The 57,671-nt window shown below is 75.4% G+C and carries 47 protein-coding genes (1 of these 47 cut by a window edge); 10 read left to right on the forward strand and 37 right to left on the reverse strand.

Features of this window, described 5'->3' with window-relative positions; genetic code table 11:
• Window positions 1-157: 157 nt before the first annotated feature.
• Together Ae505Ps2_RS13615 and Ae505Ps2_RS13620 are read right to left on the reverse strand one after the other, a co-directional pair.
• On the reverse strand, window positions 158-1,630 hold the full coding sequence (locus Ae505Ps2_RS13615) for an MFS transporter (RefSeq protein WP_075553673.1): 1,473 nt from the start codon (window positions 1,628-1,630) through the stop codon (window positions 158-160).
• Between the two features lie 104 nt (window positions 1,631-1,734).
• Window positions 1,735-2,907 (reverse strand): citrate/2-methylcitrate synthase, encoded by a 1,173-nt coding sequence (locus Ae505Ps2_RS13620; RefSeq protein WP_075307880.1) that lies wholly within the window; start codon window positions 2,905-2,907, stop codon window positions 1,735-1,737.
• A 69-nt stretch (window positions 2,908-2,976) separates the two neighbouring features.
• On the opposite strand from Ae505Ps2_RS13620, the gene Ae505Ps2_RS13625 reads away from it, so the two are divergent.
• Window positions 2,977-4,206: a citrate synthase gene (locus Ae505Ps2_RS13625; protein WP_212567634.1), complete on the forward strand. Its 1,230-nt coding sequence runs from the start codon at window positions 2,977-2,979 to the stop codon at window positions 4,204-4,206.
• On the opposite strand, the gene Ae505Ps2_RS13630 is transcribed toward Ae505Ps2_RS13625, so the two are convergent.
• Window positions 4,146-4,871 (reverse strand): class F sortase, encoded by a 726-nt coding sequence (locus Ae505Ps2_RS13630; RefSeq protein ID WP_249265264.1) that lies wholly within the window; start codon window positions 4,869-4,871, stop codon window positions 4,146-4,148. The genes Ae505Ps2_RS13625 and Ae505Ps2_RS13630 overlap by 61 nt on opposite strands.
• Window positions 4,868-5,509, reverse strand: a complete 642-nt coding sequence (locus Ae505Ps2_RS13635) for a hypothetical protein (protein WP_075307878.1) — start codon at window positions 5,507-5,509, stop codon at window positions 4,868-4,870. Before Ae505Ps2_RS13635 ends, Ae505Ps2_RS13630 begins: the two co-directional genes overlap by 4 nt.
• Before the next feature lie 209 nt (window positions 5,510-5,718).
• Here Ae505Ps2_RS13635 and Ae505Ps2_RS13640 point away from each other — a divergent pair, with 209 nt between their 5' ends.
• The 3 genes from Ae505Ps2_RS13640 to Ae505Ps2_RS13650 are packed head-to-tail and all read left to right on the forward strand — an operon-like array spanning window position 5,719 to window position 7,431.
• Window positions 5,719-6,153, forward strand: a complete 435-nt coding sequence (locus tag Ae505Ps2_RS13640; RefSeq protein WP_020622685.1) for a TIGR03618 family F420-dependent PPOX class oxidoreductase — start codon at window positions 5,719-5,721, stop codon at window positions 6,151-6,153.
• 16 nt (window positions 6,154-6,169) lie between these two features.
• On the forward strand, window positions 6,170-6,970 hold the full coding sequence (locus tag Ae505Ps2_RS13645; RefSeq protein ID WP_075307876.1) for an MBL fold metallo-hydrolase: 801 nt from the start codon (window positions 6,170-6,172) through the stop codon (window positions 6,968-6,970).
• Window positions 6,967-7,431 carry a VTT domain-containing protein gene (locus Ae505Ps2_RS13650; RefSeq protein ID WP_075553674.1) on the forward strand — a complete coding sequence of 155 codons (465 nt, stop codon included), beginning with the start codon at window positions 6,967-6,969 and terminating at the stop codon, window positions 7,429-7,431. The genes Ae505Ps2_RS13645 and Ae505Ps2_RS13650 overlap by 4 nt, the downstream gene beginning before the upstream one ends.
• Before the next feature lie 111 nt (window positions 7,432-7,542).
• On the opposite strand, the gene Ae505Ps2_RS13655 is transcribed toward Ae505Ps2_RS13650, so the two are convergent.
• Both Ae505Ps2_RS13655 and Ae505Ps2_RS13660 read right to left on the reverse strand, forming a co-directional pair.
• The gene (locus Ae505Ps2_RS13655) at window positions 7,543-9,039 is read right to left on the reverse strand and encodes a trypsin-like peptidase domain-containing protein (RefSeq protein ID WP_075307874.1); all 1,497 of its coding nucleotides are present in this window, start codon (window positions 9,037-9,039) and stop codon (window positions 7,543-7,545) included.
• A gap of 214 nt (window positions 9,040-9,253) precedes the next feature.
• Window positions 9,254-10,423: a thiolase family protein gene (locus Ae505Ps2_RS13660; protein ID WP_075333070.1), complete on the reverse strand. Its 1,170-nt coding sequence runs from the start codon at window positions 10,421-10,423 to the stop codon at window positions 9,254-9,256.
• A 316-nt stretch (window positions 10,424-10,739) separates the two neighbouring features.
• On the opposite strand from Ae505Ps2_RS13660, the gene Ae505Ps2_RS13670 reads away from it, so the two are divergent.
• Window positions 10,740-12,053, forward strand: coding sequence for a TMEM165/GDT1 family protein (locus tag Ae505Ps2_RS13670; RefSeq protein WP_075312242.1), 1,314 nt, complete (start codon window positions 10,740-10,742; stop codon window positions 12,051-12,053).
• A gap of 139 nt (window positions 12,054-12,192) precedes the next feature.
• On the opposite strand, the gene Ae505Ps2_RS13675 is transcribed toward Ae505Ps2_RS13670, so the two are convergent.
• From Ae505Ps2_RS13675 to Ae505Ps2_RS13705, 7 genes are all read right to left on the reverse strand, one after another.
• Window positions 12,193-13,422 carry an acyl-CoA dehydrogenase family protein gene (locus Ae505Ps2_RS13675; protein ID WP_075307870.1) on the reverse strand — a complete coding sequence of 410 codons (1,230 nt, stop codon included), beginning with the start codon at window positions 13,420-13,422 and terminating at the stop codon, window positions 12,193-12,195.
• A gap of 417 nt (window positions 13,423-13,839) precedes the next feature.
• A complete protein-coding gene (gene sfnG / locus Ae505Ps2_RS13680; protein ID WP_043276063.1) occupies window positions 13,840-14,958 on the reverse strand; it encodes a dimethylsulfone monooxygenase SfnG in 1,119 nt (372 codons plus the stop codon).
• Between the two features lie 328 nt (window positions 14,959-15,286).
• Window positions 15,287-17,257 (reverse strand): amino acid transporter, encoded by a 1,971-nt coding sequence (locus Ae505Ps2_RS13685; protein ID WP_233147443.1) that lies wholly within the window; start codon window positions 17,255-17,257, stop codon window positions 15,287-15,289.
• 195 nt (window positions 17,258-17,452) lie between these two features.
• Window positions 17,453-18,961, reverse strand: a complete 1,509-nt coding sequence (locus Ae505Ps2_RS13690; protein ID WP_075312238.1) for a tripartite tricarboxylate transporter permease — start codon at window positions 18,959-18,961, stop codon at window positions 17,453-17,455.
• Window positions 18,962-18,977: 16 nt separating this feature from the next.
• A complete protein-coding gene (locus Ae505Ps2_RS13695; protein ID WP_075307868.1) occupies window positions 18,978-19,511 on the reverse strand; it encodes a tripartite tricarboxylate transporter TctB family protein in 534 nt (177 codons plus the stop codon).
• The gene (locus tag Ae505Ps2_RS13700) at window positions 19,508-20,587 is read right to left on the reverse strand and encodes a tripartite tricarboxylate transporter substrate binding protein (RefSeq protein WP_083695641.1); all 1,080 of its coding nucleotides are present in this window, start codon (window positions 20,585-20,587) and stop codon (window positions 19,508-19,510) included. The genes Ae505Ps2_RS13695 and Ae505Ps2_RS13700 overlap by 4 nt, the downstream gene beginning before the upstream one ends.
• Before the next feature lie 139 nt (window positions 20,588-20,726).
• A complete protein-coding gene (locus Ae505Ps2_RS13705) occupies window positions 20,727-21,878 on the reverse strand; it encodes a tripartite tricarboxylate transporter substrate binding protein (RefSeq protein WP_249265265.1) in 1,152 nt (383 codons plus the stop codon).
• A gap of 194 nt (window positions 21,879-22,072) precedes the next feature.
• On the opposite strand from Ae505Ps2_RS13705, the gene Ae505Ps2_RS13710 reads away from it, so the two are divergent.
• Together Ae505Ps2_RS13710 and Ae505Ps2_RS13715 are read left to right on the forward strand one after the other, a co-directional pair.
• On the forward strand, window positions 22,073-23,701 hold the full coding sequence (locus Ae505Ps2_RS13710; RefSeq protein ID WP_075307866.1) for an ATP-binding protein: 1,629 nt from the start codon (window positions 22,073-22,075) through the stop codon (window positions 23,699-23,701).
• The gene (locus tag Ae505Ps2_RS13715) at window positions 23,698-24,396 is read left to right on the forward strand and encodes a response regulator (RefSeq protein WP_020621798.1); all 699 of its coding nucleotides are present in this window, start codon (window positions 23,698-23,700) and stop codon (window positions 24,394-24,396) included. The genes Ae505Ps2_RS13710 and Ae505Ps2_RS13715 overlap by 4 nt, the downstream gene beginning before the upstream one ends.
• Here the strand turns inward: Ae505Ps2_RS13715 and Ae505Ps2_RS13720 are convergent.
• The 4 genes from Ae505Ps2_RS13720 to Ae505Ps2_RS13735 all read right to left on the reverse strand — a co-directional run bounded on the left by Ae505Ps2_RS13720 (window position 24,378) and on the right by Ae505Ps2_RS13735 (window position 28,074).
• Window positions 24,378-25,436 carry an alpha/beta hydrolase gene (locus Ae505Ps2_RS13720; RefSeq protein ID WP_249265266.1) on the reverse strand — a complete coding sequence of 353 codons (1,059 nt, stop codon included), beginning with the start codon at window positions 25,434-25,436 and terminating at the stop codon, window positions 24,378-24,380. The two genes, Ae505Ps2_RS13715 and Ae505Ps2_RS13720, sit on opposite strands and share 19 nt — an antisense overlap.
• A gap of 112 nt (window positions 25,437-25,548) precedes the next feature.
• Window positions 25,549-25,860, reverse strand: coding sequence for an integration host factor, actinobacterial type (gene mihF, locus Ae505Ps2_RS13725; protein ID WP_020621796.1), 312 nt, complete (start codon window positions 25,858-25,860; stop codon window positions 25,549-25,551).
• A gap of 247 nt (window positions 25,861-26,107) precedes the next feature.
• Window positions 26,108-26,551: a nuclear transport factor 2 family protein gene (locus tag Ae505Ps2_RS13730; RefSeq protein WP_020621795.1), complete on the reverse strand. Its 444-nt coding sequence runs from the start codon at window positions 26,549-26,551 to the stop codon at window positions 26,108-26,110.
• Window positions 26,552-26,643: 92 nt separating this feature from the next.
• Window positions 26,644-28,074, reverse strand: coding sequence for an NAD(P)/FAD-dependent oxidoreductase (locus Ae505Ps2_RS13735; protein ID WP_075333071.1), 1,431 nt, complete (start codon window positions 28,072-28,074; stop codon window positions 26,644-26,646).
• 251 nt (window positions 28,075-28,325) lie between these two features.
• On the opposite strand from Ae505Ps2_RS13735, the gene asnB reads away from it, so the two are divergent.
• Window positions 28,326-29,963, forward strand: a complete 1,638-nt coding sequence (asnB, locus tag Ae505Ps2_RS13740; protein WP_075553675.1) for an asparagine synthase (glutamine-hydrolyzing) — start codon at window positions 28,326-28,328, stop codon at window positions 29,961-29,963.
• 7 nt (window positions 29,964-29,970) lie between these two features.
• On the opposite strand, the gene Ae505Ps2_RS34235 is transcribed toward asnB, so the two are convergent.
• The 7 genes from Ae505Ps2_RS34235 to Ae505Ps2_RS13780 form a co-directional block, all read right to left on the reverse strand.
• Window positions 29,971-31,446 carry an ATP-binding cassette domain-containing protein gene (locus Ae505Ps2_RS34235; protein ID WP_337819528.1) on the reverse strand — a complete coding sequence of 492 codons (1,476 nt, stop codon included), beginning with the start codon at window positions 31,444-31,446 and terminating at the stop codon, window positions 29,971-29,973.
• Window positions 31,443-32,495, reverse strand: a complete 1,053-nt coding sequence (locus tag Ae505Ps2_RS13750; RefSeq protein ID WP_075307856.1) for an iron chelate uptake ABC transporter family permease subunit — start codon at window positions 32,493-32,495, stop codon at window positions 31,443-31,445. The genes Ae505Ps2_RS34235 and Ae505Ps2_RS13750 overlap by 4 nt, the downstream gene beginning before the upstream one ends.
• Window positions 32,492-33,469 carry an iron ABC transporter permease gene (locus Ae505Ps2_RS13755; protein ID WP_075307855.1) on the reverse strand — a complete coding sequence of 326 codons (978 nt, stop codon included), beginning with the start codon at window positions 33,467-33,469 and terminating at the stop codon, window positions 32,492-32,494. The genes Ae505Ps2_RS13750 and Ae505Ps2_RS13755 overlap by 4 nt, the downstream gene beginning before the upstream one ends.
• Window positions 33,470-33,546: 77 nt before the next feature.
• Window positions 33,547-34,548, reverse strand: a complete 1,002-nt coding sequence (locus Ae505Ps2_RS13760) for an ABC transporter substrate-binding protein (RefSeq protein ID WP_139319225.1) — start codon at window positions 34,546-34,548, stop codon at window positions 33,547-33,549.
• 157 nt (window positions 34,549-34,705) lie between these two features.
• On the reverse strand, window positions 34,706-37,684 hold the full coding sequence (locus Ae505Ps2_RS13765; protein WP_139320175.1) for an LCP family protein: 2,979 nt from the start codon (window positions 37,682-37,684) through the stop codon (window positions 34,706-34,708).
• Window positions 37,685-37,869: 185 nt separating this feature from the next.
• The gene (locus Ae505Ps2_RS13775; RefSeq protein WP_226359982.1) at window positions 37,870-38,880 is read right to left on the reverse strand and encodes a hypothetical protein; all 1,011 of its coding nucleotides are present in this window, start codon (window positions 38,878-38,880) and stop codon (window positions 37,870-37,872) included.
• Window positions 38,881-38,984: 104 nt separating this feature from the next.
• Window positions 38,985-40,046: a LytTR family DNA-binding domain-containing protein gene (locus tag Ae505Ps2_RS13780; protein ID WP_255407892.1), complete on the reverse strand. Its 1,062-nt coding sequence runs from the start codon at window positions 40,044-40,046 to the stop codon at window positions 38,985-38,987.
• Window positions 40,047-40,457: 411 nt separating this feature from the next.
• Here Ae505Ps2_RS13780 and mftD point away from each other — a divergent pair, with 411 nt between their 5' ends.
• The gene (gene mftD / locus Ae505Ps2_RS13785) at window positions 40,458-41,675 is read left to right on the forward strand and encodes a pre-mycofactocin synthase MftD (RefSeq protein WP_075312226.1); all 1,218 of its coding nucleotides are present in this window, start codon (window positions 40,458-40,460) and stop codon (window positions 41,673-41,675) included.
• Window positions 41,676-41,727: 52 nt separating this feature from the next.
• Here mftD and Ae505Ps2_RS13790 read toward each other — a convergent pair whose 3' ends face one another.
• From Ae505Ps2_RS13790 to Ae505Ps2_RS13810, 5 genes are all read right to left on the reverse strand, one after another.
• On the reverse strand, window positions 41,728-42,621 hold the full coding sequence (locus Ae505Ps2_RS13790) for an oxidoreductase (protein WP_075333073.1): 894 nt from the start codon (window positions 42,619-42,621) through the stop codon (window positions 41,728-41,730).
• 79 nt (window positions 42,622-42,700) lie between these two features.
• Complete coding sequence (locus Ae505Ps2_RS13795; protein WP_083695644.1) at window positions 42,701-44,107, reverse strand: PepSY domain-containing protein; 1,407 nt, start codon at window positions 44,105-44,107, stop codon at window positions 42,701-42,703.
• Window positions 44,104-44,964 (reverse strand): DUF5134 domain-containing protein, encoded by an 861-nt coding sequence (locus tag Ae505Ps2_RS13800; protein ID WP_075307851.1) that lies wholly within the window; start codon window positions 44,962-44,964, stop codon window positions 44,104-44,106. The genes Ae505Ps2_RS13795 and Ae505Ps2_RS13800 overlap by 4 nt, the downstream gene beginning before the upstream one ends.
• A 203-nt stretch (window positions 44,965-45,167) precedes the next feature.
• Window positions 45,168-45,767, reverse strand: a complete 600-nt coding sequence (locus tag Ae505Ps2_RS13805; RefSeq protein ID WP_051050517.1) for a sigma-70 family RNA polymerase sigma factor — start codon at window positions 45,765-45,767, stop codon at window positions 45,168-45,170.
• 202 nt (window positions 45,768-45,969) lie between these two features.
• Complete coding sequence (locus Ae505Ps2_RS13810) at window positions 45,970-47,124, reverse strand: aminotransferase class I/II-fold pyridoxal phosphate-dependent enzyme (protein WP_020628369.1); 1,155 nt, start codon at window positions 47,122-47,124, stop codon at window positions 45,970-45,972.
• A 165-nt stretch (window positions 47,125-47,289) separates the two neighbouring features.
• Here Ae505Ps2_RS13810 and Ae505Ps2_RS13815 point away from each other — a divergent pair, with 165 nt between their 5' ends.
• Window positions 47,290-48,945: an FAD-dependent oxidoreductase gene (locus tag Ae505Ps2_RS13815; RefSeq protein ID WP_020628368.1), complete on the forward strand. Its 1,656-nt coding sequence runs from the start codon at window positions 47,290-47,292 to the stop codon at window positions 48,943-48,945.
• Window positions 48,946-48,996: 51 nt separating this feature from the next.
• Here Ae505Ps2_RS13815 and Ae505Ps2_RS33400 read toward each other — a convergent pair whose 3' ends face one another.
• The 8 genes from Ae505Ps2_RS33400 to Ae505Ps2_RS13855 form a co-directional block, all read right to left on the reverse strand.
• Entirely contained in the window at window positions 48,997-51,696 is a 2,700-nt protein-coding gene (locus Ae505Ps2_RS33400) for an aminotransferase (RefSeq protein WP_075553676.1), read from the reverse strand.
• A 106-nt stretch (window positions 51,697-51,802) separates the two neighbouring features.
• A complete protein-coding gene (locus Ae505Ps2_RS13825) occupies window positions 51,803-53,299 on the reverse strand; it encodes a gamma-glutamyltransferase (protein WP_075553677.1) in 1,497 nt (498 codons plus the stop codon).
• On the reverse strand, window positions 53,296-53,934 hold the full coding sequence (locus Ae505Ps2_RS13830; protein ID WP_075307848.1) for a cyclase family protein: 639 nt from the start codon (window positions 53,932-53,934) through the stop codon (window positions 53,296-53,298). The genes Ae505Ps2_RS13825 and Ae505Ps2_RS13830 overlap by 4 nt, the downstream gene beginning before the upstream one ends.
• A gap of 22 nt (window positions 53,935-53,956) precedes the next feature.
• Window positions 53,957-54,769, reverse strand: coding sequence for a creatininase family protein (locus Ae505Ps2_RS13835; protein ID WP_139318788.1), 813 nt, complete (start codon window positions 54,767-54,769; stop codon window positions 53,957-53,959).
• A gap of 26 nt (window positions 54,770-54,795) precedes the next feature.
• On the reverse strand, window positions 54,796-55,257 hold the full coding sequence (locus Ae505Ps2_RS13840; RefSeq protein ID WP_198932136.1) for a hypothetical protein: 462 nt from the start codon (window positions 55,255-55,257) through the stop codon (window positions 54,796-54,798).
• A complete protein-coding gene (locus Ae505Ps2_RS13845; RefSeq protein ID WP_075307845.1) occupies window positions 55,254-56,018 on the reverse strand; it encodes an amidohydrolase family protein in 765 nt (254 codons plus the stop codon). The genes Ae505Ps2_RS13840 and Ae505Ps2_RS13845 overlap by 4 nt, the downstream gene beginning before the upstream one ends.
• A complete protein-coding gene (locus tag Ae505Ps2_RS13850; RefSeq protein ID WP_233147448.1) occupies window positions 56,015-57,016 on the reverse strand; it encodes an ABC transporter ATP-binding protein in 1,002 nt (333 codons plus the stop codon). Before Ae505Ps2_RS13850 ends, Ae505Ps2_RS13845 begins: the two co-directional genes overlap by 4 nt.
• Before the next feature lie 11 nt (window positions 57,017-57,027).
• On the reverse strand, window positions 57,028-57,671 hold the 3' portion of the coding sequence (locus Ae505Ps2_RS13855) for an ABC transporter ATP-binding protein (protein ID WP_198932137.1). It continues 364 nt past the right edge of the window; only the last 644 of its 1,008 coding nucleotides appear in the window; its start codon lies beyond the right edge, outside the window; the stop codon is at window positions 57,028-57,030.

Raw genomic sequence — 57,671 nt, forward strand, 5'->3', positions numbered from 1 at the left:
GGGGCACCATCGTCCGAACGGGGGAGGACGGGGCTCGTCCTCCGATGTGGACGGTCGTACGCTGGCGCCGCGGCGGCCGCCCGGCGGCGCACGGTGGGAATGCGACTGCGGAATGCGATCCCGAATTCCCGGACACCGTTCCGGGGCGCTCCGGTGTTCAGCCGTGGGCGGTCGCCGGGGCCGGGGCCGCGACGGTCTCCGCCTTCGGCGCGGGCGTGAGCAGCACCAGGACCGTGGCGAGCAGCCCGGCGGCGCCCGCCGCGACGAAGGAGATCGTGTACGCCGTGGCCGAGGGCGGTCCGCCGTCGCCGAGCACGTAGGTCGCCGTCACCGCGGCGACGACCGCGGTGCACGAGCTCGTGCCGAGCTGCCGGGCCAGGGTGTTGAGGCTGTTCGCCGCGGCGGTCTCCGACTCCGGCACCGCCCGCATGATCGTCAGTGGGATCGCCGAGTAGGCGAGCGCGGCGCCGACCGCGGCCACGGTCGAGGCGGCCATCAGGAGCGGCACCGTCGAGGGCATCGCGGCGAAGGCGAAGTTGCCCGCCCCGAGGAGCAGCGTGCCGACCACCAGGGTGGTGCGCGGGCCCCGCAGCCGCGACAGCCGGGCCGAGGCCGAGGAGAACACCACCATCGACCCGCCCATCGGCAGCAGCACCAGCCCGGCGACGACGAGCGAGAGCCCGAACCCGTAGCCGGTCGAGACGGGGGCCTGCAGGATCTGGGTGGCGAGCACGAAGCCCGCGAACATCGCGAAGCCCACCAGCACCGAGGCGAGGTTGGTCAGCAGCACGGCGGGCCGTGCCGAGACCCGCAGGTCCACCAGCGGCGCGGGGACGCGCAGCTCGTACCAGGCGGTCGCGGTGACCAGCACCACGGTGCCGGCGAACAGGCCGAGCACGGTCGCCGACGTCCAGCCCCAGTCGTCGCCCTTGGAGATCGCCAGCAGCAGGCACACCAGTGCCCCGCCGACGCCGAACGCCCCCGGCACGTCGAACCGGCCGCCGGTGCGCAGCCGTGACTCGGCCACCAGCCGCCGGACCAGCAGGATCTGCAGCACGCCGAGCACCGCGGCCCCGGCGAACAGCCAGCGCCAGCCGGCGAACTGGGCGACGACGCCGGTGATCGGCAGCCCGATGGCCCCGCCGAAGCCGAGCGAGGACGACATCAGCCCGACCCCGGACCCGACCCGGTCGGCGGGCAGGACGTCGCGCGTCAGGCTCATCCCGAGCGCGATCACCCCGAACGCGGCGCCCTGCAGCACCCGGGCGACGAGCAGCAGCTCGATCCCGGGCGCCAGCGCGCCGAGCAGCGACCCCACCCCGACCAGGCCGAGCGCCACGAGCAGCATCCGGCGCTTGCCGAACATGTCGCCGAGCCGCCCCAGCACCGGCGCCGACACCGCGCCGGCGACGAGGTTGGCGGTGATCAGCCACGACGCCGTCGACCCGCTGACGTCGAGCAGCTCCGGGAACCGCGGCAGCAGCGGCACGACCATCGTCTGGACCAGTGAGACGAGCAGTCCGCAGGAGGCCAGGACGGTGATCGCGACGCCGGGGCGCGGCGGCGCCGGTGCGGTTCCCCCGGGGTGGGTGCTCTCGGGCTGCTGGTGCGGACGGCGTGCCCGGAACACTCGACCTCCGTGGTGGGGTGACGGATCGTGCTGACGGCGGACCCCCGCCGAAGCGGGAGTCACCCATCAGATGAGCACGCCGGTCACCCGTCCGGCAAGCCGGGTCACTCCGCGCGCGGCGGGACCGGCTCGGGCGGCGGCGGGCCGTCGTAGGCCGCGGAGGGACGGATCAGCCGGCGCTGCGCGGCCTGCTCCAGCACGTGTGCACACCAGCCGACGACCCGGCTGACCGCGAACGTCGGCGTGAACATGCTGCGGGGGATCCCGCAGCCCTCCATCACCACGCCCGCGTGGAACTCCACGTTCGCGAACAGCGGGTGGTCCGGACGCAGCTCGGCGAGGGTGGCGGCGACCCGCCGTTCGACGTCGGCGGCTCGCGCGGGCAGCGGCCCGCCCAGCTCCGCGGCCACCTCGCGCAGCAGCGCCGAGCGCGGGTCCGGCCCGCGGTAGACGGCGTGGCCGAACCCCATGATCCGCATCCCCGCGGCGAGCCGGTCGGCCACCCAGCGCTCCGGCGAGCCGCCGGCGTCACGGTCGATCGCGTCGAGGCTCTCCAGCGCGCGGTCGGGGGCGCCCCCGTGCAGCGGCCCGGCGAACGCGCCGAGCGCGGCGACCACGCAGGACGCGACGTCGGCGCCGGTGGAGGCGACCACCCTGGCGGTGAAGGTGGAGGCGTTGAAGCCGTGGTCCACCGTCGCCACGAGGTAGGCGTCGAGCGCGCGGACGTGCGTCGGCGCGGGCTCGGCGCCGGCCAGCATCCACAGCCAGTTCGCGGCGGACGACAGGTCGGTACGCGGGGCGACCGGGTCGAGGCCGTGACGCAGCCGGTGCAGCGCGGCGAGGACGGTCGGTGTCGCGGCACAGACGGTCGCGGCGTCGCGGGGGCCCGCCGTCGGGTCGTCCCAGAGCGGCCGCATCCCGTGCTGCGGGCCGAGCAGCGACAGGGCGGTGCGCAGCCCGGCGAGCAGGTCGGGCCCGCAGGCCTCGGCGATCGCGGGCAGCTGCGCGGCGACGGCGTCGGGCAGGACCCGGCGCTGCGCGGTGGTGGCGGCGAACTTCGCGAGCTCGGCGGTGCCCGGGAGGCGGCCGTGGACGAACAGGAACCACACGTCGTCGAAGGTGCGGGTGCGCGCGAGGTCGACCGCGGAGTACGGGCCGTAGTGGTAGAAGCCCTCGTCTCCGCGGACGTCCCCGATCCGGGTAGTGGTGACGGCGACGCCGCGCAGGCCCGGTGGGACCTGCGGGGCGGCGGTGCCGGTGCTGTCGGTGCTGGTCATGACCGGACCGTCCGCCCGTCGGGAATCGTTGTCAATATTGATCGGATCAATGTTGATACGGTCCATCTCGTGGAGTACCTGACCGTCGCAGAGACCGCGGAACGCCTCGGCGTGAAGCGGGAGACCGTCTACGCCTACGCCAGCCGCGGGCTGCTGACCAGCGTGCGCGGCGCGCAGCGGCGGGGCAGCCGGTTCGCCCAGGACGAGGTGGAGGCCCTCGCCGCGCGCGGCCGGGAGGCGGGGGAGCCGTCCGGGACGGTCGAGCGCATCAGGACGCGGATCACACTCGTCGCCGACGGGGGGCCGTGGTTCCGCGGGGTGGCGGCGCCGGCGCTCGCGGGGTCGGCGGACCTCGAGCAGGTCGCGGCGCTGCTGTGGGAGGTCCCGGGCCGGGTGTCGTTCGACGCCGCCCCGGACCTGCTCGCCCCGGCGCGCGCCGTGCTCGACGCCGCCCCCGCCGGGGCACGGGCGACCGACCGGTTCCGGCTCGCCGTCGCCGCGGTGGCCGCGGCCGACCCGCTGCGTGCCGCCGCCCGGCCGGGCGCGGTGGTGGCGACGGCGTCGGCGCTGCTGGGGACGGTCGTGACCGCACTCGCCGGGGACCCGGGGTCCGGACCGTCCGACCTGGCGGAGCGGCTGCTGCCGGCGCTGCTGCGTGACCCGGGCCGGGCACCCGCGTCGGCGACGGCCGGGCACGTCCGCGCCGCGCTGGTCCTGCTCGCCGACCACGGCCTGGCGTCGTCGACGGTCGCGGCCCGGGTCGCCGCGAGCACCCTGGCCGACGTGCACGCCGTCGTCTCGGCCGGGCTCGGCGCCCTGGACGGGCCCCGCCACGGACTGGTCAGCGGGCTCGCCCACCGCTTCCTCACCGAGGCCCAGGACGACCCGTCCGGCGTGCTCGCCCAGCGGCTGCGGGCCGGCGAGCGGGTCCCGGGCTTCGGGCACTCGGTGTACCGGGGCACCGACCCGCGCGCGACGGTGCTGCTCGACCGGCTCCGCGCGGACCCGGCCGCGGACCGCGTCGTGGCCTGCGTCGACGCCGTCGTCGCGGGGATGGACCGCGGTGGGGACGGCCCCGCCCCGAACGTCGACCTCGCGCTCGCCGCGCTGATGCACGCCCACGACCTGAGCCCCGACGCCGGCGAGCTGCTGTTCGCCTGCGCCCGGACCGTCGGCTGGGTGGCGCACGCCCTGGAGGAGTACGCCGAGCCCGGCCTGCGGTTCCGGCCGACCGGCGTCTACACCGGGCCGCGACCCGGGTCGACCAGCGAGGCGAGCACCACCACGTTGTCGGTGTAGCTGCGCACGCCCCGGTCGAACGTCCCGCCGCAGGTGATCATCCGCAGGCCCGCGCCGGGCAGGTCGCCGTAGACGGCCGCGGTGGGGAAGCGGTCCTTGGCGTAGCGACGGACGGCCTGGACCTCGAAGGTCGCGGCGGTGCCGTCGGCGCGGTCGACCGACACCAGGTCACCGGGGGCGAGCGCGTGCAGCCGGAAGAACGGGCCCGGCTCGTGGTCCCAGTCGACGTGTGCCGCGAGCACCGCAGGCCCCCTGGAGCCCGGCGCGGGGGCGCCGGTGTACCAGCCGGTGGCGGCACCGTCGGGTGGCACCTCCAGCGTCCCCCGCCCGGTCAGGCCGAGCGGGACGAGCCCGCTGTCGAGCCCGATCGAGGGCGCCCGCACCCGCACCGGGTCCGACGGCGGCAGCGGGGCCGCCGCCGGGCGGAGCGTGGTCGTGGGCAGCGGCGGAACCGTTCCGCCGATCGCCACCGGCGGCGCCCCGAGCGGCACGGCCAGCGCCAGCACGACGAGCACCCCCCACCACACCCGTCGCACCCCGCGCGGCCCGCGGCGGCCGTGTGGCCCGGGCAGCTCCCGCGGACCGGCCCCGCACGCGGGGCCGCAGCGCCCGCGTCCGACCGGCCTCGTGCCCGGCGGACCGGTGTGCGCGGGGGTGCGGGTCACGAGTGGCGGGTGGTCAGGGGGAGCGACGCGCGGCCGGTGCGACGCCCGCTCCACACGACGACACCCGCCCCGGCGGCGAGGACCGCACCGGTCCCGACCAGCAGGAACACCGTCGGGTCGACCCCGGCGCCGCCGGAGCCGTCACCGGCCTCGACACCGCCGCCGGGGACCGCGCGCACCTGCCCGGTGCCGGCCGCCGCGACGAGGTCCGGGCCCTCGCAGGCCCGGCCGTCGCCGTCGCGGTCCAGGTTGTTCGGGTCCGAGGGGTCGGCGGCGAGCACCGCCTGGGCCTGGGCGCGGGAGAGGTCGACGCAGTCCAGGTCGCTGCCGCGCCCGGTGGCGGGAGCACCGGCCGCGGGAGTGGTCGTCTGCGGAGCCGTGGTCGTCTCCTCGGGCGCCGTCTCCTCGGGGTCGGTGGCGTCCGGGTCGTCGTCGGCCGGCGTCGCGTCGTCGGTGGGTTCCTCGGTCGGCGGCTCCTCGGTGTCCTCCTGGGCCGGGGCCGTGACGACGCTCGTCACCGGGGTGGCGGCCGGTTCCGCGGCCGACGCCGCCCCGGCCAGCGGGAGCCCGGCGAGCGCGGCGAGGGTGACGGTGGCGGCGACGGCGCCGGTGCGGCGGACGAGCGAACGTGCGGTCATGATCCACTCCCTGTGACGAACGTGATCCTCGTGACCGGTGGGGCGAACGGGACGCCCTGTCCGATGGCGGAGAGTGAAGCGACACCCGGTCGGCGGGGCCAGACAAGTCGCCCGTACGGGGATCACCGGGGCGAGTGGTGTCGCCCGGAGTGACCGGCTCCTCGGCGTGCCGGGCGCGCCCGGGGCGTTGCGACGTCCAGGATGGCGACGTGACCACCACCCCCGTCCCGCCCCGTCGCCGTCGCCGGTCGCTCGACGACGGCGTCTCCGACGCGTTCGTCGAGCTCTGGTCCCAGCGCCGGCCGTGCGTCCTGGTGACCCTGCGCCGCGACGGCACCCCGCACGCGGCGCCGGTGGGGGTGACCGTCGACGTGGCCGAGCGCACCGCCCGGGTGATCTGCAGCGGCGGGTCGCAGAAGGCGCGCAACGTCGCCGCGGCCGGACCGGACGGGGCCCGGGTCAGCGTCACCGTCGTCGACGGGCGTACCTGGTCCACCCTGGAGGGCCGCGCCGTCGTGCGGGACGAGCCCGACGTGGTCGCCGACGCCGAGCGCCGCTACGCCGCCGAGTACAAGCAGCCCCGGCCGAACCCCCGGCGGGTGGTGCTGCAGATCGCGGTCGACCGGGTCCTCGGCAACGCCTGAGGGGATACTCGCCGGTGTGGACCTGCCGGAGACGACCTTCCTCGGCCACAGCACCCTGCGACTGCGGATCGGTGGCCGCACCGTCCTCACCGACCCGGTGCTGGCGAACTCGGTCGGACCGTTGCGCCGTACCGCGCCGGCCGTCGACCCGGCGGGGCCCGCGGGGGTCGACCTGGTCCTGATCTCCCACCTGCACGCCGACCACCTGCACCTGGCCTCGTTGCGCCGGCTGCCGCGGTCGGTCGAGGTCGTGGTGCCCACGGGGGCGGGCGACTGGCTCCGCCGCCGCGGCGTCGCCCGGGTCTCCGAGCTCGCCGTCGGGCAGACCCGCGTCGTCGACGGGCTGCGCGTCACCGGCACCCCGGCCGACCACTCCGGGCACCGGTGGGGGCCACGGTTCACCCACGGCCCGCAGGCCGACGCGATGGGCCACCTGCTGGAGGGCGACGGGCTGCGCGTCTACGTCGCGGGGGACACCGGGCTGTTCCCCGGGCTCGACGACGTCGCCGCCCAGGGTCCGATCGACCTCGCCGCGCTGCCGGTGTGGGGCTGGGGCCCGAACCTGGGGCCGGGGCACCTCGACCCGGCCGGCGCCGCCGAGGCCGTCCGGCGGCTCGCACCGGCCGTCGCGCTGCCGGTGCACTGGGGGACCCTCGCCGTGGCCGGGCTGTGCTCGGTCCCGGGGCGGACCGGGTCCCGGATGCGGGAGCTGCTCGTGCGCCCGCCGCACGACTTCGCCGACGCCGTCGCCGCGGCCGGGCTGCCCACCCGCACCCTGGTGCTCCCGCCCGGTGCCGCCGTCGGGACGCCGGCGTGAGCGCGCTGCAGCTGCTGGCCTTCGCCGCGGCCCTGCTGGGTGACCTCGTCACCTTCGCCGTCGCGCGGCTGGCCGGTGACCCGGTCCGTGCCGCGGTCGCGGGCGGGCGGCTCGGTGGTGCGCGCACCGCGGCCCGGATCGAACGCATGCGCGGCGCGTTCGCCGAGCGCGGCTGGCTGGTCGTGCTGGTCGGACGGGTCGCCCCGGCGGGGCGGGTGCCGACCCTGATCGCGGCCGCGGTGTCGGGGATGACCTGGGCGAAGCTGGTGCCCGCCGTCGCGGCCGGTGCGGTGCTGTGGACGCTGCTCTACGGCGTGCTCGGGGTGCTGACCGGCAACCTCACCGACTCCCCGGTGGTGGCGGCGCTGCTCGCGGTCGGGCTGGTGGCCGTCGTCGCCGGGGTCACGGCGCTGGCCGGACGGGTGCGGTCCCGGCTGCGGGCCCGCCACCGGGTCGGCTGAGACCGGACGGCCCACCGGCGCACAGGGAACCGGCCGGGCGCGACGGGAGGGGGGTGTCGCGCCCGGCCGGAGTGGGTGCCCGGGGCGTGGCGTCGCCCCGGGGAGATCGCATCAGTTGCCGTCGCCGAAGGGGTTGATGCCGAACGGCAGCTCGCCGGAGGAGCCGTCCTGCGGCACGGTCCGCGCCCCGTTCTGGGCGGTCGCGGCGGCGGTGTCCTTCACGCTGCCCAGGGTCACCGGCACCTCGCGGGCACCGGAGCCGCTGCCGACGGTCAGCGTGACCTGCTGGCCGGGGGCGAAGTTGCCGACCCGGGCGATCAGGTCCGCGAAGCTCGACACCGGGTACTCGTTGACCTTGGTGACCACGTCGCCCGCCTTGATCCCCGCGGTCGCCGCGGGCGAGTTCGGCTCCACCGCCGCGATCTGTGCGCCCGCGGTCTCGCTCGGGGCGCTGCGGGAGGCCGACACCGCGCCCTGCACACCGAGCTGCGGCTTGGTCGCGACGCCGGAGTCCATCAGTTCCTGGGCGACCCGCTTGGCCGTGTCGACCGGGATCGCGAAGCCCAGTCCGATCGAGCCGGAGCTCTGGCCGGCGGTGGCGATCGCGGAGTTGATGCCGACGACCTGCCCGGCCAGGTTGACCAGCGGGCCGCCGGAGTTGCCCTCGTTGATCGGGGCGTCGGTCTGCAGGCCGTTGTAGACGACCAGGGGCTGGCCGTCGCCGCCCGCGGTGACGGTCCGGTTCAGCGCGGAGACGATGCCCGCGGTGACGGTGCCGGACAGGCCCTGCGGGGAGCCGTTCGCGACGACCTGCTCGCCGACCTGCACGCTCGAGGACTCCCCGAGGGTGGCGGGCTTGAGGTCCCGGGCGCCCTGCAGCTTGATGACGGCGAGGTCGTAGCTGGGGGAGGTGCCGACGACGGTCGCGGTGTACTGCCTGCCGTCGGAGGTGGACACGGTGATCCGGCCGCCGTCGGCGGCGTTCGCCACCACGTGGTTGTTGGTGAGGATCTGGCCGTCGGAGGTCAGGATGACCCCGGAGCCCTCCGCGAGACCCTGCGCGGTGCGGACCTGGATGTCCACCGTGCTCGGGGTGATCGCGGCCGCGGCGCCGGCGATCGAGCCGTCGGCGGGGGTGGCCGGGGTGCCGGGTGCGGAGGCGCTGGTCAGCGTGGCCTGCGAGGAGGGGCCGTCGAGCACGAGGTAGGCACCGCCGACCCCGGCCGCGCCGCCGACCAGGGCGGCCGTCAGCGCGACGGCGGCCAGGCCGGCGCCGAACCGGCGCGGCGGCTTCGGTGCCGGCCCCTGCTGGGGGAACGGCGGGTAGACCGAGGTGGGCGGGCTCCCCGCGCCGTACGCCGGGATCGTGGGGTTGCTCGTCGTCGCCCACGGCGGCGGGGTCTGGGGCCCCTGGCTGCCGCCCTGCTGCCGGTGGTCGGTGTCGGTCACGGTGGTCGCCTCCTGTGCGCGGGTGCCGTCGTCGCCGGTCGGGTGGGCGGGGGCCGCCCCCTCGTGACGCGGTGCGGGCCGGACGGGGTCGGTGGCGCCGCCTGCGGTGGAGGTCCGTCCGTCGGACGGCTCGCCCGTTCCCGGCCCGTTCTCGGTCATGGTGCAACTGTGCGCCGCGACCCTGAGACGACCCTGTGACCGTGCTGGGAATCGCTCGGGCATCGGGTGAGAGTGCCCGTCGCGGCCCCGTCGGTCGGTCGGGACGCCCTGGTCAGGAGAGGGCGCCGTCCCACGGTGAGGACCCGGCCCCGGCGCGGCGAGCGCGGCCCCGCCGAGGACCCCCACCCACAGCACGGGGCGGAACCTGGACGGTCTAGGCGACCAGCTCCACGATCGTCGCGTTGGCGGTTCCGCCGCCCTCGCACATGGTCTGCAGCCCGTAGCGGATCCCGCGGTCGCGCATGTGGTGCACCAGGCGGGTGAGCAGCACGGTGCCCGAGGCGCCCAGCGGGTGCCCGACGGCGATCGCCCCGCCGAGCGGGTTGAGCACGGCGTCGTCGGCGCCCAGTTCGGCCTGCCAGGCCAGCGGGACCGGCGCGAACGCCTCGTTGACCTCGCACGCGCCGATGTCACCGATCGACAGCCCGGAGCGCTTCAGCACCTTCTGCGTCGCCGGGATGGGGCCGGTCAGCATCCGCAGCGGGTCGGCGCCGGACACGGCCCCGGAGTGGTAGCGGACGATCGGGGTCAGGCCGAGCTCGCGGGCCTTCTCCGGGGTGGTGACCAGCACCGCCGACGCGCCGTCGGAGATCTGCGAGCTGTTCCCGGCGTGGATCACCCCGTCCGCGGAGAACGACGGCTTCAGCGCGGCCAGGGTGTCGGTGGTGGTCCCGCGGCGCAGGCCCTCGTCGGCGGCGAACCCGGGCGCCCCGGGTACCTCGACGAGCTGGTCGTCGAACGCGCCGGCGTCGATCGCGGCGGCGGCGAGCTCGTGGGACCGGGCGGCGTAGGTGTCGAGCCGGGTCCGCGACAGCGTCCAGTCCCGGGCGATCCGCTCGGCGCCGACACCCTGGTTGAAGTCGCCGTTCGGGAACTCCCCGGACTCCAGGTCGGCGCGGTAGCGCTCGCGCACCAGCGGTCCGTAAGGACGCCCCAGGTCGCGGCCCGCGCCCAGCGGGACCCGGGTCATGGATTCCACCCCACCGGCGACGACGACGTCGTACTGCCCGGCCAGCACCATCCCGGCCGCGAAGTCGAACGAGGACTGGCTCGACCCGCACGCCCGGTTCACCGTCACCCCGGGCACCGACTCCGGCCAGCCCGCGGCGAGCAGGGCGTAGCGGCCGATCTGCGCGGCCTGGTCGCCGACCTGGTTCACGCAGCCCCACACGACGTCGTCGACGACGGCGGGGTCGATCCCGGTCCGCTCGACCAGGGCGGTCAGCACGGCGGCGGACAGGTCGACCGGGTGGACCTCGGCCAGCGAACCCTTCCGCTTCCCGATCGGTGTGCGGACGGCGGCACAGACGACGGCCTCGGGCATGACGGGTCCTCCTCGGTCACCGGTGACACGACTCGTTCGCGACGCTAAGCCATCGCAGGGGGTCGGCGCTGAGAGGGCGGTCACACCATCGGATGCGCATCAGGTGTCGAGCCGCTCTGGATCGATGAGGTACCGTCTCCTCGTACGCGAAGGGGAGTAGCTCCCAACGCTGCGCTCGACATACTGGTCCGCCTCGTCCTGCGACGGCCGACCCGGGCGCAGCGGCCTGACCACCACCAGGCGAGCGAGACCTTCGATCCGGATACACCGGATCGAGGGCACCCATCCTCGGTCCGGTCGAGATCGAGGGATGGACATGGATGGATTCCTGATCGCGTTCGCGGTCAGCTTCGGCGTCATCTTCGTGGCCGAGCTGGGCGACAAGTCGCAGCTCATGGCCCTCACGTTCGCGACGCGCTTCAACGCGATCCCGGTCCTGATCGGGATCACGATCGCCACCTCGGTGACCCACCTCGTGTCGGTCGCCGTCGGCTACGGCCTGGGTGCGTCGATCCCGACCGGCTGGATCGCGCTGGTCGCCGCGGTCGCCTTCCTGGCGTTCGGCGCCTGGACGCTGCGCGGTGACAGCCTCTCCGAGGACGAGGAGGCCAAGGCCAGGCGGGCCGGCGGGTCCGCCGTCGTCGCCGCGTCGGTCGCGTTCTTCCTCGCCGAGCTCGGTGACAAGACGATGCTCGCGACGATCACCCTGGCCGCCCAGCACGGCACCCTCGCCGGGTCGATCGGCATCTGGGCCGGATCCACGGCCGGCATGGTCGCCGCGGACGCGCTGGCCATCGTCGTCGGGCGCCAGCTCGGCAAGCGGCTCCCGGAGCGGGCCATCTCGATCGGCGCCGCGGTGATGTTCTTCGTCTTCGGCGCCTGGCTGCTGTACGAGGCCGTCCCGCAGGTGTGGGGCGAGAACGCCTGGGCCCGCGTGTTCGACGTCGCCGGGCACCACGGGCTCGGGTGGGCCGCGCTGGTGTTGGGGGCGCTCGCCGTGGGCGTCGGGCTGTGGTTCCGCGGTCGCGCGCACCGTGCCCGCGGGGAGCGCAGGCTCGACGTCGCCCGGAACCCGGGCAGCCCGGCCTGGTGGGCCCGCACGCTGTTCGTGCTGGCCGCGGTCCTCGGCTTCGGGGCGCCGCTGCTGGTGGCCCTCGACGTGCTGCAGCCGATCTCGGTGCTGGCCCGGCCGGCGGTCGCCGTCGTCGGGGCGGGGCTGCTGCTGCTCGGGTTCGCCGTCGTCGCGGTCGCGATGCTGCAGCTCGGCACGGTGTGGCGCCGCTCGGCCGCCGAGGCCGGTGCGGCCGCGGCCGGGGACCCGGACGCCGCACGACGCCCGGTGCTCGCCACCGGCGGGATCTACCGCCGTGTCCGCAACCCCGCGCTGACCGGCCTGATCGTCGGGTGCGCCGGGATGCTGTTCATGGCCCCGACCCTGCTCGGAGTGCTCGCCGGGGTGCTGATCCTGGTCGCGGTGCAGATCCAGGCCCGCGCGGTCTACGAGCCCGGCCTGGGCAGTGCACTCGGCCCCGAGTACGCCGAGTACCGCGCCCGGACCGGGCGGTTCCTCCCGCGGGTCCGCACCGACCGCACCCCCGCGGGAGAGGGCGATCGCACGACCGTCGGCTGAGCGCCCCGCCGACGGCCCCGCCGACTCCACGGCCCCGCTGACTCTCAGACACCGATGACTCCGCGGCACCGCCGCGCGACGACACCGCCCGCCCCAGTGCGACCGGGGCGGGCGGTGTCGTGTCCGGGGGATCCCGGGATCAGGTGTACCAGGTCGGCTCGGGCAGCTCGTCGCGCAGCACCCACGCCCCGACCTCGCGCCGCTTGTAGGCGACCGGGTCGTGCAGGGTGTGGGTGCGCACGTCGCGCCAGAAGCGGTCGAAGCCGAGCTCGGTCCGGGTCGCCCGCGCGCCGAGTCCCTCGAAGATCCCGCCGGTGATCTCCAGCGCGACCTCGGTGGCCCGCGCCTTCACCGCGGCGACGCGCACCTCGTGCTCGCCGCGCTGCTCGGCGGTCACGGCGTCGGCGTCGTCGTGCAGCCGCTGCTGCTCGGCCGCGACGGCGTCGGCCAGCGCCTCCACCGCCCAGAGCTTGGCCGTGTAGTCGCCGTAGAGGTCGAGCTGGTAGGGCTCGTCGACGGCCCGCTCGTGGCCGCCGTAGAGCCACGGCCGAGTCCGGGTGCGGGTGTACTCCGCGCCCGCCTCCAGGGCCCCGCGCGCGATCCCCAGGTAGAACGCGACGAACACCAGCTGGATCACCGGCACGTTGAAGGTGTTGTAGACGCGCGGGGCGAACACCTTGTCGGTGAACCCGGCGGCCGACGCCCACGGCACCCGCACACCCGAGACCGTGACGCTTCCCGACTCCGACAGGCGCAGGCCGATGTTGTCCCAGTCGTCGCCGTAGACGATGCCCTCCTGGGCGCTCGGCACGATGGCGAACACGTGGGTGTCGGTGTTCTCGATGACGCCCTCCAGCACGGTCACGTCGGAGACCCGGCTGCCGGTGGAGAAGCTCTTGCGGCCGTCGTAGACGAGCTCGTCGCCCTCGTCGCGGATGGTCAGGTCCTCGTCGCGGGGGTTGACCGCGCCGCCGAAGAACCAGCGTTCGCGGGTCGCCTGCTCCTCGACCGCCGCGATCTGCTCGGGCGTGCCGACCAGGCGCGCGGCCCAGAACCACAGCAGGTGGTAGCCGAGCAGCTGCCCGATCGAGCCGTCGCCGGCCGCGACCTCGCGGATCACCCGGTAGGCGACGGTCCAGTCCTGGCCCCCGCCCCCGTGCTCGACCGGGCCGAGCAGGGTGACCAGGCCGGAGGCCTTCAGCAGGGCGACCTCGGCGTGCGGGGTGGCGCCGGCGCGCTCGCGGGCGGCGGCGTCGCGGGCCAGGACGGCGCGGACCTCGCCGGCGCGGGCGATCCAGCCCGCGGCGTCGGTGGGTACGGGGTCCCAGGACTCGGTCACGGTCTCGGGACGGATCTCGGTGGTGGTCATGGGTGACTCCTCGTCGTGCAGGGAGCCGGGCACCTCGACGGCACGCCACGGGCGCCCGGGTGCGGGCGCGCCACGACGGTGCGCGGGGGAGGGGGCCCGGCTGCGGGAACGGTGCCGGGCGATCACCGGCGGGACGGACGCCCGCCGGCCGTCACACGCGGAGAGGTGCGACGGGGACGCCGGTCAGCGACAGAGCGAGGAGGTCACACGCGAGAGGTCGACGTGGCGTCGACGGGTGAGCTCGGTGTTCGGCACGGTCCCAGTGTTCGGGTAGGTCACCGCGGAAGTCAACGAGACGTTCCCGGAAATGGGACGCGGCGCGGGATGTCCGGTCAGGACGGTCCCCGGGGACGCGCACGGGCCCGGCGACGACGGTCGCCGGGCCCGTGCGGGCAGGTGTCGGTCGGACGCCGCCGGTCAGACGGCGGTCAGCTGCGGCTCGCGGGCGGCGAGCTCGGCCTCCTTCTCCCGGATGATCGGGAGCACCTTCGCGCCGAAGTACTCGACCTCCTCCTGGAAGTGCAGGAAGCCGAGCAGCAGCAGGTTCGCGCCGCGCCGCTTGTACTCGATCGCGCGGTCGGCGATCTGCTCCGGGGTGCCGATGAGCTGGGTCCGGAAACCGTCGTTGTACTGGACGAGGTCCTCGAAGGAGGAGTCGGCCCACATGCCGCGCTTGTCGCCGGTGGAGTTGCCGGCCTGCTGGACGGCGTCGCGGAAACCCTCGACGGCCGGCCGGTTCGCCTTCTCGATGATCTCGCGCAGGGTGTCCCGGGCCTCCTTCTCGTCGTCGCGGGCGATCATGAAGCCGTTGAGGCCGAACCGGACCGGCTGCAGACGCTCGGCGGTCTTCGCGTGGCCGAGGACCTCCTCGACCTGCTCGGAGAAGCCGTCGTAGTCCTTGCCGTTGGAGAAGTACCAGTCCGACACGGTGCCGCCGTTGTAGCGGGCCGCGGTGGAGTTGCCACCCTGGAAGATCTCCGGGTGCGGACGGCCCGGGACATCGAGCGGGCGCGGCTTGAGGTCGAAGTCGCGGATCCGGTAGAAGTCGCCGGCGAACTCGGCGCCACCGTCGGAGGTCCAGATCTCGCGCAGCACCCGGATGAACTCGTTGCTGCGGCGGTAGCGCTCGTCGTGCTCGAGCCACGGCTGGCCCATCGCGGTGAACTCGGCCTTCAGCCAGCCGGAGACGACGTTGACCGCGAGCCGGCCGTTCGTCAGGTGGTCGGCGGTGGCGACCCACTTGGCCAGCACCGAGGGCTCCCACAGGCCGGGGTGGACGGCGGCGATCACCGTGAGCCGCTCGGTGGCCAGCCCCAGCGCGAGGGAGAACGCGGTGGCCTCGTGCTGGTGGTCGGCGCCGTAGCTGGCCATGTAGCGGATCTGGGACAGCGCGTACTCGAAGCCGTTGTTCTCGGCGGTCTGCGCCAGCTTCTTGTTGTACTCGAAGCCCCAGTCGGTGCGCTGTTCGATGGTGCTGGTGACCAGCCCACCGGAGACGTTCGGGACCCAGTACGCGAACTTCAGCGGCTCCTGGATCCGGGTGTTGGGCGTGGTGTCGAGAGCATCGGACACGGGAGACTCCTCGGGGGTGTGCCGGGCACGGCAGACGGGCGCACGACGGCGCCGGAAAGAGAGGAAAGAGGGAGGAAACGGACCTGCGGTGACGCGATCAGCGACAGGCCTGGCTCACGACGACGAGGTTGTCGACGTGACGGCGTCGGGTCAGCAGGAAGCCGGTCACGGTCCCACCGAACCCGCAGAGCCGGTGGGTGTCAACCGGATGCCGGGGAGATCACCGCGGGGCCCCCACCGAGATCCGCGAGGACGTCGTCCGCGGGACCCACGCCGGCCACCACGGGCCGCCCTAACCGACGTGCACCACGGGGCGCCGGGCCACGTCGGGCTCGGCCTTCCGCAGGATCTCCCGGGTGATCGGCGCGACCTCGCCGACCCCGGTGAACAGGTACCGGCCGAAGTGGCGCACCGGGTTGCCCTCGGTCCAGTCGAAGTAGGCGTGCGGGGCGGTGCCGGTGACGTCGCGCAGGTGCAGCAGCAGCGCGGCGATCGCGTTCGGGACCGAGGGCGCCGACGTCGTCAGCACCCGGTAGGGGCCGCGCCGCTCGCCGCGCACGGTGATGCCCGACTCGAACTCCGACGGGTCGGTGACGGTGACCTCGACCAGCACCACCCGGTCGGGGTCGGGGATGTGGTGGTCCTCGGTCTCCTCGGCGAGCTTCTCCCGGTACTCCTCGTCGCGGGCGACGCTGTCCCGCTCACCGGGGCGAGGCTCGTGCGCGACCAGGCGCAGCGGCCGGCCGGAGCCGGAGCACTCGTCGAGGAACCCGCGGGCGGTGTCGTCGAGGGTGACGTCGGTGACGCGCAGCTCGAACGCGCGCAGGGTGCGCGACAGCAGCGACACCACCAGGATCCCGGCGATGAAGCAGGCGGCGATCTTCACCCCCTCCGGCCGTTCGACGACGTTCGCCACCGTCGTGTAGACGAACACGAGCGCGATCAGCACGAACGCGACGACGGCCGGGCGGCTCCCGGTGCGCCGCACCGACAAGGCGACGGCGACCGCCGCGGAGGTCATCAGCACCAGCACGCCCGTGGCGTAGGCCCCGCCCTGGGCGTCGACGTCGGCGTCGAACAGCACGGTCACCCCGAACGCGACGACCAGCACCACCAGGACCAGCGGCCGCGCGGCCCTGGCCCAGGACGGCGCCATGCCGTAGCGGGGCAGGAACCGGGGCACCAGGTTGAGCAGGCCCGCCATGGCCGAGGCCCCGGCGAACCACAGGATCGCGATCGTGGACAGGTCGTAGACGGTGCCGACGACGTTCCCCAGGTCGCGGTGGGCGAGGAACGCCAGCGCCCGGCCGTTCGCCTGCCCGCCGGGGGCGAAGTCCGCCTCGGGGATCAGCAGCACGGTCACGACGCTGGAGGTCACCAGGAAGGTGCTCATGATCAGCGCGGCGACGGTGAGCAGCCGCCGGGTGCCCGCGATCCGGCCCTCCGGGCGGTCCTCGGTGTCACCGTCGCGGCCCCGGACCAGCGGCATCACCGACACCCCGGTCTCGAACCCGGACAGGCCCAGCGCGAGCTTGGGGAACACGATCAGCGCGATCCCCACCATCAGCAGCGGGTCCGGGTAGCGGGACACGAGCAGCGCCGACCAGTCCGCGACGACGTGCGGCGCCGTGACGATCCGGACCAGCCCGTCGACCACGACGACGGCGTTGAGCACCAGGTAGACCGCGACCAGCGCGACCGCGATCCGGATGGCCTCGGAGAACCCGGCGAGGAACACCCCGCCGAGCAGCGCGAGCAGCAGCAGCGTGATCAGCACGTTCTGCCCCTGCAGCGCGGCGGGGGCCAGCGGGTTCTGCACCAGGTGCGCGGTGGCGTCGGCCGCGGACAGCGTCATCGTGATGAGGAAGTCGGTGGCCGCGAACCCGAGCAGGACCAGGACGAACACCTTGCCGCGCCACCCGGGCAGCAGCCGCTCCAGCATCGCGATGGAGCCCTCGCCGTGCGGGCTCTCCCGGGCGACGCGGCGGTAGACCGGCAGTGCGCCGAGCAGCGTCACCGCGACCAGGACCAGGGTGGCGACGGGGGAGAGCACGCCGGCGGCGAGCGCCGCGATCCCCGGTTGGTAGCCCAGCGTCGAGAAGTAGTCGACGCCGGTCAGGCACATGACCTTCCACCAGGGATGGCGCGGGTGCTCCGGCTCGGGCCGGGTGTGCGGCCCGTGCCGTTCGGGCCGGTGCGCGTCCTGCAGGAGCCAGGAGCCCACCCGGTCGCGGACCCGTCGCGGGGTCTTGGTGATCGCCACCGGCCCAGGATTGCGCCCCGACACGGTCGTCGCCAGCCATGACGTGATCCGCTGCGCGCGCGGTGATCCGTCGTGCGCGTGCGTCCGGATGCGCGCGGCGAACGGATCACCGCGCGCACCGTGGGCAGCGCTGTCGTGCCGACGACGCCCCGCGGCCGGTGCGGCCGCGGGACGTCGTCGGGGTCGCCGTCCGGGTCAGACCGTCTCGGACTCCCGGTCGCCGCGCTGGGCGCGGACCGCCCGGAGCACGACCGGGGCGACCAGCAGGATCGCGATCAGCGAGTACACCACCACCGCCAGCGGGGTGGAGACCAGCGTCGTGACGTCGCCATCGGCGATCTGCAGGGCGCGGCGCAGCTGCAGCTCCGCATCCGGGCCGAGGATGACCCCGATGATCGCCGGCAGCACCGGCAGCCCGAACCGGCGCATCAGGAACCCGATCCCGCCGATCGCGAGCAGCACCAGCAGGTCGACCGGCTGGCCGGACACGGCGTAGGCGCCGACGCAGGCGAAGAACAGGATCCCCGCGTACAGGTACGGCCGCGGGATCCGCAGCAGCTTCGCCCAGGCCGGGGCCAGCGGCAGGTTCAGCACCAGCAGCATGACCAGGCCGATGAACAGGCTCGCGATGAGCGTCCAGACCAGGTCCGGCTCCTTCTGGAACAGCAGCGGGCCGGGCTGGATGCCGAACTGCTGGAACGCGGCGAGCATGACGGCGGCGATCGCCGTCGTCGGCAGGCCGAGGGTCAGCATCGTCGCCAGCGTCCCCGCCGACGACGCGCTGGCCGCCGACTCCGGCCCGGCGACGCCCTCGATGGCACCCTTCCCGAACTGCTCCGGGTGCTTCGACAGCTTCCGCTCCGTCACGTACGCCATGAACGTCGACATCTCGGCGCCGCCGGCCGGGATCGAGCCGAAGCCGAACCCGATGAACGGTCCGCGCAGCCACGGCTTCCAGGTGCGCCGCAGGTCCTCGCGGCCCAGCCACGGACGGCCGACCGGGATGACCTCCTGCGGGCGTCGTCGCAGGTGGGCGGCCACCCACAGCGCCTCGCCGATCGCGAACAACCCGACCGCGACGATGATGACGTCGATGCCGTCGGCCAGCTGCGGCACCCCGAAGGTGAGCCGCGGCTGCCCGGAGATCGGGTCGAGCCCGACCAGGCCGATCGTGAGGCCCAGCGCGAGCGCGGCGAACCCGCGGACCCGCGAGGCGCCCAGCACGCCGCTCACGGCGACGAAGGCCAGCACCATGATCGCGAAGTAGTCCGGGGCGCCGATGTCGACGGCCACCGAGGCGATCAGCGGGGCGACCAGGACCAGCCCGGTCACGCCGACGATGCCGCCGATGAAGTGCCCGATCGCGGCGGTGGCGAGCGCCTGGGCGCCGCGCCCGGACTTCGCCATCGGGTTGCCCTCGATGGCCGCCATCACCGACGCGGACTCGCCGGGGGTGTTGAGCAGGATCGACGTCGTCGAACCGCCGAACATGGCCCCGAAGTAGATGCCGGCGAACATGATGAACGCACCGGTCGGGTCGAAGGCGTAGGTCACCGGCAGCAGCAGCGCCACCGCCATCGCCGGGCCGATGCCCGGCAGCACGCCGATCGCGGTGCCGAGCAGCACCCCGAACGCGGCGAACAACAGGTTCTGCGGGGTCAGCGCGTGCGCGAACCCGTTCATGAGCAGGTCGAACGTGCCCATCAGCACTGCACCTCGGTCATCCCAGAACCCCCATCAGCGGGCCGCCGGGCAGGTCGACGCCGAGCACGGCGTCGAACAGCACCCAGGTCAGCAGTGAGACCCCGGCGGCGATGCCGAGGTCGCGGAGCACCGCGCGCGAGCCGAGCGCGTAGGTGGCGCCCGCGAACAGGACGGTCCCGGCGATCGGCCACCCGGCGAGCGGGATCAGCGCCGCCGTCGCGACGATCACCCCGGCCAGCATCCCGACCGTGCGCAGGTCCATCGGCACCTCGAGGTCGACGTCCTCGCCGCCCTCGGCCTCGCCGCGGCCGCCTCGCAGGACGTCGACGGTCAGCAGCGCGGCCAGCACCAGCAGCGCCGCGCCGAGCACGAACGCGACGGTGCGCGGCCCGAGCGGGTCGGACGCGGTGCCGCCGCCGCCCTCGGCGAGGGTGTCGCCGAGCACCAGCAGGCCGGTGAGGGCCAGCAGGACCGACACACCCAGCTCGGAGTGCTCCTTCCACCAGGAGCGGGCGGTCCCGGTGTTCCCGGTGTCCCCGATGGTCGTCACGTCAGCCCCAACCCGGTCAGCACCCGCTCGACGCGGGCGTCCTCGTCGGCCAGGAACCGGCCGAACTCCGGCCCCGGCAGGTAGGCGTCCTGCCAGCCGTTGCGTGCCAGCACCTCGCGCCACTCCGGCGTCGTGTGCAGCTCGGCGTAGGCGCGCTCCAGCTCCGCGACGCCCTCGGGGTCCAGCCCCGGCGGCGCCACGACGCCGCGCCAGTTGGTGAACTCGACGTCGATGCCGGACTCGCGCAGTGTCGGCGCATCGAGGCCGGGCACGCGTTCGCCCGCGGTCACCGCGAGCACCCGCAGGTCGCCCGAGGCGATCTGGTCGGCGAACTCGCCGAGCCCGGACACCCCGAACGCGACCTTGCCGCCGAGGACCGCGGCGAGCAGCTCGCCGCCGCCGTCGTAGGAGATGTAGTTGACCGCACGCGGGTCCACCCCGGCTCCCTCGGCCATCAGCATCGGGGCCAGGTGGTCCGGGCCGCCGGGGGAGGAACCGCCGCCCACCGGGGTCTTCCCGGGCGCCGCCCGCCAGGCGGCCAGCAGGTCGCCCACGTTCCGCAACGGCGAGTCACCGGGGACGACGACGATCTCGGTCTCCTCGGTCAGCCGCGCGATCGGCGTGGTCTGCTCCAGCGTGGCCGGCGAGTCGTTGGAGTACACGCTGCCGACCACACCCAGGCCCATGCTCATCACGAGCCGGTCGTCGCCGGCTTCGTTGACGGTCCGGCCGAGCCCGACCGTGCCGCCCGCACCGGGCAGGTTGAAGACCTCGACCGACCCGGTCAGCCCGGCGTCCTCCATGGCCTTGGCCGCGCTGCGGGCGGTGACGTCGTAGCCGCCGCCGGGGGCGTTGGGGACGAGCATCCGCAGTCCGCGGAGCTGGGTGCCGTCGCCACCGCCGCCGATCGCACCGACCGCGGGCGGGACGAGCAGCAGGGCGGCCAGGACGGCCAGGACCGTGCCGACGAGAGGTCCGACCCGGGGCCGCGGCACGGGCGGCGCGGGGTCGTCCGGCGTGGGCCGGTGGTGCGAGGGCGGTTCCTGCGACTGCGGAGGGGCCGTCGACTGGGGCATGTGCGTCCGATCTCACCGTTGCGAAGCGAACGCGCTGAAGTGTGCGGGGTCACCCGACCGGTGTCTCCGTAACGGCTACAACGGTCCTTGTGGTCGTTTCGGTCATCGCGGACACGGCGCCGCGTGCGGGCCCGAGCGGTCAGCGCGACCGCAGGCCCAGCCCGCCCAGGACGTGCTCCACCCGTTCGTTCTCGGTGGCGGTGAACCGGGCGAAGTCCGCGCCCGGGAGCCAGGCGTCGTGCCAGCCGTTCGCGGCCAGCACCTGCCGCCACTGCGGGGTGGCACGCATCGCGGCGACGGCGTCGGCCAGCGCGGCGCGGTCGGCTTCGGACAGCCCGGGCGGCGCGACCAGCCCGCGCCAGTTGCTGAACTCGACGTCCACCCCGGACTCGCGCAGTGTCGGCACGTCGAGGCCGAGCACGCGTTCGCCGGCGGTCACCGCGAGCACCCGCAGGTCACCGGTCCCGATCTGGTCGGCGAACTCGCCCACCCCGGACACCGCGAAGGCCACCTCGCCGCGCAGCACCGCCGCGAGCAGCGGACCGCCGCCGTCGTAGGACGCGTAGTGGACCCGGGCGGGCGCGATGCCGGCGCCCTCGGCCAGCAGCATCGTCGCGAGGTGGTCCGGCCCGCCGACGGTCGAGCCGCCGCCGACGGTGAGCCCGCCGGGAGCGGCGTGCCAGGCGTCGAGCAGGGCGCGGACGTCCCGGTAGGGCGAGTCCGCGGGCACGACCACGATCTCCGACTCCTCGGTCAGCCGCGCGATCGGAGTCGTGTCGGCGAGCGAGAGCGGGGTGTCGCGCGAGGCGGTCGCCCCGACCACCCCGAGCCCCATGCTCATCAGCAGCCTGCCGTTGCCGGCCTCGCCCTCGACCCGGCCGAGCCCGGCGATCCCGCCGGCACCGGACAGGTTGAACACCTCGACCGGACCGGTGATCCCGTTGTCGGACAACACCTTCGCCGCGCTGCGGGCGGTGACGTCGTAGCCGCCGCCCGGCGGGTTGGGCACGAGGATGCGCAGGTCGGACAGCGGCCGGGGCCCGCCGGTCAGCACGATCGGGACGACGACCGCGGCGAGGGCCAGCACGAGCACCGCGACCAGCGCGGCGAACGGGCCCCGGCGGGCGCGGCGGGCGGGCGGCGGCCCGCCGGGGCGCGCCACCGTCCCCACCATGCCCGCCCCCGTCGCCGTGTCGCTGCCGTGCCGTTGCAGCGCCGCTGTCGTGCCGCTGTCGTGCCGCTGCCTGCCGCCGCCGTCGGAGTCTGCGCGCCCGCGGCCGGGCCGGTCCACCGAGGGTGAGCCGCGCGACGCGTCGTCGTCCGCGGGCTCGGTCCCACGGTCCGCAGTCCCACGGTCCGCAGTCCCGCGGGCCGCGATCCATGGACCGTGCCCACGGATCGCAGTCCCACGGATCGCAGTCCCACGGATCGCGGTCCCACCGGTCGCGCGGTCGCCGCCGCGGGCACGCGCCCTACGCTGGGCGCATGCGACGGAGCGCCGGGGGGACCGGAGGGCCACTGGCCCGCCAGTTCCTCGTCTGGCAGCTGGTGGTCGTGGTCGTGCTGCTCGGCGCGGTCGCGGCGCTGGCCGCGGTGCAGTCGTCGGAGTCGTTCCGCGAGACCGAGGGGCGCCGGATGCTGTCGGTCGCCGAGGACGTCGCGTCCGTGCCGACCGTCCGCGAGGCGTTGCAGACCCGCCGCTACGACCTGCTGCCGTCGTTCGCCCGCAGCGCGGAGAACCTGTCCGGGGCCGACGAGATCGAGATCGTCGACGCCGGGCTGGTCGTGCGCACCTCACCCGACCCGTCCCGGGTCCGGCAGCGTTTCGATCCCGGCGCCAGCACCGCGCCGCGGGGCCGCGCCTGGGTCGGCAACTCCGACGGGCGCACCGTCGTCGCCCAGGTGCCGGTGATCGACGACCGGGGCGCCGTCGCCGGGCTGGTGTCGGCGGGGATCCGCGCGCCGTCGCTCTGGGAGTCCCTCGCCGGGGCCCGCGCCGAGACCGGCGCGCTGCTCGGACTGGCCCTGGGCCTCGGCGTCCTCGGGTCGCTGCTGCTCGCCCGCCGCGTCCGCCGCCAGACCCTCGGCCTGGAGCCGGACGAGATCGTCGAGCTGGTGCAGCGCCGGGAGGCGATGCTGCTCGGGATCAAGGAGGGCGTGGTCGGGCTGGACACCGCGAACCGGATCACCCTGCTCAACCCGGTCGCCCGCGAGCTGCTGCAGCTGCCCGGTGCCCGGGAGGGCGACGCCGTCGCCGACCTGGGGCTGGACGACCGGCTCCGCGAGGTCCTCACCGGCGCCGCCGACGGCGAGGACCAGCTCGTCCTGCTCGACACCCGGGCCCTGGTGCTCAACCGCCGCCCGGTCCGCGTCGACGGCCGCGACGTGGGCGCCGTGGTGACCCTGCGGGACCGCACCGAGCTCACCACCCTGCAGCACCGTCTCGACGCCTCGCACACCGTCACCGACACCCTGCGCGCGCAGGCCCACGAGTTCTCCAACCGGCTGCACACCATCGCCGGGCTCACCGAGCTCGGCGAGCACGACGAGGTGCGCCGGTTCGTCGCCGGGATCGTCGCCGCCTCGGAGGGCTGGCGACGCGAGGTCACCGCCAGCGTCGGCGACCCGGCGACGGCCGCGCTGCTCGTCGCGAAGAACAGCCAGGCCGCCGAGCGCGGCGTCGAGCTGGCCCTGGACCCGGAGTCCCGGCTCGACCCGACCGATCCCGACCACGACCCGGACCTGTCCGCCGACCTCGTGACCGTGCTCGGCAACCTGATCGACAACGCGATCGACGCGACCGCCGGGCACGAGGGCCCGCGCCGGATCGAGATCGGGCTCGCCGGCGGCGGCGACACCGACGGCGACGAGGTCTGGATCGAGGTCCGCGACTCCGGTCCCGGGATCGCCTCGGAGCTCGCCGAGGAGGTGTTCCGGGCCGGCTACTCCACCAAGGCCGCCGAGATCGGCGGCCGCGGGCTCGGCCTGGCCCTGGCCCGGCAGGCGTGCCTGCGCCGGGGTGGCACCATCGCGGTGCGGCCGGCGCCGGCCGGCAGGGCCGGTGCGGTCTTCGAGGCGGTGCTGCCGGTGGCGCCGACGGGGGTGCGGGTGTGAGGGTCCTGGTCGTCGACGACGACTTCATGGTCGCGAAGGTCCACTCCGGCTACGTGGAGCGGATCGAGGGCTGCACCGTGGTCGGCGTCGCGCACAACGGCGCCGACGCCCTCGACGCCGCCGCCCGGCTCCGCCCGGAGCTGGTGCTGCTCGACGTCTACCTCCCCGACATGTCCGGTCTGGAGGTGCTGACGCGGCTGCGCACCGGGGCCGCCGACGACCCGTTCGTGCTGGTCGTCACCGCCGCCGACGACTCCGACACGGTCGCCGCTGCGCTGCACGGCGGGGCGCTGCACTACCTGGTCAAGCCGTTCGACTCCGCCGCGCTCGCCGCCCAGGTGCACCGCGCGACGCGGATCCGGCGCGACCTGGACCGGGTCCGCGACCAGTCCGACATCGACCGGATCTTCGGCGGCACCGGTGCCGCCCCCGCCCGCACCCCCGGCGGCCCGGAACGCATGCCGAAGGGCCTCACCACCCCGACCGCCGAGCTCGTCGCGGGCACCCTGCGCGACCACTCGGGGACCGACGCGGAGGCCGACCTGTCGGCGACCGAGTGCGCCGAGGCCACCCGGCTGTCCCGGGTCAGCGCCCGCCGCTACCTGGAGCACTTCGTGTCGACCGGGCAGGTCACCGTACGGCTGCGCTACGGCGGCACCGGCCGCCCGGAGCGCCGCTACCGCTGGGTCGGCTGACCGGCCCCCGGCGGCGCCTGCTCCGCCTGCTGTGCTGCCGGGACGGCGTCCGCATCCGGTGTCGCCGGGTCGGCGTCCGCCTCCGGTGTCGCCGGGTCGGCGTCCGCCTCCTCGGCCTCGGCGGCGTGCTCCAGCAGCACCGCCGCGATCGGCTCGCACAGCAGGTCCGGCAGCGCGTGCCCCATCCCGTCGACGGTGACGAGCTGCGCCGCCGCCCCGATCCGCGCCGCCAGGTGGTCGGCGTGCGGCGGCGGGTGCACCGGGTCCTCCGGCGCCTCGACGACGAGAGTCGGCACCGTGACCGAGCCCAGCTCGCCGCCGCGGTCCAGCCCGTCGAGGTCGGCCTGGGCATGTGCGGTGCACGGCTCGACCCGCCCGGTGTGGTCCATGATCCGCCGCTCACGTGCGGCGAACTCGGCGCCGTCGAACGGCAGCACCCCGCCGGAGACCCGCCGCCAGTACTCGACCCGCCAGGCCAGCTCCCCGGCCTCGTCGCGCGGGTCGCCCAGCTCCTGCCACATCCGCCGGACGTCGCGGGTCGGGCCGGGCAGGTCGGCGTCGCCGGTGTCGAGCGCCGCGGAGCACGGCAGCGCCGCGGAACACAGCAGCGCCGCGCTGACCATGCGGTGCGGCGCGTCGAGCGCCAGCAGCTGGACCAGCGTCCCGCCCAGCCCCATCCCGACCAGGTGCGCCCGGCCGATCCCACAGCCGTCGAGCACCGCGAGCGCGTCGGTCGCGAGGTCGGTGACGGCGTAGGGCCGGTCCTCGAACGCGTGGGTGGAACGCCCGGTGTCACGGTGGTCGTAGCGGACCACCCGGTGCCGCTCGCGCAGGGCCTCGACCAGCGCGTCCGGCCAGCCGTACCCGGCCGAGCCCGCCCCGTTCACCAGCAGCACCGGCGCCGCCGGCGTCGGCCGGTGCGCGGGCAGGTCCTGCACCCAGAGGGTCACACCCGGCTCGGCCTCGACCGTACGCACGGTGCCCTGCGGCTCGACACCGGGCCGCTCCACACCGGGCCGCTCCACACCGGGGCTGTTCACACCGGGCAGGCTGCCAGACCGGCACGGACGCCCCGCCGGGGCCCGGCCCGGAACGCGCGACGGCCCGGTCCGCACAGGGCGGGCCGGGCCGTCGCGAGGCGCTGGGGGAAGGTCAGCCGACCTTCTCGATCAGCGCGGCGCGCTGACGGTCGCCGAGGCCGGCGGCACGACGCGACACGTCGATGCCGGCCTCCTCCATCACCTTGGAGACCTTCGCCGGGCCCCAGCCCGGGACGCTCTTCAGCAGATCGGCGACCTTGGTCTTGCCGACGATCTGGTCGGTCTTCGCGCGACCCAGCACAGCGGGGATGGTCTCCTCGCCGCTGGCGATCTTGTCGCGGAGCTCCTTGCGGGCGGTACGGGCCGCAGCCGCCTTCTTGAGCGCCTCGGCGCGCTGCTCCGGGGTCAGGGTGGGCAGAGCCATCGCTGACAACTCCTCTCGGTTCACGCACCCCGCTCACCGGGGTGGACTGCTATCTCCGATCGCGGTACAGACTGGCAGAGACATCGCCACGACCTGCGGGAACCCCCTCTTCAGGGCGTGTCGGGCCTGGTCACGGCCTTCCGTGGCGCTGTTCACCGCACCCGGGCGACCGCCCGTCGCACATTCGACGAGTGGGGCTGTTGCCGCAGGTCAGCGCGATGATGCAGCGGAAGCGGTGACGACGGGCTCACCCGTCGAGCACGGAGCGCAGTCCCGCGAGATCCCAGAGGGTCCGGACCTCGTCGATCCGGCCCTGCCGGACCCGCACCAGCTGCACCGCCAGCACCTCCGCCGCGCGCCCGGTGGGGGCGAGCCCGGGCAGCAGCCACGGCAGCTCCCGGTCGTGGGTGAAGCCGACGCGGACCTCGTCGACGACCCGGCGGACGTCGACGGTGCGGGACAACCGGGTCCGGGTCAGCCCGGACGGCCGGGCACCGGCGACGGCGGCCAGGTGCGCGGCGACCGCGTCCCGGCCGTGGCCCCCGGCGCGGGTGGGCAGCTCGGTCCAGCGCACGTCGGCAGCCAGCGCGGCCGTCGCCGGGCCGGGGTCCCCGTCGTCGTAGAGCGCGCCGGCCGCGGTGTCCCAGAGCCGCGCGATGTCACGCATCAGGACCTGCATCGCCGGGGTCACCCGAGCACGGTGCCACGTCGCGACCCACCCCCGCACGCGACGACGCCCGGAGGCGCGTGCCCCCGGGCGTCGGTCGTGGTGCGTGGGCCCGTTCAGGCCGTGGCGGCCGGGCGCTCGTCGGGCGCCGGTGGCGAGCCGGGCGAGACCCGCGGGTCCAGCTCGGCGCGCTCGTCGGTCTCGGCGCCCAGCGGCTTCTCGGGGTCGACCGCCTTGTCGTAGGAGGCGGTGACGCTGATCAGCCGGTGCCCGCGGTAGCGGGCGTAACGCAGCGACCGCAGCCAGTTGTAGAGCGTGCCGAAGCGGTTGCCCCAGCCGATCAGGAACATCACGTGCACGTAGCACCAGATGAAGTACCCGATCCAGCCGGTGAGCTTGATGCCGCGCACGTCGGCGACGGCCTCGCGCGCGCCGATCGTGGCCATCGAGCCCTTGTCGAAGTAGCGGAACGGGGCCGGGGTGGTGTCGTCGCCCTTGGCCCGCGCCTTGATCAGCTTGCCGACGTAGGTGCCCTGCTGCATCGCGACCTGCGCGACACCGGGCAGCCGGTCGATGGTGGAGACCATGTCGCCGATGGCGAACACGTCGCTGCGGCCCGGCAGGCTGCAGTCCGGGTCGACCGCCAGGCGCCCGGCCCGGTCGACCTCGCCGCCGGAGGCCTTCGCGAGCAGCTCGGCCAGCGGGGACGCCTGCACACCGGCGGCCCACACCTTGGTGCGGGCGACGATGCGCTCCTCGCCGTTCGGGCCCTTGACCGTGATGGAGTCGGCGTCCATGTCGGTCGCCATGGTGTTCAGGCGGACCTCGATGCCCTTCTTCTCCAGGGTCTTGCGGGTGTAGTCCTGCAGCTTCTTCGCGAACGGCGGGAGCACCGCCGGCGCCGCGTCGAGCAGGATGATCCGCGCGGAACGGGTGTCGATCGACCGGTACTCGCGGGGCAGCACGTACTGCGCCAGCTCGGCCAGCTGACCGGCCAGCTCGACACCGGTGGGGCCGGCGCCGACGACCACGAAGGTCATCCACGCCTGCTTCTCCTCCTCGGTCGTCGCGACCTCGGCGAGCTCGTAGGCACCCAGGATGCGCGAGCGCAGCAGCCGGGCGTCCTCGATCGACTTCATGCCGGGGGCGTGCTCGGCCCACTCCGGGTGCCCGAAGTAGGCGTGCGTGGCGCCCGCGGCGACGACGAGGGTGTCGTAGGGCAGCGTGATCCGTTGTCCGTCCGGCGCGGCCGCGTGCACGACCTTGGCCTCGAGGTCGATGTCGCCGACCTCGGCGAGCAGGGTGCGCACGTTGCGCTGCTTCTTCAGCACCCGGCGCAGCGCCGGGGCGGTCAGGCCGGGGGACAGGATGCCCGTCGCCACCTGGTAGAGCAGCGGCTGGAACAGGTGGTGGTTCGTGCGGTCGACGATGGTCACGTCGACATCGGCGCCCTTGAGCGCCTTGGCGGCCTGCACACCGCCGAACCCTCCGCCGACGATCACGACCTTGTGCCGGCCCTGCCGCTCGTCGTGCTCTGCCGTGCTCACCTGAGTCCGCCCCTTGTCGGTCGGTCCTGGCGCGGCGTCACCGCGCACCTGCTCGATGGCCGGTGTCGGTCCCCGCCTCCGGACCCTGAGTCCTGGTGTCGGCGGTGGACGGCGGCCGTCCTGGCCGGTCTCCGACCGTACGAACCCTCGGCCGCCGGGGCAATTCGGATCGCTCCGGAAACGCCTTTCAGAGTCCGAACTCACACGGTGGGGGAACGGAAGCCGGATGCGGGCTCGCCGACCGTGCGACGATGGAGCCCATGTGCGGGATCGTGGCTGCGTTCGGTGGACCCACGGCATGGCCGGGCGGTGAGCCCGCCGACCCCGAGAAGTACGAGCGGATGCTCGCCAGGGTGGCGCACCGCGGACCCGACGACACCGGCGTGCAGGTCGTCGGGAACACCTGGCTGGGCCACCAGCGCCTGTCGATCATAGACGTCAGCGGCGGGCGCCAGCCGATGTCCGACGCCGCGCGTACTGCCTGGATCGTCGGGAACGGCGAGATCTACAACCACGAGCGCATCGCCAAGGCGTTCCCGGACGGCACGGTGCGCACCAAGTCCGACACCGAGGCCGCGCTGCACGCGGTGATGTGGGACGGCCAGGCCGCGGTCGCCTCGCTCAACGGCATGTTCGCCGTCGCCATGGGGCGCACCGACGGTCCCGGGCTCGTCGCCCGGGACCCGTTCGGGGTCAAGCCGCTGTACTGGGTGCCGCCGGCAGAGTTCCGTGACGGCGGCGGTGCCGCCGGGATTGTCCCGTACACCGCGCCGGACCCGTCGGAGACGGTGCTGTTCGCCAGCGAGCTCCGTGCGTTCGACCCCGAGGACCGCCCGTACGTGCGCTCGTTCCCGCCCGGCTGCCTGTGGAGCCCGTCGTCGGGGCTGGTGCGGTTCGCCGACGCCGTGCCGGTCGAGGTCCGCCCGGCCCGCCGCGCGATCCGCCCCGGCTGGGACGACGCCGACCTGTCCCGGGTGCGCGAGGCCGTGGTGTCCGCGGTGCGCCGCCGGATGATGTCCGACGTCGGCGTCGGGGTGTTCCTGTCCGGTGGCCTCGACTCGGCGCTGGTCGCGGCCATCGCCGCGCAGGAGGCACGGGCTCGTGGCGAGCAGCTGCCCACCTTCGCCGTCGGGACCGCGGAGTCCGGCGACCTGATCGCGGCCCGCAAGGTCGCCGCGCACATCGGTTCGGACCACCACGAGGTCCTGGTGACGCCCGAGGACATCGCCGAGGCCCTCGACCACGCCGTCGAGGTCATCGAGCACTACGACCCGGCCCTGGTCCGCAGCGCCGTGCCCAACCTGATCCTCGCCCGCGAGGCGGCGAAGAAGGTCAAGGTCGTGCTGACCGGGGAGGGCGCCGACGAGCTGTTCGCCGGCTACTCCTACGTCCACGGTCCCGAGTACGCCGACCCGGACACCCTGCAGGCCGAGCTGGTCCGCTCGCTGGAGCAGCTGCACCACCTGAACCTGCAGCGCTGCGACCGGACCACCATGTACTTCGGGCTGGAGGCCCGCGAGCCGTTCCTCGACTCCGGCCTGGTCCGCGCCGCGCTGGCGCTGCCGCCGGAGTGGAAGCAGCGCCCCGGCGGCCGGCCGGAGAAGGCGATCCTGCGCGAGGCGTTCGAGGGCTGGCTGCCCGAGGACCTGCTGTGGCGCGGCAAGGAGCAGTTCGGCGACGGCTCCGGCGCCGGCACCGTGCTGGCCGAGCTGGCCGCCCGCAAGGCCGCCGCCGCGGCGGCCGCCGGGCTGACCGACGAGGTGCCCGAGCACCCGTCCGACTCCTGGCCGCTGCGCAGCGAGGAGGAGGTCCTCTACCACGGGATCTGGCGGTCCCACTTCGACGGGATCCGGCCGGACCACGTGCTCGGGGCCTTCGCGACGGCCTGAGCCCCGCTCACACCCGCGCGGCCGGTCCGACGGTGTCGGGATCCTCGGCGCGGCTCGCGCGGTCGGCCCGGGCGGCGTCGGCCAGCTCCTTCACCCCCGGGACGTCGTCGCCGTCCCAGCTGTCGGGGTCCCACAGCCCGGCGGCGGCGAGCGCCCGGCCGCAGTGCACGTAGGCGTCGTGCACGTCGACCAGCAGTGCGAGCGGCGGCGGCCGGTGCGCGGCCGGGCCCTGGCCCTCGGCGTCGGCCGGGCCCCACAGCGCCAGCACCGCGGGGTCGCGGGTCACCCGGGCGCGGCCGTGCACCCGCAGCACGTGCGTGGCGCGCGGCACGCAGAAGGTGAGTCCGATGCCGTCGTGCGCGAGCAGGTTGCGCATGCTGTCGACGCGCCGGTTGCCCGGCCGCTCCGGGACCGCGAGGCGCCGGCCGCCGTCGAGCACCCGGACCGAGCCGGGTGCGTCGCCGCGCGGGGTCACCGTGACCGTGCCGTCCGGCGCGGTGGTGCCCAGGAACACCAGCGGGGAGGCGGCGACGAACCGGGCGGCGACCTCGTCGACCCGGTCGGTGGACTTGCCCGCGACCATCGGGTGCGGCGCGGCGACCACCTCGCGCAGCTCGTCCTCGGTCCGCACCGCGTCCGGTTCGGGGGCCGGGGCGGCCGGCGTGGGAACCGGGTGGTGCCGTCCGACGGGCACGATCATCGGGGTGCCCGCGACCGGGTCGGGCACCACCCGCGACTCCATCCCGAAGACCCGGCGCACCAGGTCGGCGGTCATCGTCGTCGCGGGCGGGCCCTGCGCGACGATCGCACCGTCGGCCATCGCGATCAGGTGGTCGGCGTAGCGGCAGGCCAGGTTCAGGTCGTGCAGGACGACGACGACCGTGCTGCCCCGCTCCCGGTTCCGGTCGACGAGCAGGTCCAGCACCTCCACCGCGTGCGGCAGGTCCAGGAACGTCGTCGGCTCGTCGAGCAGCAGGGCCCCGGTGTCCTGGGCCAGCACCATCGCGATCCACACACGCTGGCGCTGACCGCCGGACAGCTCGTCGACCGGGCGGTCGGCCAGCTCCAGCACCCCGGTCGCGCGCATCGCCTCGGCGACGGCGGCGTCGTCGGCGTCGCCGCGGCCGCCGAACCAGCCCTGGTGCGGGGACCGGCCGCGTTCCACCAGGTCGGCGACGGTGATGCCGTCCGGGGCGGTCGGGGACTGCGGGAGCAGCCCGAGCCTGCGGGCCAGCTCGCGGCCGGACAGCGACCGGACGTCGGTGCCGTCGAGGCGCACGGTCCCGGCGGCCGGGGCGACGATCCGGCCCAGCCCGCGCAGCAGGGTGGACTTGCCGCAGGCGTTCGGGCCGACGATCACGGTGATCCGGCCGGGCGGGACGTGCACGGTCAGGCCGTCGACGACGACGCGCTCGTCGTAGCGCAGGACCAGGCCGTCGGCGTCCAGTGCGGGCCCGGCGGGCACGGTGGCGGGGGTGGTCACGGGGTTCCTCCGGTCCGGGAGCGGGCGAGCAGCCACAGCAGGTAGGGGGCGCCGATCGCACCGGTGACGACACCCGCGGGCAGGGCGACCTCGGCGATCAGCGTGCGGGCGACGACGTCGGCGAACAGCACCAGCGCGGCCCCGACACCGGCGGCGTGCGGCAGCGACGCCCGCCCGGGGCCGGCGAGCCGGGCGGCGAGCGGCCCGCTGACGAGCGCGACGAACGACACCGGCCCGGCCGCGGCGACCGCGGCCGCCACGAGCAGGACGGCCACCGCCAGCAGCGCGCCCCGGGCCCGGCCGACGGGCAGCCCGAGCGCGGTCGCGGTGTCGTCACCGAGCTCCAGGCGGGGCAGCGCACGGGCCAGCAGCAGCGCCGCGGGTACGAGCACCGCGCAGGCCGTCGCCAGCGGGACCGCGGTCGACCAGCCGGTCTCGGTGACGCTGCCGGTCAGCCAGACCAGTGTCTGCTGCGCCGTGGTCAGCGACGCGGTGATCATCAGGTAGGAGACGACGGCCATCGCGGCCGACCCGATCCCGACCCCGACCAGCACGAAGCGGGTACCGCCGAGGCCGTCGCGGCGGGCCAGGACGGCGACGAGCAGCGCCGCCGCGACGGCGCCCAGCACCGCACCGGCCGAGGTCCCGGTGGCGGACAGACCGAGCACGATCGAGGCGGTCACCGCACCGACGGCGGCGCCGGCACCCACACCGATCACGTCCGGGCTGGCCAGGGTGTTGCGCAGCACCCGCTGGAACAGCGCCCCGGCCAGGCCGAGGGCCGCGCCGACCAGGAGCGCGGTCAACGCGCGCGGCATCCGCAGCCGCAGCACCACCAGCTCGGTGCGCGGCGTGCCGAGCCCGGTCAGCGCGGCCAGCACGTCGCCGGGCCCGAGGCCCTGTGCACCCACCGAGAGGGAGGTGACGAACGCGGCGAGCACGGCGACGGTGACGGCGAGCCCGGCCGTCGTACGACGGCGCCGGGCCCGGGCCCGGATCCGGCGCAGCACCGCGGTGGGATCCCCGACGGGGACGGTCCCGGTGCTCATCGCAGGAACCTCCGCCGCCGGACCAGCGCGACGAACAGCGGGGCGCCGACGACGGCCGTCACCACCCCGGCCTGGACCTCGCCCGGCGGGGCGACGACCCGGCCGAGCACGTCCGCGGCCAGCAGCAGGACGGGTCCGGCGAGCGCCGCCAGCGGCAGCACCACCCGGTGGTCGGTCCCGGCGAGGCGGCGCACCAGGTGCGGCACGGCGAGCCCGAGGAAGGCGATCGGCCCCGCGGCTGCGGTCGCGGCCCCGGCCAGCACGACCAGGGCCACTCCGCACACGGCGCGGTCGGTCCCGACCGGGCGGCCGAAGGACCGGGCGACGTCGTCGCCGAGCGCCAGCGCGTTCAGCCGCGGACCGCAGGTCAGGGCCAGTGCGAGCCCGGCGACGACGAACGGGGCCGCCTGCGCTGCGATCCCGAGGTCCCGGCCGGCGACCGAGCCGACCTGCCAGAACCGGTAGTCGTCGAAGGCCTGGGGGTCGGTGAGCAGGAACAGGATGGTGATCGACTGCAGGCCCGCGGCGAGCGCGGCGCCCGCCAGGGCGAGTGTCGCGGGGGAGACGCTGCCGCGGCGGCCGATGCCGGCCACCCCGGCGACGACGACGGCCGCCACCGCCGCCCCGGCGAAGCCGAACCAGACGTAGCCGCTGAGGGTGTCGACGCCGAGCAGCGCGATCCCGAGCACGACGGCCAGGGCGGCGCCGGTGTTGAGCCCGAGGATGCCGGGCTCGGCGATCGGGTTGCGCGTCATGCCCTGGGCGAGCACTCCGGCCACACCGAGCGCGGCCCCGGCCAGGACCGCCAGCACCGTGCGCGGCAGCCGCACCTCGGTGACCACGAGCGCGTCCGGGGAGGTCCGGTCGACGGCCCCGGTCAACACGTCCAGCACGAACCCCGGCGCGAGCGGCCGGGCACCGACCAGCAGGCCGAGCGCGGCCACGGCCAGCAGGGCGACGGTCAGGCCGGCCACGGCGGGCCACCGCCGCCGCTGGACCGTCGCCGGCGCATCCGGAGGGGACGGGACGGTGGGCGTGGCCGTCGGGGCGGTCACCGCGCCTTCGCCGCTGCGTCCGCGAGCTGGCCCACGGTGCGGTCGAGGGCGTAGCGCCAGCCGTCGACCGAGGCGCTGGAGAAGGCCTGGGACACGTCGCGGTCCGACAGCAGCACACCGCGCCCCGCGGCGACCGACGGCACGGCCTTCCACAGCGGGTCGTTCGCGATGGCCGAGGTGTCCTTCGAGATCGCCTGCATGACGGTGACGTCGGCGTCGAGGAGGTTCATCCGCTCCCGCGAGATCGGGACCGAGAAGCCGTCGGTGCGCTGCGACTCGATCTGCGGGGCGTTGACCATGCCCAGCTCCTTCAGGAACGCCAGGCGCCCGGAGTCGCCGGTGTAGGCGGCGTACTCGCCGAGGGTGTTGCGGGCCCCGGACACGACGGTGGCGCCCTGCAGCTGCGGGTGCTGCGCGCGGGCGTCGGCGAAGCGCTGCTCCAGGTCGGCCTGCGCGCGCGCCGCCTCCTGCGGCTTGCCGACCGCGGCCCCGACCATGCGGAGCTGGTCGCGCCAGGTCGTCTTGTAGTTCTCGCCGCCGGCCGGGATGCCGATCACCGGCACGCCCAGCTGGGTCAGCCGGTCGTGGCGCTCCCGGTCGCCGGAGGAGCGGGTGTCGAGGATCAGGTCCGGGTCCAGGGCCGCGACGGCCTCCAGGTCGACCTCGAGCGTGCCGAGGATCTGCGGCGGGGTGGTGTAGCGGGCCTGCACCCACGGTCCGAGGCCGTCACCGCCGACGGCCAGCCAGTCCGCGGCCCCGACCGGCTCGACGCCCAGGGCCAGCGCGGTCTCGGCGTCGCTCCACCCGAGGGCGACGACCCGGCGGGGCTGCTCGGGGACGGTGACGTCGCCGAACGCGGTGGGGACCGTCACCGGGAACGCACCGTCCCCGGACGGGGTGGTCCCCGACGGTGTGGTCCCGGGCTCTGGTGAGCCGCATCCGGCCAGCAGCATCAGCACGATGAGCAGGCCGGAGAACAGGGGGAGCGTTCGTCGCACGGAAGGGCCGCCTTTCCACTTCACAGGTGACCCTCACTTCATCATCTCGGTACGGCGGACGGAAGAGCGGACCGCAGCCGTGTGTGCCACAGATGCCGCCGGGCGGCCGCAGCGGGGCTCCGACGGCCTCGACCGTGACGGCTCGGCTGCGGCGGGCTCAGTTCTGGTCGGGGCGGAGACCGTCGACCTGCTCGGAGCCGGTCGCGGACGGCTCCTGCGAGTTCCCGGGCTCGGCCCCGGCGGGGACGTCGGCCGCGCCGGTCGCTGCGCAGGACTCCTCGACCGACTGCGGCCGGGCCGCGGCCGGGTCGGGGGTCGGCGACGCGCTCGACGAGGACGACCGGGACGACCGGGACGACTCCGAGCTCGTCGACGGCTGCGTCGTCGGGGCGGCGAGTGACGGTGCGGTCCCGGGCGCCGGCTCCGGGGGCGGGTCGGCGATGGCGTTGCGGACGACCTCGCGCATGTAGGGGACGTCCGGGTCGGCGGTGACGAAGTAGCCCGTCGAGGAGTTCGGGTCCGGCAGCGACGGGTCGAACGCGACGCTCTCCAGCCGGAACCCCTCGTCGGCCAGGACGGCCAGCGCGGGCAGCACCTGCTGGGGCATGTCGGTGGCCACGTTGTCCCGGGTCACCGCGGCGATGCTCTGGAACCGGGAGATCAGCTCGGTCGCGGTCGTCTGCGAGATGACGGCCTGGATCAGGCAGCGCTGGCGGCCCATTCGCTGGTAGTCGGTGCCGTCACGGCGGGAACGGGCGAACCACAGCGCGTCCTCGCCGCCCAGGGTCTGCACCCCGGGGCTGATGTAGCGGTCCGGGGTGACGTGCCGGCCGAACGCGGTGACGCCACCGACCGGGATCGGCTCGGGCCCGACGTTCACGGTGACCCCGCCGACGGCGTCGATCATGGAGGAGAACCCGGCCATGTTGACCTCGAGGTAGTAGTCCAGCGGCAGGCCGGTCATGTACGCGATCGAGGACTGGAGCAGGTTGATACCGGGCGAGGAGGTCGGTCCCGACGGGGCGATCTCCGGGTGCTGCTCGGCGTAGGCGTAGATGGCGTTGAGCAGGTAGTCGCCCGACAACGGCTGCGACGGGTCGTGGAAGCCGTTCGGGAACTTCTCCGCGGCCGGGCTGCCCGGCGGGAACTCGGCCCGCTGGATGTTGCGGGGCAGGCTGAACAGCGTCGTCCGGCCGGAGCGGGTGTCGATGCTGGCGACCATCATGGTGTCGGTACGGGTGCCGGTCCGGTCGTCGCCGGCGTCGCTGCCCAGCAGCAGCACGTTGAGCCGGGGCTTGCCCAGCGCCTCGGCCGCCGAGGTCCCGCCGCCCTGGAACAGCGAGTTCAGCAGCCCGCGCTGGGAGTTGACCAGCTCGACGCCGTAGCCGAACGGGACGGCGACGGCGAGGCACAGCAGGGCCGCTGTCCCGGTGCCGACGATCTTCTGGCCGAGCGGCATCCCGCGCGGCCGGGCCAGCGCGTAGGTCCGCGCGACCTGGGCGATCCAGGCGATGCCGGCGACCACCAGCGCGCCCGCGATGACGGTCAGCGTGGTCGTCGACAACAGGTTCTGCAGCAGCGTCGACCGCCGGGCCAGCAGCGCCACCGCCGCCAGCCCGACGACGATCGCGACCAGCGTGCCGAGGATCAGCCCGCCGGTACGACGACGGCGCAGCGCGAGATGGCCGCTGCCGGGCACCACGGTGGACGCCGCGGTGAGGCCGAGTGCGGCGGCGAGGGTGCGCCGCGCGGGGTCGGGCGCGGCCGGCGGGCCGGCGGGCGGGGCCAGCGCGGTCTCGCCGTCGCCGTAGTCGTCGTCGCCGTGGCCGTCGACGCTGCCGTCGTCGCGGCCGTCCCGGGCGGGCCGGTTCCAGGATGCCGCGGCGCCGGCCGCTGCGGAGCCTGCCGTGCCTGCTGTGCCTGCCGCGGCACCGGCGGCCAGGCCGGGGCGCGGCGGCCGCGGCGGGGCGGGACGTGCGGCGTCGCGCGCGGGTTCCGGTGTGGCGCCACCCGGACCGGCCGGGCGTGCGTCGGCAGGTCGCCCCTGCGGGCCGTCCGGCCGGCCGCCTTCGGGCCTGCCGCTGTCGGGCCGGCCGGGGACGGCGTCCGGGCGGACCGCGCCGGAGGACCGCGCACCGGATCCGGCGGGGGCACCGGGGGCACCGGGGGCACCGCCGGGCCGGCCGCCGGAACGCGGGTCGGGGCCGCCGGGGCCACCGGGACGGGCGTCACCGGGGTGCCGGGGCCCACCCGGCGGCACCGGCCCGGGTCCGGACCGCCCCGGGCCGCTCGGGGCCGAGGGTGCGCCGGGGCGCGACGGTGCGTCCGGGCGCGAACCACCGGACACGGCGCCACCGGACACGGCGCCACCGGGACGGTCGCCGGGCCGGCGCGGGACGATCGGCAGCTCGCCGCTCAGCCGGGCCGCGCGGTCGCGCTCCTGCGGCGGGGCGTCGGGCTCGGACGCGCGGTGCCGCCGGTGCTCGGCGGCGGTGTCCGGCCGGCCGGGGACCTTCACGGTCTCTCCGATGCCGCGGCGGGTCGCGCGGATGGACCGGATGTCGGTGGGCCTGCTGTCGCTGTGCCCACCACGGCCCGGGGCCTCCGACCGCGTCGACCGGGACGTCCAGGCGGCGGCCCGCCGGGCGGCGGCCCGGGCCTCGCGCTCGCGCCGGGGGAGCCAGGACTCGTCCTCGGCGGGACGCCCGGCTCCGTCCGGCCGGCCGGGACGCCCGCGGTCGGGACGCGCCGCGGGACCGGTTCCCGGGCGCTGGTCACCGGCGGGCGGACGCGGCGCACCGGTGGCGGGCGGCCCGGGACGTCGCGGGCCGCCCGACGGCTCCTGGGGCGGCCTGCCGGATCGGGGTGGTCTGCGGTCGCCGGGCCTACCGGACTGCGGGGCCGGGGCCCCGGCAGACCCGGGTGGGGGAGCGGCGCCGCCACGGGGGTGCGGCGGCGGGGTGTCGCGACGGTCGTGCGGCGGGACCTCGGCGCGGTCCCGGGGCGGCGGGCCGCCGTGCCGTGCCTCGTCCCGCAGGTGCGGACGGTCGTCGCGGCGGGCGTGATCGGGAGGGCCGGGTCGTCGTGGCCGGTCCGGACCGGTCGGGCGGGAGCCCTCCGGCGGTCGTTCGTCCACCCGGAGCACCCCCTTCACTGGTCGGCACGGGCAGGACGGCCGTGCCGCGCGGAGGAGCGGCACGTGCCTGCGCACCCGGCGGCGACGACGGCGCTCGGGTTCCGGTGAGAGTACTTGCCGTGATCACGATCTCGATGGGCGGCCACCCACCCGGGAGGGGCTTCCGGACAGGGGGGACACACCCGTCACTGGTAGGACACGAAGACCGGCGACTCGGGCCGGACGGCATAGGTCTCACGCGGGGTGAAGGTCGGCCGGTCCTCGTCGATGAAGTTCTTCCAGCCCCACCACAGACCCTGCGGGCGGGGCGCGGCGTGCAGCGCGTTCCAGGTCTCGGTCTTCTCCTGGCGGGTGCCGTAACCGTCGGCGTGCAGCACGGTCGCGAGCTCGCGGTGGGAGGTGACCACGGTCTGCCGGTCGGAGATCATGGAGACCCGGAACTGGTGGATCAGGAACACCTTCTGCGGCAGCCCCTTCTCGCGCACCAGCGCGGCCAGCCACTCCGAGGTCCGGTTGATCTCCGCTGCGGTCACGGACCCGATCTGCGCGCCGTGACGCTGGCCCGGCTCCAGCCGCCACTCGGGGTCGAGCGCGAGCCCGACGTGCGGCTGCGCGAGCAGCTCGGCGTAACGCTTCGCCTGGGTCGTGAAGTCGGTGGTGCCGGGCTGCAGGTCCAGCACCACGTAGACGCCGGCCTTCCCGGCCTGCTCGACCCACGGCCGCAGCTCGTCGACGCTCATCTCCGCGGAGTAGTCGCCGTCCGGGCCGGGGACGCGGTCGGCGACCGTCGTGATGATCTCGAACGCCGGCACGACGGGCTCGCGTACGAGCGGCTGGAAGTCGGCGGCGAGGTCCTTCGCGCGGGCGATCGAGCGCGGCAGGTCCTGCTCGCCGAGGACGCCCATCGACGGGGTGCCCGGGTGGCCGTAGAGCGCGGCCATCCGGCGGCCCGGGAAGACCTCGGTGCCGCCGCCGGGCAGCTCCGGCACCGCGGGCGCGGCGGAGGTCGGCGCCGGCTGCGCGGGGGCCGGCGGGGGCGGCGCGGCCGGGGCCGGGGCAGCGGCGGAGGAACAGCCCGCGACCACCGCGCAGGCCGTCAGCAGCGCCAGGAGCAGCACCGGCGGACGTGCGCGCCACCCGGGGCGACGACGGTTCGTGACGGACAGGACGTGCGAGGACTCACCCGAGATGGACACCGGTCACCAGGCTAGGCGACAGGATCACGCACGGCAGTCCGAACGGTCACCGGGCGTGTCGGTGATGCGACGGGCCGTGGCCCGCCGCGGTCATCCGCCCCGGGTCAGCGCGGGACGACGGGCCCGTCCGGGCCGTCCTCGGGCCCGCGCTGCGGCCGCGGCGGCCGGCCCCGCAGGATCCGCTTGAGGCCCGCGGTGTGCCGGCGGCTGACGGGCAGCTCGACCGCGCTGGGCCCGTTGCCGAGGCGGACGACGTACCCCGACCCGGACATGCGCAGCTCGGTGATCAGCGGCAGCGACACCAGGTAGGCACGGTGGATCCGGACGAACCCGGCCTCGCCCCAGCGCTCCTCCAGCACCGAGACCGGGATGCGGACCAGGTGGCTGCCCTCGTTGGTGTGCAGCCGGGCGTAGTCGCCCTGGGCCTCGACGAACCGGATCGAGGAGCGGGGGACCAGCTTCGTGGTGCCGGCCAGCTCCACCGGCACGACCTCGTCGTCGGTGGTCGCGGCCGGGGCGCCCCGGCGGGCGACCGGTGGCGCGGCCGCGCCACCCGGATCGGCGCCGTGGCGGGCGGGCGCCGCGGGCGGGCCGTTCTCGGCCCGCCGGGCCGCGCGCAGTGCCAGGGTGCGGTCCAGCGAGCCGGACAGCCGCTCGGTGCGCAGGGGCTTGAGCAGGTAGTCGACGGCACCGACCTCGTAGGCGTCGACGGCCCGGTCGTCGTGGGCGGTCACGAACACCACCGGCGGCGGGTCGGCCATCGCGTTCAGCACCCGGGCGAGCTCCAGGCCGTCGAGGCCGGGCATCCGGATGTCGAGGAACACGACGTCGACGGTCGGGGTGGTCGCGTCGGCCTGCGAGCCGTGCAGGATGCGCAGCGCCTCCGTGGCGTTCGGCGCGGTCAGCGCGGTCTCGACCCGCTGGTCCTCGCCGAGCAGGTGCGCCAGCTCGAGCAGGGCCGGTTCCTCGTCGTCGACGGCGAGGACGGTGAGCCGGGTCCCCGCCGGGGCGGCGGGGGACGGCTGCGGCGGCTCCGGGGCGCGGAGCTGACCCGGGACCCCGATGGGCCGGTGGTTGCTCGCGGCGCCGTACCCGGGCTGCAGCACATGGCCGACCGGGCCGGGCGTCGCGCCCGAAGCGTGCCCACCCCGCGCGTGGCTGTACACGGCTCCTCCTTGCCGCGGGCACACCGCCCGCTGACCGGTGACTGCGGGCACACCGTAGCGAGACCGCGGAGCGTCACCGACGGCCGGTCCCGCCTCGCGCCCCACACGATCCGGGGTGGGCCGTCGGAGGGGGCGTGACAGCGGAGCGTCACGAGTCGTGGCTGCCGGTCGTGTCAGCGGCGCCGTCCGGCCGGGGGGAGCGGACCGGGTCGGCGTCGTGGCTGGTCGGGCGGAGGGTCGTACCCTCGCCGATCGGACGGGCCGTGGGTGGGTGTCATTGTGGCACTCGGTGCCGAAACGCTACCGTGCGTGAGAACCGCCACGTGGGACCGTTTCGTATCCGGTCGGCGTGTCGGACCGGCCGTGACCGACGACGGCCGGGCGCACACCTCCGACTGCGAAGGGGCAGCCATGGCGAGCACGAAGGACTGGTTCGAGACGGTCGCGGAGGCGCAGCGACGGGCGCGCAGGCGCCTGCCGAAGTCGGTCTACTACGCGCTGGTCGCCGGCGCGGAGCAGGGGATCACGCTGGCGGACAACGTCGCCGCCTTCGACGAGCTCGGCTTTCGCCCGCACATCGCGGGGCTCCCGCCGCAGCGGGACCAGAAGACGACCGTGATGGGCCAGGAGATCGACCTCCCGGTCCTGATCTCGCCGACCGGCGTCCAGGCCGTCGACCCGGAGGGCGAGGTCGCCGTCGCGCGGGCCGCGCACAGCTCCAACATCCAGAACCCGCTGAACCCCGAGCAGACCGTGTCGACGGCCATGGGGCTGTCGTCGTTCGCGTCCCGCTCGGTCGAGGACGTCTGCGCCGTCCACGACAAGGTCTTCTTCCAGGTCTACTGGGCCGGGTCCAAGGAGGACATCCTCGAGCGCGCCCTGCGTGCGAGGCGGGCGGGCGCCAAGGGCCTCATCGTGACCCTCGACTGGACCTTCGCCACCCGCCGTGACTGGGGCAGCCCGCCCATCCCGGAGAAGGTCGACGTCAAGGCCGCGCTGCAGTTCGCGCCCGAGATGATCACCAAGCCGCGTTACCTGCTGGACTGGGCGAAGTCCGGGAGGATCCCGGACCTGAAGGCCCCGAACATGGCGCCCCCCGGCGGCGGTGAGGCCCCCACCTTCTTCGGCGCCTACGGCGTCTGGTGGACCACCCCGTTGCCGACCTGGGACGACATCGCCTGGCTCCGCGAGAAGTGGGGCGGCCCGTTCATGGTCAAGGGCATCATGCACCCCGACGACGCCCGCCGCGCCGTCGACGCGGGCGCCACCGCGATCTCGGTGTCCAACCACGGCGGCAACAACCTCGACGGCACCCCGGCCGCGATCCGGGCGCTGCCCGCGATCGTCGACGCCGTCGGGGACCAGGTCGAGGTCGTGATGGACGGCGGCATCCGCCGCGGCGGCGACGTCGTCAAGGCGCTCGCGCTCGGGGCCCGCGCGGTCCTCATCGGCCGCGCCTACCTGTGGGGCATGGCCGCGCAGGGCGAGCGCGGGGTCACCAACGTCCTGTCGGTCCTCTACAAGGGCATCGACGAGGCGCTGCTGGGCCTGGGGAAGAAGTCGATCCACGAGCTCTCCCGCGACGACCTGATCGTCCCGGAGAACTTCACCCGCGTCTCCAAGTTCTGAGCGTCCGGCTGGTGCGGGGCCCGGCGCGACCGGGCCCCGCACCACCGTCGGTTCAGAGCGGGAACGTGACCCGGGTCAGCTCCTCGGCGCGCTCCCAGAGCGCCCGCTGCATCCGCCGGTCGTGCGAGGCCGCGGTGGACCCGACCGGGCGCGGGTTGCCGCGCGTCTCGCCGATGCCGTCCGGTCCGATGTAGGCGCCGCCGGGCAGATCCGGGACGGTCGCGGCGAACAGCGTCGGCAGCGCCCCGGCCGCCGCGGACTGGGCGACCACCTTGTTGAGCACGCCCATCAGCGCGTCCTGGACGGACTCGGTGCGCGACTGCAGGTTGGTCGCCGCGTACCCGGGGTGTGCGGCCATCGAGCGCAGCCGCGACCCGGCCGCCACGAACCGGTGCTCCAGCTCGTAGGCGAACATCAGGCAGGCGAGCTTCGACTGGCCGTAGGCGGTCCAGCGCTCGTAGCGGCGACGCTCGAAGTTCAGGTCGTCGATGCCGATCCGGCCCATCCGGTGGACCACGCTGGACAGCGTCACGACGCGGTCGGTGATCCGGTCGGCCAGCAGACCGGTCAGCGCGAAGTGGCCGAGGAAGTTGACACCGAGCTGGGTCTCGAAGCCGTCCGCGGTGCGGGAGAACGGCACCGCCATCAGCCCGGCGTTGTTGACGAGCACGTCGGCGGTGCCCTCGAACCCGGCGGCGAACTCGCGGACCGAGGTGAGGTCGCCCAGGTCGAGCCGGCGCACCGAGACCGCACCACCCAGCTCGGAGGCGATCTCCTCGCCGCGCGTGGTGTTCCGCACGGCCAGCACGACGCGTGCACCGGCCTGCACCAGGGCCCGGGTGGTCTCCAGCCCGAGGCCGCTGGTGGCGCCGGTGACGATCACGGTCCTGCCCTGCTGGGGCGGGATGTCCGCCGTCGTCCAGGGGGCGGGTGAGGTCCGGAACACGGGGGGACTCCTTCACGGGGGACGGGTCCCCAGGTCTACCCGGTCGGCCCGGGTCCCGCCCGCCCACACCCCGGACGGGTCAGCCCGCCACCTCGGCGGCCCGCCGATCGCGCCGGGCCGAGACCAGGGCGTCGACGAGCAGGAACACGATCAGCGAGACCCCCAGCACCGGCAGGACCAGCCCGGCCGCCACCGCGGCGAACCCGACCAGCGCCACCGCGGCGGGGGAAGGCCGCTCCCGCGACCCGGGCGGTCCGGCGAGGCCACGCGAACCGTCAGGCCGGGTCGGTCTGCGCAGCCACCACATCCGGTAGCCCCACACGACCAGCACGACCACGGCGCAGGCGAGCGCGGCGAGCGCCACCAGGTTGACCGTGCCGAACAGCAGGCCCATGTGCGCGTCGATGCCCCAGCGGGCGAGCTTCGCCGCGACCGGCCAGTCCGCGAAGGCGAGCCGGTCGGTGACCGTCCCGGTCGCCGGGTCCACGGCCACGGAGTCCTGCTGCGACGGCCAGCTGCGCACCGTCTGCTGGACCTTCCAGGCCTCCCCGGGGTCGCCCGGGGTGAGCTCCACCGGCCCGGCGAGGCCGTCGGCGCGGGCGGCGTCGAGGACCCGCTGGGCGACGGCGGGGACCGCCTGCGGGGCGACCGCGCCCGTCGCGGAGCCCGCCACGGGCGCGGTCGCGTCGCCACCGGCGGCGGGCAGCGTGCTGCTGACCGACGGCGTCGTCCAGTCCAGGGCGGTGCGCAGCGCGCTCACGTTGGCCCCCGCGAACTGCGACCAGGTCAGGCCGGTCGCGGCGAGGAACAGGAACCCGACCGAGGCCCAGACGCCCACCGCGCCGTGCCAGGACCGCAGCCGCGACCGCGACGAGCCGCCGGTCCGCGGCAGCAGCCGCTCACGGCGTCGTCGTACCCGGCGGGTCACCTGCACAACGAGGCCGGACAGCGTGAGCACGGCCAGCCAGGACGCCGCGAGCTCGGTGTAGACCTGCCCGGGCGGGCCCAGCAGCAGCGAGCGGTGCAGGTTGTCGATCACCCCGCGGGCCGGGAGCCACTCGGCGTAGGTGTCGAGGGTGGCCCGCACCTGCGCGGTGTACGGGTCGACGAACACGGTACGGCTGTAGCTCTCGGGCAGGTCGGCGTCGAACGACACCCGGGTCGTCGCACCGGGCTCGCGCGCGGGCCGGATCTCGGTGACGGGCAGGCCCGGCTGGGTCGCGACGGCCGCCTCGACCTGCCGGGACAGCGGGAGCTCCGGGCCGCTGACCGGGGCGGTCAGCGCGTCGGCGTAGAGCCAGCGCTCGATCGGCGGCGACAGCGTGTAGAGCAGCCCGGTCAGGGCCGCGACGAGCAGGAACGGGCCGACGAACAGCCCGGCGTAGAAGTGGATCCGGGTGACGAGGCCCTTCAGGCCCCGGAACAGCGGCGGGCGCCCGGGCGGCGGGACGGGAGTCCCGGGCCGGGTGTCGAGGCCGGCGCTCACCAGCCCGCCACCATCGCCGCGAGCATGACGACCATGCCGAGGCTCATCGCCGCGTGGCAGGCGGCGTCGGAGCGCGCGCCCAGCCGGCGCGCCGGTGCCGTCGGGGCCTCGACCCGCTCGGCGACCGCGGTGGTCGTGCCCCCCGTGCCCGCTGTGCCCGTCGCCTCTGCCGTCCCACCGACCTCGGCCGGCGCCGTCCGCGCGGCACCGACCGCCGTGCCCCCGGCGGGGTCGGCGCAGTCGCAGGCGGCGGGGTCGGTCGCGTCGCCGGTCGCGCGGGCGTCGTCGGGGGTCAGCGGGTCCCCGGCGACGCGGTCGTGGCTCAGCGCGCGGGCACCCCAGTACCCGGCGGCGGCCAGCAGCACGGCGCACAGCGCCACGGTCACCGAGACCGCCCATCCGGCCGGGCCCGCCGCGTGGGCGGTCCCGGACATGTCCATGGCGTCGCCGCCGCCGTGGTGGGCGTGGGCACCGCCGCCGCCCGCGGCTTCCGCCGGCGAGGCCATGATCAGCGGCATCGCGGCCAGCATCCAGACCATCGCCGCGGCCATCAGCGCGTGCGCCGCGCCCGCGAGCCGTCCCGAGGGGCCGCAGGGAATCCCGCGGGAGGCGGTGACCAGGAAGAACACGCCCAGGACACCGAACAGGACGATCTGGGTCCACAGGCCGGCGCTGCCGTACCAGGTCCAGGTCATGACGACCATCGCCGCGCTCATCAGCAGGTGGGCGAGCTCCGCGGTGCGGTGCGCGGCGGAGCGGCGCTCCGAGACCGCGGTGGCCCAGCGGGCCAGGGCGTAGAACCCGGTCGCGGCGAACAACGCCGTCAGGGCCCAGGCCAGCGGCAACGACGAGATCACAGGTCCTCCTCGGGGGCGGGGGAGGTGCGGGGGCGCACGACGGGAGTGGTCGTCGGCGCGGCCCGTCCGGTTCCCGCCGGTACCCCTCCGGCGGGTGCGACGCCGGTCACCCCCGTCGTGGGGGGACGGCACGCGGCGGCGGTCCGGGTGGAGCGGTCGGGCAGAGCGGGCCGGGGTGGAGTGGGCCGGGGCGCGGCGCGGGCTCAGGTGCGGGCGGCGCGCCGGACACCGGAGGCGGGCGCCCCGGCGGTCCCGGTGCCGTCCTCGCCGAGGGCGCGCAGCAGGTCCTCGCGGGCCCGGGCGACCCGGGACCGGATCGTGCCGACCGGGCAGCCGCAGACCTGCGCGGCCTCGGCGTAGCCCAGGTCCAGGACCTGCGTCAGGACGAACGCCTCGCGACGCTCGTCGGGCAGCGCGTCGATCAGCGTCCGCAGCAGGACGGCCTCCTGCGCGCCCGTGCGGGGCACCGCGCGCTCCAGCACGTCCTGGGTGTCCTCGCCGAGGTCGCGCACCCGGGGCCGCCGGACCGCGGTGCGCACCGCGTCGACGGCGACCCGGCGGGCGACCGACAGCAGCCAGGTGCGGGCGGTGGAGCGGCCCGCGAACGAGGGCAGCGACCGCAGCGCCCGCAGGAACGTCTCCTGCGCGAGGTCCTCGGCGTCGTCGCGGCCGGCGAGGTGGACGAGGAAGCGGTGGACGTCGACCTGGGTCGCCCGCACGAACTCCGCGAGCGCGGCGGTGTCACCGGCCCCCGCGGCCAACGCCCACGCCGTCACGGTGGCGTCGTCGTGGCGTTCGGGCACGCTGGTCACGGTAGCCGTCGCCCGTTCGGGGACGAAGCCCGACCCGGTCACCGTCCGCTCCATGGGAACACGGTGCGTGACCGGGCCAATGCTGTCCGGACGCGACCGCCGCGGGGTGTCCGACATGTGGATCAGTGGTTCCGCGGCGTCGCCGGAGGTGGCCCGCCGGGGAGGAGGATCCCGCCGGCAGGGCGCGGGCGGCTCAGCCCGCGGTGCGGGAGGCGAGCAGTCGGAACGCCGGCGTCGGCAGCTCGGGAGCGAGGTCGACCACGCAGGTCCGGGCCAGGATCTCCAGCGTGCGCGGGCAGGCGCCGGGGCCGTGGTCGATCTCGGTGCCGTTCGCCGCGTACGGGTCGAACCCGGGGTGCAGCGGGTTGCGGGCCTGCAGCGAGCGCCAGTTCGTGTAGACGTGCCGCCCGGTGTCGATCAGCCGGTGCACGCCGCGGCGGGCACCGAACTCCGCGGCCGCCTCGGGGGTCGCGAAGGCCAGCGCCAGCCCGGCGGCGTTCGCCGGGTCGTGGTGCGGCACCGGCTGCAGGTCACGCCCGATCCGGTCCGACAGCGCCGAGAGCATGATGTCGCGGTGCCGCCTGCGCCGGGCGATCTGCGCACGCAGCCCGGCCAGCTGCGGCCGCAGCACCGCCGCGGACAGCTCGGGCATCCGCAGGTTGACCCCGACGATCAGGTCCGCGTCGGCCCCGGCGAACCCGGCGCGCTCGTAGCTGCCGACGTCGTGGTACATCGACGCCCGCTCGAACAGCTTCGGGTCCCGGGTGACCAGGGCGCCGCCCTCGCCGGAGCGGATGTTCTTGTGCTGGTTGAAGCTGAAGGCCCCGGCGTGGCCGATCGACCCGGCCGGGCGCCCCCGGTAGGTGACGCCGATGGCCTGGCAGGCGTCCTCGATCACGACGAGGTCGTGGGCGGCCGCGACGTCCATGATCGCGTCCATGTCGGCGACGTGGTTGAGCATGTGCACCGGCAGCACCGCCCGGCTGCGCGGGGTGATCCGGTCCTTGAGGTCGGCCGGGTCCATGGTGAGCGAGGCGTCGACCTCGACCAGGACCGGCACGGCGCCGACGGCGAGCGCCGCGGCGGCCGTCGACACCCAGGTGTAGGCGGGGACGAGCACCTCGTCGCCGGGGCCGATCCCGGCGCCGACCAGCGCCGCGACCAGGGCGCTGGTGCCGCTGTTGACGGCCAGTGCGTGCGGGGTCCCGAGGAACCCGGCGAGCTCGGACTCGAACCGTGCGACCTCCGAGCGGTCGCCGCCGGTGAAGCGGCCCAGCTCCCCGCGCCCGAGGACCCGGACCGTCGCGGCCATCCCCCGTGCGGTCGTCGCCATGGCGGCGAGTCCCATACCGTGCTCCTCCGGATACGAACCGTGTGAACCGGGCAACACGGTACCGGGCGGGGTCGGCACGACCGGGGGACGGGAGGGTAGGGGCAGCCACAGCGTCCTCACAGCGGAGCCGGGGCACCATCAACGGCAGTACCGCACCACGTTCGGAAGGAACCGCCCTCCATGCTCATCGACACCCGGCGCGCGCTCCCCGGCTCCATCTTCGAGGCCGAGGTCTGCGTGATCGGCAGCGGTCCGGCCGGGGCCGCGGCCGCGACCGAGCTGGCCGACCGCGGCCTGCGCGTCGTCGTCCTGGAGGGTGGCGGCCCGGGCCTGAGCCGTACGGCCCGCGACACCTACCGGGGGATCAGCGGGCGGGGCAAGCACGACCCGGTCGACGCCGTCCGGCAGAAGCGCCTCGGCGGCACCTCGCTGGTCTGGGGCGGCCGCTGCGCCCCGCTCGACGACATCGACTTCGCCGACCGCGAGTGGATGCCGGGCGCCGCGTGGCCGATCCCGCACGACGAGCTGCGCGCCTGGTACCCGGTCGCCCAGCGGCACCTCGACGCCGGTGCCTGCGAGTACTCGGCCGCCGAGTCGGGCTTCCCGGCGCCCCCGCCCGGGCTCCGCAGCGACACCCTGCGCTGGGACGACCTGTGGCGCTGGAGCCCGCCGACGTCGTTCGCGCCGACGGTGGAGAACATGGCGAAGGCCGGCCGGATCCGGCTGTTCCTGCACGCGACCGTGGCCCGCCTGGAGCGCGACCCGGTGTCGGGCACCGCGACCGAGGCCGTCGTCGTCCCGCGGCCGGGGTGCGACATCCGGATCCGGGCGCAGCACTTCGTCGTCGCGGCGGGTGGTCTGGAGTCGGTCCGGATCCTGCTCGCCTCCGACGGCTACGGCGGCACCGGGACCGGGGCCGGGATCGGCGACGAGTACGGCCAGGTCGGGCGGCACTACATGACCCACCCGGTGGGCGAGGTCGGACGGCTGCAGCTGACCACGGCCGGGCGCGCGTTGGGCCTGGGCTACCTGCCCACCGACGACGGCGTCTACGCCCGCCGGATGCTCTCGCTGTCCCCGCAGGCCCAGGCCGACCACCGGTTGGGCAACCTGAAGGCGGCGCTGTGGTTCGCCGACCCGAAGGACGCCGAGCACGGCGACGCGCTGCTGTCGACGTTCGCCCTGACCTACTGGGGCCTGGGCAAGCTCCGTGCCGGGTTCAAGGCCGCCGGGACACACGCCCAGTACAGCCACACCACCGACATCGGCCACCACATGCGCAACGTCGCCGCCGACCCGCTGCGGGTGGCGCGGTTCGCCCGCGGCTGGGCGCGGCCGCGGATCACCGGGGAACGGCGGCTGCCGTCGTTCATGCCGCTGGACTCCGCGCACTGCCGGCTGCGGTTCGACGCCGAGCAGACCCCCGACCCGGCGAACCGGGTCACGCTCGACCGCGAGCGCGACGCGCTGGGCCAGCACCGGCTGCGGGTCGACTACCGGGTCTCCGCCGGCGACCGGGAGGCGATCGCGACCTCGCTGTCGCTGATCGGCAAGGAGCTGGAGCGGACCGGGATCGCCCACGTCGACCTGTCCGACGTGGAGCGCGTGCACGACATGGACATGACCGACGGCACCCATCAGATGGGCCTGCTGCGCATGTCGGACTCGCCGCGCAGCGGGGTCGTGGACCCGGCGTGCCGGGTGCACGGCACGCCGAACGTGCACATCGCCTCCAGTGCGGTGTTCCCGTCGGCCGGGGCGGTCGGGCCGACGCTCGCGCTGGTCGCGCTGGCCTGCCGGACCGCAGAGCTGATCGCGGTCGACGTCCGGGGCTGAGCCCCGCGGTCGGCGTGACCGGGTGGTCGCCGCGGGAACCTCGCGTCGCCGCTAGGCGGGCGGAGCTGCGACCGGAGACGCGGGGCGACCCCGCAACAGGGCGGCGGCGAGTGCCGCGCCGACCGCGAGGAGCCCTGCCCCGATCGTCATGGCGACGGTGAACCCCGGCCCGAACGACGCCGGGTCGGCCGGGGCGTCCCCGCGGATCCCCGCGATGGCGGGCACGGCCGCCACCGCGAGCAGGCCGGCCGCCCGCGCGATCGCGTTGTTGACCCCCGACGCGACGCCGGCGTGCCGGTCCGCCGCCGCGTCGAGCACCGCGGTGGTCAGCGGCGCGACGGCCGCGGACAGCCCCAGCCCGACCAGCGCCGTCGCCGGGAGCACGTCGGTGAACCAGCCCGCTCCCGGCCCGATCCGTGACGCCAGCAGCATCCCGGCCGCGGCCAGCAGCAGCCCGCCGGTGACCAGCGGTGCCGGGCCGGTGCGCGTCGCGAGCCGCCCGGCGCGGGCCGACAGCAGCAGCATGAGCACGGTGACCGGCAGCGTCGCGGTCCCGGCCAGCAACGGGGAGAACCCGGCCACGATCTGCAGCTGCACGGCGAGCAGCACGAACAGCAGGCCCAGCGCCGCGTAGACGGCCACCGTCACCACGTTCGCGCCGGTGAACCGGCGCCCGTCCCCGGCGTCGCCGGTGCCGGTGAACAGCTCCGGCGGGACCAGCGGGGACCGGCTGCGCCGCTCGACCAGCGCGAACGCCACCAGCGCCGCCACCCCGGCGACGCCCGCGCCCCACACCTGCAGCCCGGGCGACGCACCGGAGCCGGCCGCCGTCCCGGCCCAGGTCAGCAACGCCAGCCCGGCGACGGCGAGCACGCTGCCCGGGACGTCGAGCCGGTGCGCGGCGTCGGGGTCACGCGACTCGGGCACGTGCCGCACCGCCACCGCGACGACGACCGCAGCGAGCGGCAGGTTGATCAGGAACACCGCCCGCCAGGACCACTCCACGAGCGTCCCGCCGACGAACGGGCCCAGCGCCCCCGCGACCCCGCCGAGCCCGGACCAGGCCCCGATCGCCGCCGCCCGGTCCGCACCGTGGAACGACGCCGAGATCAGCGCCAGGCTGCCCGGGGTCAGCAGCGCACCGCCGACCCCCTGCAACGCCCGGGCCGCGGCGAGCACCTCGACGCTCGGCGCCAGCCCGCACAGCAGTGAGGCCAGCGCGAACCACACCGCCCCGGTCACGAAGATCCGCCGCCTGCCGAACCGGTCACCCAGTGAGCCGCCGAGCAGGATCAGCCCGGCCAGGGTCAGGGTGTAGCCGTTGACCGTCCACTGCAGCCCCGCGAAACCGGCGCCGAGGTCCTCGGCGATGCGGGGCAGCGCGATCGTGACGACGGTGTTGTCGAGCATCGCCATGCCCGAGCCGAGCACGCAGGCCGTGATGACCCAGCGGCCGGCCGCGGTGCCGGTGCGCAGTCCGGTGTCCATGGTCGGCCGAACACCGCGGCGCCCGGGTCTCTTCCGCGGCCACGCCGATCGCCGAGGCCCCCGGCCGGGGCAGCCGGTCACGACTCCCGCCCGCCGCCCGGCCTCGGTGAGCCGCTCGGCCAGCAGCGCCGCGGCGGCCTCGTCCACCCGCCCCACCGACAGCCGCAGCATCTGCCGGTCGTCGGGCAGGAACGCGGTGCCCGGGATCGTCAGGGTGTCGTGGTCGAGCAGCAGTGTCCGGACGACGTCGAGGGTCGGGCGGTCCGGGAACGGGTGGCGCACCCAGGCGAAGAAGCCGCCGAGCGCGGCGATCTCGAACCCGCCCGGCCGGTCGGCGAGCGCGGACCCGACCCACTCCCGTCGCCGGGCGATCTCCGCGACCCGGTCGGCCCGCCACGCCCCGGCCCGGGTGAGCCCGGCCACCGCGGCCTCCTGTCCGGCCCGCGGTGCGCAGATGGCGACGCAGTCGAGCAGCTTGAGCACCTGGCGTCGCAGCTCGGGACCCGCGATCACCGACCCGACCCGGTACGCCGGGATGGCCAGGTCCTTGGAGTAGGAGTGCAGGCTGACCACGGTCGAGCGCCACGACGGGTCGGCGAACAGCGGGTGCGCGGGGGCGTGCGCGTCGGGCCGGAACGAGCGGTAGGTCTCGTCGACGACCAGCGCGAGATCGTGGCGGCGCGCCAGCTCGGCGAACGCGACGATCTCCTCCGGCGGCACCGTCACCCCGCTCGGGTTGCCGGGGCTGACCAGCACGATCGCCCGGGTCCGCGGGGTGATCAGGGCTGCGGCGTCGGCGGCCCGGGGAACCAGGTCCGCGTCCGGCTCCAGGTACACCGGGGTGACGCCACGCATGCGCAGCCACATGTCGTGGTTGAAGTAGTAGGGCAGCGGCGAGATCACCTCGTCGCCCGGCCCGGCGAGGGCGTCGGCGACCACGGCGAAAGCCTGGTTGCAGCCCGCCGTCACGACGACGTCGTCCGGCGTCACGTCCCCGGCGTAGTCGCGCGCCAGCTCCTCGGCGACCGCGCGGCGCAGCGGGGCGATGCCGGGCACCGGCGCGTAGCCGGACAGGGCAGGGTCCCGGGCCACCTCCACCACCCGTTCGACGACCTCCGGTGCCGGCGGGTACGGCGGCGCGGCCTGCGACAGGTCCAGCAGCGGGTGCGTCGCGTTCCGGGCCGGGTCCCGCTCACCGGCGAGCGCCAGCGCCGCGCCGATGGGGGAGTCGCTGCCGGCCGCCGTCGTGGGGTCGAGTCGCACCGTCGGGTGCCGCCTTCCGGGTCGTCGTCGGATCCTGTGGGAACCGATCGTCGCCGACGCCGTACCGGGCGGTCCAGTGGCCCTCCCGCGACCGTGATCCGAGCCCTCAGCCACCACCGAGAACGTCGGCGGCGCCGTCGGCACGCACGTCGCTCGCGGCATCGAGCACCCCGGCCCGCAGGCGTGCGACCTGCACGTGTCCCGCGTCGTCGTGCAGCTCGGGCACGGTGTCCACGTCGAGTGACAGCGCACGGGCCGCGGCGGACAGCCCTTCGGCGTCGGGGACGCCCGGCTCCAGGACGAGTGACGGCCGCTCCCGGCCGAGGTCGCGTGATCCGATCACCCAGCGCGGGCGTGCCAGGACCCCGGCCGGATCGGAGGTGCCGAGCACGTCCTCGGCGGTCTGGGCCAGGATCCACGCCTGCGCTCGGCCGCCCTGACAGCCGAGCGCGACGACGTCGTCGCCGCGCTCGGCGAGCACCGGGCACAGGGTGTGCGGGGGGCGGTGTCCGGGCCGGACCGCTCCGGGGTGCGCCGGGTCGAGGGCGAACGCCGATCCGCGGTTGTGCAGGACGACACCGGTCTCCGGTTCCAGGATGCCGGCGCCGAAGCTCTGGTAGACGCTCTGGATCAACGAGACCGCGGTACCCGTGTCGTCCACGGCCGTGATGGCGACGGTGTCCCCGGCCGGTCGGGGGCCGGGGGCGACCGGCGTCCCGGCCGGTTCCCGTTCCAGCAGCAGGCCGGCGACGTCGATCGGTCCGCCCCGTGGGTCACCGAGCAGCGTGTCGCGCGCCAGCTCCGCCCGGCGGGCGGTGGTGAGTCGGTCCTCGTCCGACCGGAGCATCGCGAGCAACGACGCCCCCTGGCTCGGCGGCGGTGCCACCGACCAGGTCGCGCCGAGCGCGTCGCGGCACAGGGCCGGGCCGTCCTCGGCGGCGTGGGCGGCCATGTCGTCGGTGGTGAGCGGGCAGCCGAGCTTGCGCAGGCCCGCGACCAGGCGGGCACCCACCGCGCCGGTGTAGAACGTGCGCCACCCGGCGCCGACGGCGGTCAGGGTGGCGGCGAGTGCCGGCTGCGTGATCGTCGTGCCGAGCCCCCGTGGCCGGCCGGCGGCGTCGAGCAGCAGCGCGGACAGGCCGGGATCGGCCTCGACGACGGCGCTGCGGCGGGAGATCGCCCTGGCGAGTCCCGCGCTCACGCCCACGCCGCGACGGGCGAGCTCGACCGCCGGTGCGACCAGCTCGGCGAGGTCGAGGCGAGCGCCGAGCCGGTGCACCGCGGCCCAGCCCGCGACGCAGCCCGGCACGGTCACCGACAGCGGGCCACCGGGTGGCATCCGTGGGCCGGCGGCCCGCAGCCCGCCGACGTCGAGCCCGGCCGGCGCCGCACCGACGGAGAGCACCGCGCGTGGGGCTCCGCCCGCCGGCCGCACCACCGCGACGAGATCCCCTCCGACGGAGCACTGGTGCGGATAGGCGACCGTCAGCGCTGCCGCGGCCGCGATCACCGCGTCGAGCGCGCCACCGCCGCGGCCGGTGACGGCCCGCGCCGCGTCGACCCCGGCGACGTGCGGTGCCGCGATCGCGACCCGGGTCGTCACACCCGATCCCGCTCGATCAGGATGGCGCGGGTGAACGAGCCGTCCGCGCCCGCGAGCTTCGCCGGGAGGCAGACCAGCTCGTAGCGGCCGGGCTCGACCGCGTCGAGATCGGCGTTCTCGAGGATCAGCACGCCGTTGCCGAGCAGTTCGTGGTGGACGTCCCAGCTGTCGGTCCGCGAGTGGCCCTCGATGGTCAGGTAGTCGATCGCGATCAGCTCGACGCCGTGCGCGACGAGCCACGTCGCGGCGTCCGGTGCCAGCCCGATCCAGCTGGGCGCCCGTTCGGTCTCCTTGAGGATGCCGGCCGAGTTGGACGTCTTGAGCAGGATCCGCCTCTCGCCCGCCACGCCGGCGGCCTCCAGGTCCGCGGCGGTGACGTCGGCGGTCAGACCGGTCATGTCGACCACCACGGCCTGCCCGACCAGCGAGTCGAGCGAGACCTGGTCGATCGGTGTCGCCCCGTCGACGAAGTGCGCCGGCGCGTCGACGTGGGTGCCGGTGTGGGCCCCGATCCGCCAGCGGGTCACGTTCGAGGCGTCACCGGCCGCGAGTGACTCGACGACCTCGACCTCGGGCTTGCGGCCCCAGTGCAGCATCTCGGGGTGGATGGGCAGGGTGATGTCGTAGATCTTCATGACGGTCTCTCCTCCGGGACGATCAGGGACGGTGCGACGGGTCCGGCCACGGCTCGCGCACGGCGGCCGACACCGCGGCCGCGGTGGTGCGCACGCAGCGGTCGAACTCGGCGCTGCCCTGCGCGGCGTTCGCCTCGGCCACGTCGCGGCCCCAGACGCCGGTGTCGCTGACCTGGTCCATCCGGTAGTCCCAGAACGAGTCGACGTCGCGGTGGGACACCGCGCGCTCCATCCGGACCAGGTCCGGGAACAGGTGCAGCATCACCGAGGTCTCGAAGAAGTTGGCGTGCATCAGGCCGCGGCCGTACGTGACGTGTCCGTCGACCTCGGGGCCGGGGTACATCGTCACGTAGCCCAGCGCCCGGACCCGGGCGTCACCGTGTCGGACCCGCAGCTTCTCGGCGGACACGTCGAGCGAACCGTTGTTCCAGATGTGGCCGTTGAGCAGCACGAACTGGCGGACCCCGGCGCGGTACAGCGAGTCGACCAGGTCCTCGACCAGGGCGATCATCGTCTCGGGGCGCACCGAGACGGTCCCGCCGAACCCGCCGTGCGAGCCGGACACCCCGTAGGTGAGGGTCGGCACGACCGGGACGCCGGTCAGCGCCGAGACCCCGTGCGCGACGGCCTCGCAGATCATCGAGTCGACGGCCAGCGGCAGGTGCGGCCCGTGCTGCTCGGTGGCTCCCACCGGGATGATCACCGAGTCGGCCCCGGTGACCGCCTGCTCGGCCTCGGGCCACGTCATGCGGTCCCAGAGCACCGGGGATCCGGTGCCACCGAGCTCGGCGGCGAGTCCGGCGACCTCGGGCCCCAGGGGTGGTGCAGTGATCACGGGAACGGTCCTCTCCTCGCCGGCGCTCACCAACGCCGGTCCGACTTCTCGGGCAACAGGTCCAGCGCTCGGCGGACGACGACGGCGTCGTCGTCCGGGCGGGTCAGCCACACCCGCGCGTCCGGTGCGTAATCGCTGATGAGCTCCCGGCACACCCCGCACGGGGCGATGATCCGGAACCGGTCCGCCGGCTTGACCTGCACCGACACCACGGCCTCGACGGTCGCGAGGGACACCCCGGCGGCCCGGGCGGCACCCAGCGCCACGCCCTCGGCGCAGACCGAGCTGCGCCGGCAGGAGCCCTCGACGTGCACTCCGGTGTGGACCGTGCCGTCACCGGCGCGCAGCGCGGAGGCGACCTCGTGCCGGCCGGGCACGACGACCCGGCCGAGCTGGGCCTGGGCCGTGTCGAGCAGCGCGGCATCGGCGGCGGTCATCTCGGCGGGCGGCGTGACCCGCAGCAGTGCGGCGGACGCGGCGGCGCTCATCGGCCGAGTCCGAGCAGGCGGGCGTAGTTCCCGCCCTCGACCAGGGCCCGGTCGTCGTCGTCGGGGATCGCCTTGGCGATCTTCATCCGCTCCAGGTCGAAGTCGGAGCCGGGCCACTCGCTGCCCATGAGGATCTTCTCCGGGCCCAGCCGGGAGTAGGCCCGCCTGACGTCGGAGACCAGGGTCGCCGAGGTCTCCAGGTACACGTGCGCACGCCGCTCCGCGACGATGATCGCCTCGGGGACGTTCCACACCGCCCCCATGTGCGCGATGATCGTCGGGACCCCGGGGTGGTCCTTGGCGATCTCCTCGATCGCCAGGGGCGCGCAGAACGCGTCGTCCAGGGCGTTGATCAGGATCGGCAGGCCGAGCCGCGCGCAGAGGTCGAACACCGGGTCGAGCAGCCCGTGGTCGGCGACGTGGTAGCCGTGCATGCTCGGATGCAGCTTCAGCCCCCGCAGCCCGGCCGCGGCGATCCGCTCGATCTCCTCCAGCGCGTCGTCGTCCTGCGGGCGGACCTGTCCGAACCCGATCAGCCGGTCCGGGTGCTTGCCGACCAGCTCGACGAGGAAGTCGTTCTCGATCCGCTGGGCGAGCGAGCAGACCATCGCCATGTCGACGCCGGCGGCGTCCATCCGGTCCAGGATCCGCTGCGGGTCGAACGGGGTGTACGGCGGCGGCGCCTGGCCGGGACGGGCGCCGGTCAGGTAGTCGGAGCGGCCCCGGACGTCCTGGGTGGTGTTGTAGGCGTCGATGATCACGGGTGGACGGGCCTCCTGGGGGCGGAGCCGGCCGGTGCGGCCGGGCCGGGGACGGGTGGGGTGAGGTCGAGCAGTGGCAGGTGGCAGCGGACCGAGCGGCCCTCGCCGATCGGCCGCAGGGCGGGTTCCTCGTCGGCGCAGCGCCGGACGGCGTGCCGGCAGCGGGTCCGGAAGCGGCACCCCGACGGCGGGGCGGCGGGGTCGGGCAGCTCGCCGGACAGCACGATCCGCTCCCGGGTCCGTTCCAGCACCGGTACCGCGGAGAGCAGCGCCTCGCCGTAGGGGTGCGCGGGTGCGGAGAAGAACGCCCCCCGCGGGGCCACCTCGATGATCTGCCCGAGGTACATGAGCGCGATCCGGTCGGCGATGTGGCGGACCACGCCCAGGTCGTGCGAGATGAACAGCAGGGTGAGGCCCTCGTCACGGGTCAGCCCGGTCAGCAGGTTGATCACCTGGGCCTGGATGGAGACGTCGAGCGCCGAGACCGGCTCGTCGGCCACGACGAATCGCGGCGACGGCGCGAGCGCCCTGGCGATGCCGATCCGCTGCCGCTGCCCACCGGAGAACTCGTGCGGGCGCCTGCTCCCGGCGGCCCGTCCCAGCCCGACCCGCTCCAGCAGCTCGCCGACGCGCTCGTGGGCCGCACCCCGGGACATGCCGCGGGCCCGCAGCAGCGGTTCGGCGACGATGTCGGCGACCGTGCGTCGCGGGTTCAACGAACCGAACGGGTCCTGGAACACCATCTGCATGTCCCCGCGCAGCGGCCGCATCCGGGTGCTGGTCAGGTCGGTGATGTCGCGCCCCCGGTAGTGGATGCGACCGCCCGAGGGATCGACCGCACGCAGCAGCGCCCGGCCCAGCGTCGACTTGCCGCAGCCGGACTCGCCGACCAGGCCCAGCGTCTCGCCCTCGAGGATGTCGAGATCCACCCCGGCGACGGCGCGCACCGGGCGGCCCCCGCCGTCGCGGTAGGAGACCTGCAGGTTCTCGGTACGCACGAGTGGCACGCTCACCGGGCACCCCCGTTCCCGGCGGTCGCCGGCTCGCGTACGCAGGCGTCGAGGTGTCCCGAGCCGGGCTCTCGGGGCCGTAGCGGCGGGCGGGTTCCGCACTCCTCGACGGCGTCCGCGCAGCGCGGTCGGAACGCGCACCCCTCCGGCCGGTCGACCCCGGTCAGCGGGGCGCCGGGGATCGCGAACAGGGACTCGGCCGGCGGGCCGTCGATCCGCGGGACCGATCGGAGCAGCCCGACGGTGTAGGGATGGCGGGGCCGGCGCAGCACCTCGTCGCGGGTGCCGTGCTCGACGACCCGGCCCGCGTACATCACCGCGACCCGGTCGGCGACCTCCGCGACCACGCCGAGATCGTGGGTGATCAGCACGATCGACGAGTCGTGCTCGGCGCGCAGCCGCCGCAGCAGCTCCAGGACCTGGGCCTGGATGGTGACGTCGAGCGCGGTGGTCGGCTCGTCGGCGATCAGCACGGCGGGCTCGTTGGCGAGCCCGGTCGCGATCATCACCCGCTGACGCATCCCGCCGGAGAGCTGGTGCGGGTAGGACCGGGCGGTGCGTGCGGGGTTGGCGATGCCGACGTCGTCGAGCAGCTCCTCGGCGCGCTCCCAGGCCGCTGCGCGGCGCAGCGGCTGGTGCAGCC

The organism is Pseudonocardia sp. Ae505_Ps2 (assembly GCF_001932425.1).
Lineage (GTDB): Bacteria > Actinomycetota > Actinomycetes > Mycobacteriales > Pseudonocardiaceae > Pseudonocardia.

Coding starts and splice junctions, on each gene's coding strand:
- Ae505Ps2_RS13620 (WP_075307880.1), bottom strand. CDS start 2,907: ATGACCAGCACCGACAGCACCGGCACCGCCGCCCCGCAGGTCCCACCG.
- Ae505Ps2_RS13635 (WP_075307878.1), bottom strand. CDS start 5,509: ATGACCGCACGTTCGCTCGTCCGCCGCACCGGCGCCGTCGCCGCCACC.
- Ae505Ps2_RS13655 (WP_075307874.1), bottom strand. CDS start 9,039: ATGACCGAGAACGGGCCGGGAACGGGCGAGCCGTCCGACGGACGGACC.
- Ae505Ps2_RS13660 (WP_075333070.1), bottom strand. CDS start 10,423: ATGCCCGAGGCCGTCGTCTGTGCCGCCGTCCGCACACCGATCGGGAAG.
- Ae505Ps2_RS13670 (WP_075312242.1), top strand. CDS start 10,740: ATGGATGGATTCCTGATCGCGTTCGCGGTCAGCTTCGGCGTCATCTTC.
- Ae505Ps2_RS13675 (WP_075307870.1), bottom strand. CDS start 13,422: ATGACCACCACCGAGATCCGTCCCGAGACCGTGACCGAGTCCTGGGAC.
- Ae505Ps2_RS13690 (WP_075312238.1), bottom strand. CDS start 18,961: ATGGGCACGTTCGACCTGCTCATGAACGGGTTCGCGCACGCGCTGACC.
- Ae505Ps2_RS13700 (WP_083695641.1), bottom strand. CDS start 20,587: ATGCCCCAGTCGACGGCCCCTCCGCAGTCGCAGGAACCGCCCTCGCAC.
- Ae505Ps2_RS13710 (WP_075307866.1), top strand. CDS start 22,073: ATGCGACGGAGCGCCGGGGGGACCGGAGGGCCACTGGCCCGCCAGTTC.
- mihF (WP_020621796.1), bottom strand. CDS start 25,860: ATGGCTCTGCCCACCCTGACCCCGGAGCAGCGCGCCGAGGCGCTCAAG.
- asnB (WP_075553675.1), top strand. CDS start 28,326: ATGGAGCCCATGTGCGGGATCGTGGCTGCGTTCGGTGGACCCACGGCA.
- Ae505Ps2_RS13750 (WP_075307856.1), bottom strand. CDS start 32,495: ATGAGCACCGGGACCGTCCCCGTCGGGGATCCCACCGCGGTGCTGCGC.
- mftD (WP_075312226.1), top strand. CDS start 40,458: ATGGCGAGCACGAAGGACTGGTTCGAGACGGTCGCGGAGGCGCAGCGA.
- Ae505Ps2_RS13810 (WP_020628369.1), bottom strand. CDS start 47,124: ATGGGACTCGCCGCCATGGCGACGACCGCACGGGGGATGGCCGCGACG.
- Ae505Ps2_RS13815 (WP_020628368.1), top strand. CDS start 47,290: ATGCTCATCGACACCCGGCGCGCGCTCCCCGGCTCCATCTTCGAGGCC.
- Ae505Ps2_RS13830 (WP_075307848.1), bottom strand. CDS start 53,934: ATGAAGATCTACGACATCACCCTGCCCATCCACCCCGAGATGCTGCAC.
- Ae505Ps2_RS13840 (WP_198932136.1), bottom strand. CDS start 55,257: ATGAGCGCCGCCGCGTCCGCCGCACTGCTGCGGGTCACGCCGCCCGCC.